The organism is Bizionia argentinensis JUB59, from assembly GCF_000224335.1.
GTDB lineage: Bacteria > Bacteroidota > Bacteroidia > Flavobacteriales > Flavobacteriaceae > Algorimicrobium > Algorimicrobium argentinense.
The window spans coordinates 1-57671 of record NZ_AFXZ01000036.1 but is presented as its reverse complement, the minus strand read 5'-3'; the positions used below and the strand labels follow the sequence as shown (position 1 = coordinate 57671).

Annotated in this window: 58 protein-coding genes and 1 pseudogene (1 of these 59 running past the window's edge); 8 read left to right on the top strand and 51 right to left on the bottom strand. The window is 32.7% G+C overall.

Annotated features, from left to right (window positions below; genetic code table 11):
• Positions 1-864, bottom strand: partial view of a DNA-processing protein DprA gene (gene dprA, locus BZARG_RS10190; protein ID WP_008637973.1) — the 5' portion only. The gene continues 240 nt to the left of window position 1, outside the view; the window shows 864 of its 1104 coding nt (coding positions 1-864); the start codon lies at positions 862-864; its stop codon lies beyond the left edge, outside the window.
• A 104-nt stretch (positions 865-968) separates the two neighbouring features.
• Between dprA and BZARG_RS10185 the strand changes: the two genes are divergently transcribed.
• Together BZARG_RS10185 and BZARG_RS10180 are read left to right on the top strand one after the other, a co-directional pair.
• Complete coding sequence (locus BZARG_RS10185) at positions 969-1910, top strand: HU domain-containing protein (RefSeq protein ID WP_008638049.1); 942 nt, start codon at positions 969-971, stop codon at positions 1908-1910.
• A gap of 245 nt (positions 1911-2155) precedes the next feature.
• Positions 2156-2665: an acyl-CoA thioesterase gene (locus tag BZARG_RS10180; protein WP_008638090.1), complete on the top strand. Its 510-nt coding sequence runs from the start codon at positions 2156-2158 to the stop codon at positions 2663-2665.
• 114 nt (positions 2666-2779) lie between these two features.
• On the opposite strand, the gene BZARG_RS10175 is transcribed toward BZARG_RS10180, so the two are convergent.
• The 23 genes and pseudogenes from BZARG_RS10175 to BZARG_RS10065 all read right to left on the bottom strand — a co-directional run bounded on the left by BZARG_RS10175 (position 2780) and on the right by BZARG_RS10065 (position 23034).
• Positions 2780-4006, bottom strand: a complete 1227-nt coding sequence (locus BZARG_RS10175) for a murein hydrolase activator EnvC family protein (RefSeq protein ID WP_008637971.1) — start codon at positions 4004-4006, stop codon at positions 2780-2782.
• 2 nt (positions 4007-4008) lie between these two features.
• Entirely contained in the window at positions 4009-4785 is a 777-nt protein-coding gene (locus BZARG_RS10170) for a DUF4292 domain-containing protein (protein ID WP_040288461.1), read from the bottom strand.
• On the bottom strand, positions 4778-6145 hold the full coding sequence (locus BZARG_RS10165) for a tetratricopeptide repeat protein (RefSeq protein ID WP_008638079.1): 1368 nt from the start codon (positions 6143-6145) through the stop codon (positions 4778-4780). The genes BZARG_RS10170 and BZARG_RS10165 overlap by 8 nt, the downstream gene beginning before the upstream one ends.
• A gap of 25 nt (positions 6146-6170) precedes the next feature.
• On the bottom strand, positions 6171-7187 hold the full coding sequence (locus tag BZARG_RS10160) for a sugar phosphate nucleotidyltransferase (RefSeq protein ID WP_008638002.1): 1017 nt from the start codon (positions 7185-7187) through the stop codon (positions 6171-6173).
• A 42-nt stretch (positions 7188-7229) separates the two neighbouring features.
• A pseudogene (locus BZARG_RS10155) lies at positions 7230-7544 on the bottom strand (GIY-YIG nuclease family protein).
• 166 nt (positions 7545-7710) lie between these two features.
• Positions 7711-8145, bottom strand: a complete 435-nt coding sequence (gene dut, locus BZARG_RS10150; protein WP_008637925.1) for a dUTP diphosphatase — start codon at positions 8143-8145, stop codon at positions 7711-7713.
• A 1-nt stretch (position 8146) separates the two neighbouring features.
• Positions 8147-9607 carry an oligosaccharide flippase family protein gene (locus BZARG_RS10145; RefSeq protein WP_008638026.1) on the bottom strand — a complete coding sequence of 487 codons (1461 nt, stop codon included), beginning with the start codon at positions 9605-9607 and terminating at the stop codon, positions 8147-8149.
• A 168-nt stretch (positions 9608-9775) separates the two neighbouring features.
• Entirely contained in the window at positions 9776-10357 is a 582-nt protein-coding gene (locus BZARG_RS10140) for a hypothetical protein (protein WP_008637909.1), read from the bottom strand.
• 76 nt (positions 10358-10433) lie between these two features.
• Positions 10434-11294: an ATP synthase F1 subunit gamma gene (atpG, locus tag BZARG_RS10135; protein WP_008638038.1), complete on the bottom strand. Its 861-nt coding sequence runs from the start codon at positions 11292-11294 to the stop codon at positions 10434-10436.
• A gap of 28 nt (positions 11295-11322) precedes the next feature.
• Positions 11323-11658, bottom strand: coding sequence for a four helix bundle protein (locus BZARG_RS10130; protein WP_008638030.1), 336 nt, complete (start codon positions 11656-11658; stop codon positions 11323-11325).
• A gap of 77 nt (positions 11659-11735) precedes the next feature.
• Positions 11736-13316, bottom strand: coding sequence for a F0F1 ATP synthase subunit alpha (atpA, locus tag BZARG_RS10125; protein ID WP_008637995.1), 1581 nt, complete (start codon positions 13314-13316; stop codon positions 11736-11738).
• 56 nt (positions 13317-13372) lie between these two features.
• Positions 13373-13909 carry an ATP synthase F1 subunit delta gene (atpH, locus tag BZARG_RS10120; protein WP_040288459.1) on the bottom strand — a complete coding sequence of 179 codons (537 nt, stop codon included), beginning with the start codon at positions 13907-13909 and terminating at the stop codon, positions 13373-13375.
• A gap of 97 nt (positions 13910-14006) precedes the next feature.
• Positions 14007-14507, bottom strand: coding sequence for a F0F1 ATP synthase subunit B (locus tag BZARG_RS10115; RefSeq protein WP_008638126.1), 501 nt, complete (start codon positions 14505-14507; stop codon positions 14007-14009).
• 95 nt (positions 14508-14602) lie between these two features.
• Entirely contained in the window at positions 14603-14791 is a 189-nt protein-coding gene (gene atpE / locus BZARG_RS10110) for an ATP synthase F0 subunit C (RefSeq protein ID WP_008638050.1), read from the bottom strand.
• 41 nt (positions 14792-14832) lie between these two features.
• Positions 14833-15942 (bottom strand): F0F1 ATP synthase subunit A, encoded by a 1110-nt coding sequence (atpB, locus tag BZARG_RS10105; RefSeq protein ID WP_040288457.1) that lies wholly within the window; start codon positions 15940-15942, stop codon positions 14833-14835.
• Between the two features lie 138 nt (positions 15943-16080).
• Complete coding sequence (locus BZARG_RS10100; RefSeq protein ID WP_008638088.1) at positions 16081-16452, bottom strand: DUF6168 family protein; 372 nt, start codon at positions 16450-16452, stop codon at positions 16081-16083.
• Positions 16445-16696, bottom strand: coding sequence for an AtpZ/AtpI family protein (locus tag BZARG_RS15515; RefSeq protein WP_237702591.1), 252 nt, complete (start codon positions 16694-16696; stop codon positions 16445-16447). The genes BZARG_RS10100 and BZARG_RS15515 overlap by 8 nt, the downstream gene beginning before the upstream one ends.
• Complete coding sequence (locus BZARG_RS10090; RefSeq protein WP_008637930.1) at positions 16671-17075, bottom strand: bactofilin family protein; 405 nt, start codon at positions 17073-17075, stop codon at positions 16671-16673. Before BZARG_RS10090 ends, BZARG_RS15515 begins: the two co-directional genes overlap by 26 nt.
• 5 nt (positions 17076-17080) lie before the next feature.
• A complete protein-coding gene (gene porW / locus BZARG_RS10085) occupies positions 17081-19657 on the bottom strand; it encodes a type IX secretion system periplasmic lipoprotein PorW/SprE (RefSeq protein ID WP_040288451.1) in 2577 nt (858 codons plus the stop codon).
• Positions 19658-19760: 103 nt separating this feature from the next.
• Entirely contained in the window at positions 19761-20468 is a 708-nt protein-coding gene (locus BZARG_RS10080; RefSeq protein WP_008638037.1) for an ABC transporter ATP-binding protein, read from the bottom strand.
• A gap of 25 nt (positions 20469-20493) precedes the next feature.
• Positions 20494-21966 carry a DUF5687 family protein gene (locus BZARG_RS10075; RefSeq protein ID WP_008637963.1) on the bottom strand — a complete coding sequence of 491 codons (1473 nt, stop codon included), beginning with the start codon at positions 21964-21966 and terminating at the stop codon, positions 20494-20496.
• 45 nt (positions 21967-22011) lie between these two features.
• Complete coding sequence (locus BZARG_RS10070; RefSeq protein ID WP_008638067.1) at positions 22012-22695, bottom strand: hypothetical protein; 684 nt, start codon at positions 22693-22695, stop codon at positions 22012-22014.
• 3 nt (positions 22696-22698) lie between these two features.
• A complete protein-coding gene (locus tag BZARG_RS10065) occupies positions 22699-23034 on the bottom strand; it encodes a PadR family transcriptional regulator (protein WP_008637927.1) in 336 nt (111 codons plus the stop codon).
• Positions 23035-23144: 110 nt separating this feature from the next.
• On the opposite strand from BZARG_RS10065, the gene BZARG_RS10060 reads away from it, so the two are divergent.
• Positions 23145-24203, top strand: a complete 1059-nt coding sequence (locus BZARG_RS10060; RefSeq protein ID WP_008638059.1) for a ferredoxin--NADP reductase — start codon at positions 23145-23147, stop codon at positions 24201-24203.
• A gap of 263 nt (positions 24204-24466) precedes the next feature.
• On the opposite strand, the gene BZARG_RS10055 is transcribed toward BZARG_RS10060, so the two are convergent.
• Positions 24467-25486 carry a glycosyltransferase family 9 protein gene (locus BZARG_RS10055; protein ID WP_237702590.1) on the bottom strand — a complete coding sequence of 340 codons (1020 nt, stop codon included), beginning with the start codon at positions 25484-25486 and terminating at the stop codon, positions 24467-24469.
• Positions 25487-25555: 69 nt separating this feature from the next.
• Entirely contained in the window at positions 25556-26164 is a 609-nt protein-coding gene (locus BZARG_RS10050; RefSeq protein ID WP_008637983.1) for a DUF4254 domain-containing protein, read from the bottom strand.
• Positions 26165-26235: 71 nt separating this feature from the next.
• On the opposite strand from BZARG_RS10050, the gene upp reads away from it, so the two are divergent.
• Positions 26236-26895, top strand: coding sequence for a uracil phosphoribosyltransferase (gene upp, locus BZARG_RS10045; protein WP_008638024.1), 660 nt, complete (start codon positions 26236-26238; stop codon positions 26893-26895).
• Here the strand turns inward: upp and BZARG_RS10040 are convergent.
• Entirely contained in the window at positions 26884-27810 is a 927-nt protein-coding gene (locus BZARG_RS10040; protein WP_008638054.1) for a DUF6427 family protein, read from the bottom strand. The two genes, upp and BZARG_RS10040, sit on opposite strands and share 12 nt — an antisense overlap.
• Before the next feature lie 164 nt (positions 27811-27974).
• Here BZARG_RS10040 and BZARG_RS10035 point away from each other — a divergent pair, with 164 nt between their 5' ends.
• Positions 27975-28202, top strand: a complete 228-nt coding sequence (locus BZARG_RS10035; RefSeq protein ID WP_008637942.1) for a DUF6341 family protein — start codon at positions 27975-27977, stop codon at positions 28200-28202.
• Here BZARG_RS10035 and purD read toward each other — a convergent pair.
• A complete protein-coding gene (gene purD / locus BZARG_RS10030) occupies positions 28197-29468 on the bottom strand; it encodes a phosphoribosylamine--glycine ligase (protein ID WP_008638087.1) in 1272 nt (423 codons plus the stop codon). The two genes, BZARG_RS10035 and purD, sit on opposite strands and share 6 nt — an antisense overlap.
• Positions 29469-29550: 82 nt before the next feature.
• Here purD and BZARG_RS10025 point away from each other — a divergent pair, with 82 nt between their 5' ends.
• The gene (locus BZARG_RS10025; protein WP_008638066.1) at positions 29551-30867 is read left to right on the top strand and encodes a phenylacetate--CoA ligase family protein; all 1317 of its coding nucleotides are present in this window, start codon (positions 29551-29553) and stop codon (positions 30865-30867) included.
• A gap of 34 nt (positions 30868-30901) precedes the next feature.
• Positions 30902-32065 (top strand): glycosyltransferase family 4 protein, encoded by a 1164-nt coding sequence (locus tag BZARG_RS10020; protein ID WP_040288449.1) that lies wholly within the window; start codon positions 30902-30904, stop codon positions 32063-32065.
• On the opposite strand, the gene BZARG_RS10015 is transcribed toward BZARG_RS10020, so the two are convergent.
• The 23 genes from BZARG_RS10015 to BZARG_RS09905 form a co-directional block, all read right to left on the bottom strand.
• Positions 32062-33414, bottom strand: a complete 1353-nt coding sequence (locus BZARG_RS10015; protein ID WP_008637908.1) for an exopolysaccharide biosynthesis polyprenyl glycosylphosphotransferase — start codon at positions 33412-33414, stop codon at positions 32062-32064. The two genes, BZARG_RS10020 and BZARG_RS10015, sit on opposite strands and share 4 nt — an antisense overlap.
• Positions 33415-33416: 2 nt before the next feature.
• Positions 33417-34403: a UDP-glucuronic acid decarboxylase family protein gene (locus BZARG_RS10010; RefSeq protein ID WP_008638051.1), complete on the bottom strand. Its 987-nt coding sequence runs from the start codon at positions 34401-34403 to the stop codon at positions 33417-33419.
• The gene (locus BZARG_RS10005; RefSeq protein ID WP_008637961.1) at positions 34403-35713 is read right to left on the bottom strand and encodes a UDP-glucose dehydrogenase family protein; all 1311 of its coding nucleotides are present in this window, start codon (positions 35711-35713) and stop codon (positions 34403-34405) included. The genes BZARG_RS10010 and BZARG_RS10005 overlap by 1 nt, the downstream gene beginning before the upstream one ends.
• Before the next feature lie 345 nt (positions 35714-36058).
• On the bottom strand, positions 36059-37291 hold the full coding sequence (locus BZARG_RS10000) for an oligosaccharide repeat unit polymerase (RefSeq protein ID WP_008638068.1): 1233 nt from the start codon (positions 37289-37291) through the stop codon (positions 36059-36061).
• On the bottom strand, positions 37288-38055 hold the full coding sequence (locus BZARG_RS09995) for a glycosyltransferase (RefSeq protein WP_008638124.1): 768 nt from the start codon (positions 38053-38055) through the stop codon (positions 37288-37290). Before BZARG_RS09995 ends, BZARG_RS10000 begins: the two co-directional genes overlap by 4 nt.
• Positions 38052-39113 carry a glycosyltransferase gene (locus BZARG_RS09990; RefSeq protein WP_008638086.1) on the bottom strand — a complete coding sequence of 354 codons (1062 nt, stop codon included), beginning with the start codon at positions 39111-39113 and terminating at the stop codon, positions 38052-38054. The genes BZARG_RS09995 and BZARG_RS09990 overlap by 4 nt, the downstream gene beginning before the upstream one ends.
• Before the next feature lie 6 nt (positions 39114-39119).
• Positions 39120-40397 (bottom strand): O-antigen ligase family protein, encoded by a 1278-nt coding sequence (locus tag BZARG_RS09985; protein ID WP_008638062.1) that lies wholly within the window; start codon positions 40395-40397, stop codon positions 39120-39122.
• Between the two features lie 14 nt (positions 40398-40411).
• Complete coding sequence (locus BZARG_RS09980; RefSeq protein WP_008638117.1) at positions 40412-41704, bottom strand: membrane protein; 1293 nt, start codon at positions 41702-41704, stop codon at positions 40412-40414.
• Positions 41704-42633, bottom strand: a complete 930-nt coding sequence (locus BZARG_RS09975; protein WP_123766919.1) for a hypothetical protein — start codon at positions 42631-42633, stop codon at positions 41704-41706. Before BZARG_RS09975 ends, BZARG_RS09980 begins: the two co-directional genes overlap by 1 nt.
• Positions 42634-42683: 50 nt before the next feature.
• Entirely contained in the window at positions 42684-44096 is a 1413-nt protein-coding gene (locus BZARG_RS09970; RefSeq protein WP_008638053.1) for a lipopolysaccharide biosynthesis protein, read from the bottom strand.
• A 6-nt stretch (positions 44097-44102) separates the two neighbouring features.
• Positions 44103-44726: an HAD family hydrolase gene (locus tag BZARG_RS09965; RefSeq protein WP_237702589.1), complete on the bottom strand. Its 624-nt coding sequence runs from the start codon at positions 44724-44726 to the stop codon at positions 44103-44105.
• A 15-nt stretch (positions 44727-44741) separates the two neighbouring features.
• Positions 44742-45473, bottom strand: coding sequence for a 3-deoxy-manno-octulosonate cytidylyltransferase (locus BZARG_RS09960; protein WP_008637907.1), 732 nt, complete (start codon positions 45471-45473; stop codon positions 44742-44744).
• Between the two features lie 79 nt (positions 45474-45552).
• Complete coding sequence (locus tag BZARG_RS09955; RefSeq protein WP_008637904.1) at positions 45553-47091, bottom strand: aldolase catalytic domain-containing protein; 1539 nt, start codon at positions 47089-47091, stop codon at positions 45553-45555.
• Positions 47092-47095: 4 nt separating this feature from the next.
• Positions 47096-47647, bottom strand: a complete 552-nt coding sequence (locus BZARG_RS09950) for a hypothetical protein (RefSeq protein ID WP_008638096.1) — start codon at positions 47645-47647, stop codon at positions 47096-47098.
• Positions 47648-47975: 328 nt separating this feature from the next.
• On the bottom strand, positions 47976-48770 hold the full coding sequence (gene cysQ / locus BZARG_RS09945) for a 3'(2'),5'-bisphosphate nucleotidase CysQ (protein ID WP_008637984.1): 795 nt from the start codon (positions 48768-48770) through the stop codon (positions 47976-47978).
• Positions 48763-49620, bottom strand: coding sequence for a dTDP-4-dehydrorhamnose reductase (rfbD, locus tag BZARG_RS09940; protein WP_008638040.1), 858 nt, complete (start codon positions 49618-49620; stop codon positions 48763-48765). The genes cysQ and rfbD overlap by 8 nt, the downstream gene beginning before the upstream one ends.
• A complete protein-coding gene (rfbC, locus tag BZARG_RS09935) occupies positions 49617-50162 on the bottom strand; it encodes a dTDP-4-dehydrorhamnose 3,5-epimerase (protein ID WP_008638033.1) in 546 nt (181 codons plus the stop codon). The genes rfbD and rfbC overlap by 4 nt, the downstream gene beginning before the upstream one ends.
• A complete protein-coding gene (gene rfbA / locus BZARG_RS09930) occupies positions 50162-51028 on the bottom strand; it encodes a glucose-1-phosphate thymidylyltransferase RfbA (protein ID WP_008638081.1) in 867 nt (288 codons plus the stop codon). Before rfbA ends, rfbC begins: the two co-directional genes overlap by 1 nt.
• A 56-nt stretch (positions 51029-51084) precedes the next feature.
• Entirely contained in the window at positions 51085-52134 is a 1050-nt protein-coding gene (rfbB, locus tag BZARG_RS09925) for a dTDP-glucose 4,6-dehydratase (RefSeq protein WP_008637902.1), read from the bottom strand.
• A gap of 5 nt (positions 52135-52139) precedes the next feature.
• Entirely contained in the window at positions 52140-53162 is a 1023-nt protein-coding gene (locus tag BZARG_RS09920) for a YveK family protein (RefSeq protein ID WP_123766915.1), read from the bottom strand.
• A 69-nt stretch (positions 53163-53231) separates the two neighbouring features.
• Positions 53232-54926, bottom strand: a complete 1695-nt coding sequence (locus BZARG_RS09915) for a DUF6909 family protein (RefSeq protein WP_040288443.1) — start codon at positions 54924-54926, stop codon at positions 53232-53234.
• A gap of 28 nt (positions 54927-54954) precedes the next feature.
• Entirely contained in the window at positions 54955-56457 is a 1503-nt protein-coding gene (locus BZARG_RS09910) for a GH3 auxin-responsive promoter family protein (protein WP_008638039.1), read from the bottom strand.
• Complete coding sequence (locus BZARG_RS09905) at positions 56457-57326, bottom strand: M23 family metallopeptidase (RefSeq protein ID WP_008637946.1); 870 nt, start codon at positions 57324-57326, stop codon at positions 56457-56459. Before BZARG_RS09905 ends, BZARG_RS09910 begins: the two co-directional genes overlap by 1 nt.
• 118 nt (positions 57327-57444) lie before the next feature.
• On the opposite strand from BZARG_RS09905, the gene BZARG_RS09900 reads away from it, so the two are divergent.
• Positions 57445-57627, top strand: coding sequence for a Sec-independent protein translocase subunit TatA/TatB (locus BZARG_RS09900; RefSeq protein ID WP_008638004.1), 183 nt, complete (start codon positions 57445-57447; stop codon positions 57625-57627).
• The last annotated feature ends 44 nt before the right edge of the window (positions 57628-57671 follow it).

Sequence of the window (57671 nt, the reverse complement as noted above, 5' to 3'; positions counted from 1 at the left end):
ATAAGGAATATCTAAAGGATGAGATAATAAATGTGCTTTCTGGAATTTTATTAAATTATTACAACCCACACTTTGACTGTCTGTTGTTCGCCCTGGAACCGCAAAAACATCACGATTATAGGAATTGGCAATATCTGCCGTGACTAAGCTACCCCCTTTTTCAGCTGATTCAATAACAATTGTGGCCTGACTAACACCAGCAATTACGCGGTTGCGTTTTAAAAAATTGTTTCTATCAAAAGAGTCCGAGCTCCAAAAATCGGTGAAGAAACCGCCATTTTTCTCCACATCTACCATATATTTCTTATGTGTTTTCGGATAAATTTGATTTAAACCATGCGCTAAACACCCAATGGTTTGTAAACCGTGTTTTATAGCGGCTTTTTGAGCAGTGATATCTGTTCCGTAAGCAAATCCTGAAACAATAATGGGATTAAAAGGCGCTAGTTCTTCAATTAACTTATTGCAAAAGGCAATGCCTGCTGTTGTAATTTTTCGAGCACCAACAATACTGATAATCCGTTGGTTTTCTAGGTTCACATTTCCCACCTGAAACAATAAAATAGGACTATCAATACAATTTTTTAATCGGTGTGGATAGCCTTCATCCATAAAATACAAGCATTGAATATTATTTTCCATAATAAATTTCATTTCCGCTTCCGCAGCTGCAAAATGATTTTTATTGTACAAATCACGAATAACATTTGTACCAACACCATCAATTTGAAGTAGATGGTGTTTTTTCTCTTGAAAAACCGCTTCAACAGAACCGCAATGGTTAATTAATTTTTTGGCTGTAATATCTCCAATGAACGGCACATGCTGCAATGCCAAAATATGTAATAAGCGATTATCTGTCATACTAGTAGTTTGATTTTCAGCATACAAGTAAAGAAATTTTAAGATGTTAATAAATTGTTAGCAAGATTTTTTATTCGCATACAAAAAACCCTAACTTTGTTTCTATGCAATTAGAACCTTACATAAGTGATTTACTCTACCGTTACGAATGTGTTACGGTACCTGAATTCGGCTCATTTTTAACGCGTCGTGTATCAGCAACTATACATGAGACAACAAATGCTTTTTATCCGCCAAAAAAAGTCGTGTCATTTAATGAGCAAATTAAAGAAAACGATGGATTATTAGCGCGTTACATCGCTGATGTTGAAAAAATTCCTTACGAAGAAGCTTGTCATAAAATTAGTAAACGCGTTAAATACTTAAAGTCGTACCTAGTTCAAGGTGAAACCATTGCTTTTGAAAACATTGGCAGCGTATCTTTAAATAATGAAGGGAATATGTTATTTGAACCTTCTTATAATTTTAATTACTTAACTGATGCTTTCGGATTATCACAGTTTACATCATCTAAAGTAACCCGTGAAACTCACAAGGAAACTGTTCAGGCTATTGAAAAAGTAATTCCTATTGCTATTACACACAACAGACGTCAGTCTCGCGGTTATTTAAAATATGCGGCTATTGGTATCATTGCCTTAAGTATTGGTGGTTTTGCAGCTTCTAACTATTATGTCAATCAAATTGAAACACATAACCAATTAGCACAAGAAGAAGCGAACACACAACTTGAAAGCAGAATTCAAGAAGCAACCTTTGTCATTAATAATCCACTACCTGCCGTAACTTTGAACGTTAAAAAACAAAGTGGCAATTATCATATTATAGCTGGAGCTTTCCGTTTGGAAGAAAACAGCGATAAAAAAGTAAATCAGCTAAAAGACTTGGGTTATGCTGCTCGTAACATTGGCAGTAATAAGTATGGTTTACACCAAGTAGTGTATTCAAGTTACGAAAATCGACTAGAAGCGCTTCAAGCTTTAAGAGAGGTTAAAAAAACACATAATAAAGATGCTTGGTTATTGGTACAAGCACCTAAAGATTAGATTTTATTTTAAATTTATATAAAAAAACCTCTTCAATCAGTAGATAGAAGAGGTGTTTTTGATTAATCTCATCAACACCAGATAAATTTACGATTACTATATTCTATAAATTGAAGATCTTTTAAAACGGCATATAAAAGAACGAATAATGTTATCTTAATATTTTCTTCATATTACTTTATAGGGCACTAAACTTAATTCCACTTTTTCATAGTACCTTTGCAGCGCATTTAAAAAATGTTATAATGACAGCAAAAACACCGGAGCAATCCAAAACCATAATGACTGACTTGGTACTGCCAAGCGAAACTAACCCTTTAAACAACCTATTTGGAGGCGAACTATTGGCGCGAATGGATCGTGCAGCTAGTATTGCTGCAAGACGCCACAGCCGCCGTATTGTGGTAACCGCATCAGTAAACCACGTGGCATTTAATCGCTCCATACCTTTGGGAAGTGTTGTTACTGTTGAAGCTAAAGTATCTCGTGCGTTTAAAACTTCTATGGAAGTATTTATAGATGTTTGGATTGAAGATCGGGAATCGGGTTTGCGCGATAAAGCAAATGAGGCCATTTATACATTTGTTGCAGTTGATGAAACAGGGCGTCCAATTCAAGTACCTGAAATTACACCAGAAACCAAGATAGAAAAAGAACGTTTTGTAGCGGCATTAAGACGAAAACAATTGAGTTTAGTTCTAGCTGGAAAAATGAAACCTAATGAAGCAACGGAATTGAAAGCTTTATTTCAATAGCAGATAGTTTTTTACTATTTCCAATATATAAAAATAGCCTGAATTAATATTCAGGCTATTTTTTTGTACCGGTTTTGAATTCTATTTAAAGAGATTCCTGCCTTCGCAGGAATTTTACATGCGGTAAATCCACTCCGCAGGATTAACCGTTTTTGTTTCTTTAAAAATACTAAAATTTAACATAGTTTCGCCATTTGCAGGATTGGTAAAAACCTCGCCTACCGCTTGTTTGGTAGTTACTTTATCTCCTTTATTGACATATATTTTAGCCATGTTAGAATAAGCAGAAATATAGTTACCATGCTGAATTAATAGCGTCGGATTTCCATTTTTAGATGAAATGATTCGCAACACTTCTCCATTAAAAATAGCACGAACTTGGGCGTTTTTTTCAGTAGCTATACGAACACCATTACTTTGAATAGTGACCGATTTCACCACTGGATGCGGCTGTTTTCCAAAACGAACTTTTACCACACCTTTTTCTACTGGCCATAATAATTTTCCTTTGTTGGAAACAAAATCTTTAGCCAAAGCTGCAGACTCTGGGGTTAACGCAAACCCACTAGAAGCTGTTGTTGTTTTTCCTGCTTTTTTGTTGGATGCAGCAATTGCTTCACGAATAATTTTTTCAATTTCGCGATCTATTTTTTCGGCTTCGTTTTGCTTTTTCTGAATTTGGGATGTATAACTCGTTAAATTCTTGGTTATGGATGCCATTAAATTACGATGCTGAACCAATTCTTTTTCCAATTCGCGCTGTGCTGAACGGTTTTCGTCTATTAGCTTTTGCTTGTCAACTTTCTGCCTTAATAAATCGGTATTGGTTTGCTGAAGTTCGGTAGTTTTGCTTTTAATAGATTCGCCTTGCTCCTTTTGGTAACTAGCATACTGATTTAAATATTGAATTCGTTTATACGCTTGCTTGAAGTTAGTAGACGACAATAAAAACATCACGCGACTTTGCTCGCTTTTACTTTTATAGGAGGTTTCAATCATACTAGCGTAACTGGCTTTAAGTGCTTCCAGTTCATCACGTAATTGGGAAATTTTATTTTGATTATCGTTTATTTCTCGCGTCAGTAAATTAGCTTGTTGGTTGGTAACCTGTATTAAATTTTTACGCACATTTACCCGATAATTCATATCTTCAATCAGCGATATTTGCGATTTCTGTTTCGTTTTACCTTGAAATAACAACTCATTAATTTGTTTTATTTCAGTGCGTAAGGCTTGTCGGCGTTCTTCTAATTCTTTTTGCTTTTTACTTTGCGAAAAGCCAAAAGCAGAAATAAGCAGAAACCCAAGTAGTAATAGATATGTTTGTGTTGGTTTTTTCATGATTATTTTAAATCAATTTCTTCAAATCCCGAAGGAATTTTAAACGGAAAACGAACAGGTTCATTTAAAGTAACCGATTTAAACTGGAGTTCAATAATTGTTTCGCTACCAGCTTCCAAAGCTATTACTTTCAACTGTTCTGGTAAGCTTTGTTTGTCTATAATTTGATAACTTAAGTAATCGATTTGCAGAAAACGCGATTCTTTTGGTTGCTGAAACTGTTGGGAATCCAATTTAAAATAAGATGAATTAACAATGTAAAATAGCTCAAAAAGTGCCAATTGCTTTTTCGGTTGAAACAAATACCCTTCTTCAAAAACCGACATATTAAAGTTGTTTTTATCTAAATCGAAAATAGCATTTCCTAGCAAAATATTTTGAAGCTCGGCGAAATCGAGTTCTATCCCGAGTACATCACTCAAGTATCTAAAATTACCATCAAAATAGGTATTATCCAACTTATTATAAAACTGCACACCATCTGGAGTAATCATCAAGCGGATAACATTAAATGGTGCATTTACCCAAATAACCTTATCCATTTCCATACGAAACGATATGGTATATGTTTGTGTTTTACTTCCTTCCGAAAAAGTAGCTTTCACTTTGGCTTGCATGGTTTTAAAATCAGGCACGCCTTTTTTGTATGCCTTTAAAACCTCTTTTGTAGATAATGTTAAATCGCTTACATCAGAAGTTAAGGACGCGGTAGACTTACAACCCATAACCACCAAAAACAAGATGAAGACCAGCCAGGAGATATTAAAATATTTATTCATTAATTGAGGACTCTAATTGTTGGGCTTTTTCTATAAACGATTTTGCCTTATTTGTATTATTTAATTGTGTGTATGAAACACTTAATTGTTTGTAAAAATCGGATTGCATTTTAGTATCATCAATAATATAATCCAAACCAATTTCCAATGCATCTATAGCCTCTTGTGGCTTATTAAGTTCATTAAAAGCCACGCCATTTATCAAATAAAATATGGGTTGAGATGGATATTTATTTAATGCCGCCGCACTCATAGATTGCGCTTTTTGGTATGCTTTTAAATCGATATAAAGCAAGAGCATATTTCTAGTAATACCGAAGTTATCACTATCCTTTGCCAAAGCTTTTTCGTAATAAGATAAGGCTTTTTCCTTGTCGCCTTTTTTAAGATAATACTGCGCTACTTCAAAAGAGGAAGTTCCATTTTTATCTTCGGTAACCAAAGCAGTAGCTTCTATTAAATCATGTTCATATTCAGGATTTGCTGATACAAATTTAACAAAATCCGTTAACACCATTATTTTCGCTTCTGGTTTAATTTGTGCACTTTGAATCACTATTTTCATGGAAGCAATTGCTTCTTCTGCATTATTATTTTCAACATAAAACTTATAAAGCGCCAAATGAACTAATTGCGAATTCGGTTTAATTTCTAATAATTTTTTCGCCGTTTCAAATGCTTTATCTTTTTCATTATTTTCACTGTAACGATAAATAAGCGCTAAATAATTGGTTTCTTGATCGGGGTGTTCTTCCACACGCTCTTCTAAATTTTCTATCTGCTCCTTCTTTTTACCAGTTGCAGCATAAATCTGATTTCGAATAATATCTCTGGTCATGGAAAGGCCTAGTTCATCATCCATCTCATCCAACACCTTTAAAGCATTTTTATAGTCTTTGGTTTTCACATATAATGTAGCCAAATCTTCTTTGTAATCTGGATGGTGTTCTACCAATTGCTTTAAAACCTTTATCGCCTTATCATAATCATCTTGTTGTGCGTAAACATCGTAAAGCTCATCTAGGTACCATTCGTTGTCCGACTCCATTTTAACGGCTTGTTTCAGGGCTTTTTCAGCAGCTCCAAAATTTTTAAGCCTGTTATAATTTTTACCTAATTCGAAGTGATAAACCGATTTCGATTTGTCCAAATCGATACATTTTAGAAGTGCTTCAGCTGCACGATCAAAATTTTCAATGCCCTTTTGCTTGAGCGCTTCAAAAAAATAGTCTTGCTGCAAATCTTCAAAATCGCCTAAATCATCTTGATTGATTTTATTATAATCTATTTGCGCATAAGTTGTCTTCGGAGGTATAATCATTCCGAAGAAAAGTAAGATGAAATAGATTTTTTGTTTCATAGATTACCTGTTATAGCAAGTGTTTTTATTCTAATACCGAATAATCACCGATACTTACTTTGGTGAATTCGCCATTATAAGTTACATGATTACCAATCATAGCCTCGTCTAAATTAGCATTTTTTATAGTTGTTTGAGTCTGAATTAAGCTATTTTTAACGCTTGAAGATTCAATAGTACAACCATCACCAATAGAAACATTTGGTCCTACAATAGCATCCTTTAACACAACATTCTTACCAATAAAACAGGGTTGAATGATTTTGGAGTTATTTAGTTGCACATCGTCTGAAATCAACTTTTCGCCATCTGCTTTCAAAAATCCGAGCATACGCGTGTTTGTTTCAACCGTAACGGCTTTGTTACCACAATCCATCCACTCATCAACTTGCCCAGTTTTAAAAACGTTACCAGCAGCCATCATGCGTTTAATACCATCATTAATCTGGTATTCGCCACCATTAACAATATTATTATCTAACACATGTTGCAAGGCTTCTTTTAAAACGCTGACTTCTTTAAAGTAGTATATACCAATAACCGCTAAATCGCTAACAAAGGATTCGGGTTTTTCAACCAGTTCAATAATTTCGTCGTTATCATTGAGTTTTACTACGCCGAAAGCTTCTGGTTTATCTACTTTTTTTACCCAAATAACAGAATCTGCCTCTTGGTCCAATTTAAAATCGGCACGAATTAAAGTATCAGCATACGCAATTACGGTTGGACCTGATAAAGAGTCTTTAGCACACATAATAGCGTGTCCTGTTCCTAACGGTTCATCTTGGCGGTAAATAGATGCCTTGGCGCCTAATGATTCGGCTAAAGCCTTTAAACTACTTACCACATCATCGCCAAACCAAGCAGGATCGCCTAAAATGAAAGCGATTTCTTCAACCGGTTGGTCGAGAACTTTGACAATATCCTTCACTAATCTGTGAACGATTGGTTGTCCCGCAACCGGTATTAATGGTTTTGGTACGGTTAAACTATGTGGACGCAGACGAGAACCTCGTCCAGCCATTGGTACTATTATTTTCATAACTATGCTCCGCCTTGAGCGGAGTATCTTTTAATTATTAAACTAATATCTTAATTTACTATTATTTGGTTTCCAGTTGATACTTAAATCAGACCAACTCGGATTCATTTCTTCTATTAATTCTATTTTCCAATCTCTTTTCCATTTTTTAAAGTTTCTTTCTCGCTTTTCAGCTTCACTTCCGTTATTAAACTCTTCAAAATATACTAATTTATCACAATTGTATCTTGCTGTAAACGATTTTGGATAGATTTTTAATTAATGTTCCTTTACGCGTTCATCTATATTATCGGTCACGCCAATATACAAAACACCTTTTGGCTTGTTTGTCATGATGTAAACATACCAAAGTTCCATTTTTATTGATTTAATATTGATATTTAACGCTTCACAAATTTTGATAAACTCCAAATTCTAATGGCAATTATGCCTATTTGCCTTGATATAGGCTTTTCAATATTTTTTTACTATCGATTTTGAGATTAGCTTCGCTGAATCTTCGATTTCCTGCTTTCGCAGGAATTTAGGAGACTCCAGTACTCCCAAATCCACCTGCACCTCTATCGGTATCTGATAAAGCTTCTACTAGCTCCCATTCTGCGCGTTCGTGTTTCGCAATAACTAATTGTGCGATGCGTTCGCCATTTTGAATGGTGAAATCTTCATTTGACAGGTTAACTAATATTACGCCAATTTCACCACGATAATCAGCGTCAATAGTTCCTGGCGCGTTTAAAACGGTGATGCCATTTTTAGCTGCTAATCCGCTACGTGGTCGGACTTGCGCTTCAAATCCAATAGGAAGTTCAATAAATAAACCAGTTCCTACAATGCTGCGTTCTAAAGGCTTTAATACTCTTGACTCTGAAATATTTGCTCTTAAATCCATTCCTGCCGATGCTATAGTTTCATAGTGTGGCAAATTATGATTGGATTTATTTATTATTTTAATAGTCATATTATGATTTTAATAATTGTTTAATTTCTTTTCGTTCTGACATATACACGATTCCCAAAAATACAATTAACATTGGAATTCCTATTGCAAAATTACCTCTAAAATAGTAAAACGATGTCACTGACAGACCAATAGACAAGGCTAAATAGATTCCAATTTTCTTTAAATTATAAGGAATCGGATAGTATTTGCGTCCAAAATAATAGGAAAGCAATACCATAATTGCGTAAGCAATAAGCGTTGCAATTGCCGATGCTTTATAACTGTAAGTTTTAATAAATAGTATGTTTATGGTAAGCGTTACTAAAGCCCCAACAATGGATATGTAAGCGCCAAACCTGGTTCTATCCGTTATTTTATACCAAACAGATAGATTGTGATAAATTCCTAAACAGAAATTCGCAATTAGTATAATGGGAACAATCCACATGGCTTCCCAATACGCTTCACTTCTTACAATATAGGGTTTCAATAAATCGGCAAAAACAACAACCGATAATAAAATAACAGATCCAGAGGCGACGAAAAACTCTAAAATACGGGCGTAATTTTTTTGTGGGTTCTTGGTTTTCGCATGACTAAAAAAGAAAGGTTCAATTCCTAATCTGTAAGCGGTTGCGAAAAGCGTCATAAACAGCGCAATTTTATAGCAGGCGGAATACATTCCAATTTCAGTATCAGCAATATCTTTTGGTAATAAGCGATCCAATAAAATACGGTCAAATGTTTCATTTACTGAAAAAGCTACTCCGGCAATTAATACTGGAATGGCATAACGCATCATTTTCTTCCATAAGACGGTATTGAAACTATAGGTAATCGATGTATAAAACGGCAGCATAAAAGCCAAGGTGATACCGCTGGCAATTAGATTGGCAATAAAAATATAATTGATTTCGAAATTGGTAACATAGACACTTTCAAATAGGGTGCTTTGGTCTGCTAAATCAGATAAATATAATAAGAAGAAAATATTTAAACCCAGATTAATGGCGACGTTTAATATTTTAATAATAGCGTAGCGCATGGGACGTTGAGCGGCGCGAAGCCAAGCAAATGGTATAATTACCAGAGCGTCCAAAAGGAGAATCCAAATAACGAGCTTGATGTATTTAACATCGATATCTATAAAGGATGCAATTTGATTTTGAAACAACAATGCCAAAATAAAAAAACCGACAGACGACACGATTAATGAAATAGCAGATGTTCCAATAACGGTTTCCTGATTTTCATCCTTATTGAAAAAACGAAAAAATGCCGTTTCCATACCATAGGCTAGAACCACATTAAAAAGTACAAAATATGAGAAAATAACGGAGATTTTCCCATATTCAGCAACCGATGATAGTACACCATCCGTTGTATAAAGAGGCACCAAAATAAAGCTTAACATACGTGGTAAAACCGTTGCTAAACCATAAATAAAAGTCTGTTTAAAAAGTGCTTTGAGTCCGCTCAAAATAAAATTAGAATATAGTTTAAATGTATTGAATTACCGACAGCTATAAAAGTGTTTGTTCATGATTTTAATGAGATAGAGCTTTTTAAGCCTATAATAAAAAAAAAGACCTTTCAAGTTTTGATCTTGAAAGGTCTTTTTTAAAATTTATTAAAATTATAACTAATTTTATTCATTAATTTCAATCAACGAACCTTTATAGTATCCAGATATTTCATTACCGTTTATTACAATTGAATATTCAATTTCATAAGTATCATCATCAATTTTAGTTATTTTAATACTGTTATTTTCGTCAACAATATTTCCTTCATCAGTATCGTACCAGGTTTCAATTAACCCTGTTCCACTGCTATTAGTATCTATTAATTGTTCATTTTCCATTCTCGTAATCGTAGAAAGCGCATGAGGAAAATTAGAGTTTGAATCAAAATTAGCATTTGAAGGGTTTAAAAAAGTATAGTTACCTTCTAGATCAAGCTTATTAATAGTAAAATTGAATAATTGAATATCACCTTCATAAGAATACCAATCACTAGTATTATTATTACTTATTACGATATCTACTTCATTGGGATCCTCGTAGATGAATGCATGAGCAAAAGGAGTACTAAATTCTTGTCCGTTAATTATAGTAGCATTTTCTTGAGTTTCTTGAACTATTTCGTTTCCTGATGCATCATCGTCACCTGAACAACTAGTAATAATAAATAATAAAATTAAAAATGATGAGATACTGATGTTTTTCATGTTATAAAATTTGGGGTTATATTAATTATTAAGAGCTTTTACTCTATTTAAAAATTTGACTTCGCTATCGCTACGTCTAATTGTTTAAAGCTTCCGCCCCACCAACAATTTCAAGGATTTCGTTAGTAATAGAAGCCTGACGTGCTTTATTGTATGTTAATTTCAATTCATCACGTAAGTCGGTTGCATTATCTGTTGCCTTGTGCATAGCCGTCATACGAGCGCCATGTTCTGAAGCAAAAGAATCTCTGATACCTTTATACAATTGTGTCTTTAAAGACTTTGGAATCAATTGCTCAATGATTTCAATTTTAGAAGGTTCGTAAATATAATCTAATGTTACACTTTCGTCTTTTTCAATTGGTACAATTGGCAAGAATTGCTCCACCATTATCTCTTGCGTTGCTGCATTTTTAAACTTGTTGTAAACGATTTCAATTTTATCGAATTCGCCTTCAACAAATTTCTCCATCAACAATTCAGCTAAATCAGCTACATTTTCAAACGTTAAATCATCAAAGATTTCACTTTTATTTGCAATTACTTTGTCTGTCTTCTTAAAAGCATCGTAAGCCTTTTTTCCAACAGTTATATATGAAACATCTTTATCTGCATATCTTTCAGCAGTTGTTCTATTAACTGCTTTAATGATATTAGAGTTGAAGGCACCACAAAGTCCTCTATTTGAAGTAATAGCTACAATAAGTACCTTTTCCACTTCACGTTGATCTGAATATCTACTCCCAGAATCAGCGTTTGAAGTTGCGCTTAAATCCTGTAAAAGCTCGGTTAACTTATCTGCATAAGGACGCATAGCTGTAATAGCATCTTGCGCTTTCTTTAACTTTGCAGCCGATACCATTTTCATGGCACTGGTAATTTGCATCGTTGAAGATACCGAGGTTATTCTGTTACGTATTTCTTTTAAGTTTGCCATAATCAAGTGATGAGTTAGGAGTGATGAGTTAAGAGTTTTTAATTATTGCCACTAAAATTCTAATTAATTCTTCACACTTGTTCTTCATGTCTTTTGGTACTACTCTCCCAGTTGCTTCAAGAATTTCCAACCAATAAATGGTTTCATCTGCTTCTTTGAGTGCTATACCAAACTTATTTTTAAAATCTTTTTTACTAACTTCTCTTTGAGCTTCCCTGGTATTGGCTCCAATACTTGTTCCACTTTTTAGCAATTGAGAGGCTAATTCAAAATCTTTATTTTCTTTTAATTTATCACAATAAATAACTATTTCACAAGCGAATTGGAAACTCTTAATTCTAATAGGACTTTCGTTTAAACTCATTTATAGTTATTTAATTATGAATTTAGAATTAAGGTAAGGAAACTCCGCACTCATAACTCTAAACTCATAACTTACTACTACTTTCTATATTTCGCTGATAAATCTTTAGCTACCAATGTTAAGGTATCTGTAACTTCATCAGTTAATTTCCCTGCTTTTAATAAGGCTAACACATCGCTATGTTTTGCTCTTAAAAATTCTAAATAATCACGTTCAAATTCTTTTACTTTTTCAACAGGCACATCTCTTAATAAGTTTTTAGATCCAGCATAAATAATTGCGACTTGATCTTCCACTGTAAATGGATCGTTTTGTGCTTGCTTTAAAATTTCAACATTACGTTTACCTTTGTTAATCACATTTAAGGTAACAGCATCCAAATCAGAACCAAATTTAGCGAAAGCTTCTAATTCACGGAACTGCGCTTGATCCAATTTTAAGGTTCCAGAAACTTTTTTCATGGATTTAATCTGTGCGTTACCACCAACACGCGATACAGAAATACCTACGTTAATTGCTGGACGAACACCAGAGTTAAATAAATCACCATCCAAGAAAATCTGACCATCTGTAATAGAAATCACGTTTGTTGGAATATACGCTGAAACGTCACCGGCTTGTGTTTCAATAATAGGTAATGCCGTTAAAGAACCGCCACCTTTTACCATTGGCTTTAAAACGTCTGGTAAATCGTTCATTTCTCTAGCAATAGCATCGTTATTGATAATTTTCGCAGAACGCTCTAATAAACGAGAATGTAAGTAGAAAACATCACCTGGATACGCCTCACGTCCTGGTGGACGACGTAATAATAACGATACTTCACGGTATGCAACGGCTTGTTTTGATAAATCATCAAAAACAATTAATGCTGGACGACCTGTATCTCTAAAATACTCACCAATTGCAGCACCTGCGAATGGCGCGTATACTTGCATTGGAGCAGGATCGGAAGCATTAGCAGCTACAATAGTTGTATAGGCTAAAGCACCTTTTTCTTCTAAAGTTTTTGCAATTAAAGCTACTGTAGACGCTTTTTGTCCTATAGCAACATATATACAATATACAGGATTACCTGCATCGTAAAATTCTTTTTGATTTAAAATAGCATCAATACAAACGGTAGTTTTACCAGTCTGACGGTCACCAATAACCAACTCACGTTGACCACGACCAACAGGAATCATAGCATCAATAGCTTTAATACCCGTTTGTAAAGGTTCTGTTACCGGTTCACGATAAATAACACCTGGCGCTTTACGCTCCAAAGGCATTTGATATGTTTCACCTGCAATTGGACCTTTTCCATCTATTGGAGTACCTAAAGTATCAACCACACGACCAACAATACCTTCACCTACATCAATAGATGCGATACGACCCGTACGTTTAACTATTGAGCCTTCACGAACACCTACTGAAGGTCCTAATAATACGATACCGACGTTATCTTCTTCAAGGTTCAGTACAATACCTTCTAGCCCACCGTCGAATTCTACTAATTCTCCGTATTGTGCATTTGAAAGTCCGTAAGCACGTACAATACCATCACCAACAGTTAATACTGTTCCTACTTCATCTAAAGAAGCACCCGCTTCAAAATTTGAAAGTTGTTGTTTTAAGATTGCTGATATTTCAGCTGGTTTTACTTCTGCCATCTTTATTTAGATATTAGACGCTAGAGATTAGATGTTTGCCATCTACTCTAACTATTTTAATTTGTTGTAAATTCTCTTTTTAACTTATTCAATTTGCTAGCAATACTTGCATTGTATTGAATATCGCCAACACGTAAAATGAAGCCACCCAAAATGTCTTCATCCACTATATTTTTCACCGTTACGGCTTTATTGGTTAACTCTTTTATTTTAGTTAACACTTTTATTTCAATGTCTTTAGTAAGTGGCACTGCCGTTGTTACCGTTGCAGATTGCTTACCATTTTGAATATCGAATAACTCGGTATACTTATCAGCAATAGCGTCCATAATATCCAAACGCTTATTAGCATCCAAGACTTTAAAAAGCTCTATTGTCATAGGATGTGTATCTGGAAAAACTTGTAATAAAATCGCTTTTTTTGCTTCCGATCTTACCACAGCATTTTTAAGCGCTTCATCCAAATTCTGGTTATCCTTAAGGGTTTTTGCAATTAAAACCATGTCGGTATTAATAGCTTCGGCAACCTGTTTATCAGTTGCTAAACTTAACACTGCTTTTGCATAACGTATTGCTGCTCTTGTTCCTGCCATTATTATGCCCACGAAAGTGGGTATCTTTTAAATTATACTTCTATTCCTATTTACACTTCCATGGTCTATCTATTGAGAGTACCTTGTTGTGTAATTTTTAGTTTAAAGTTGCTTCACCTAACATAGACTCAACCAATTTCATTTGCTTGTCTTTATTAGATAATTCTTCGCGAACTACTTTTTCAGCAATTTCTATAGATAAAGAAGCCACTTGCGTTTTCAATTCTGCAATTGCTGATACCTTTTCAGTTTCAATGGCGTCTTTTGCTTTCTCAATCATAGCGTTTGCCACTACTTGCGCTTCGTCTTTTGCTGAAGTAATCATTTGATCCTTCATTTCGCGAGCTTCTTTTAACATAGAATCTCTTTCCATACGCGCTTCCTGAAGTAACTTTTCGTTAGACGCAGTAAGGTTTTGCATTTCTAATTTTGCACTATCAGCAGCATCTAATGCCTCTTGAATTCCATCTTCTCTTGATTGCAAAGCATCCAAAATAGGCTTCCATGCAAATTTTCTCATTAATAAAATAATTATTAATAAGATAACAGCTTGCATAAAAAACAAGCCTACCGAAAAATCGTTTAATAAAGTTTCCATACTATATAGATTACTAAAGTTCTCTTTTGTTTAATTTAAAACAGTTTCTGCAACCAACCGTTGCAGAAACGTGTTTTTTTACTTTTAGGAAATTCTTATTTCCCTAGGATTAATGCACCGAATGCCAAACCTTCCAATAAGGCACCGATGATGATCATAGCAGTCTGAATTTTTCCAGCTGCTTCTGGTTGACGAGCAATACTTTCCATTGCTTTTGATCCAATCATACCTAAACCGATTCCACCACCGATTACGATCATTCCTGCTCCAATTAAATTGTACATACTAATTTGGTTTTATAAATATTAATTAAACAAACTCTTCGTTAATGCTCATCGTGCTCCTCTACAGCCATACCAATAAATAACGACGATAACATCGTAAAAATAAAGGCTTGTAAAAAGGCTACTAGAATCTCGATAAACATGATAAATAATGCCAACACTAATGACATACCTGTAGATACTACTGGGCCAAAAGAGGCTTTCAGTGTAACCATTAAGGCAATTAAACTCATTACAATAAAGTGACCTGCTGTTATATTTGCGAATAAACGCAATAATAATGAAAACGGCTTGATCAAAATAAATCCTACCAACTCGATAACTGCTAAAATTGGTCTTAAGATATATGGAACACCAGGCATCCATAAAGTGTGCGCCCAAAAATCTTTGGTACCGCTAACCAAATAAATAACCATTGTAAAAATAGCCAAACAAGCTGTTACAGCTATCTGTCCTGTAACGTTAAAACCAAATGGGGTTAAACCTAACATATTTAGAATCCAGATAAAGAAAAATACAGTTAACAAAAAGCCCATAAATTTACGGTACTTTTTCTCACCGATATTTGGACGAGCAATTTCATCGCGCACATAAATTACTAATGGCTCTAATACTCTTGAAAATCCTTTTGGAATTGTTTTACCCTTCTTATAACCTCGTGCTAATCCGCCAAAGGCCAATAACATTATTAGTCCCGTAAATATCATACCGAAAACACTTTTAGTAATAGAGAAATCAATTACTCTTTTAGCGTTGGTTGGGTGCGCTGCTTCGTCCAAGTTAAGCGAAGTAGCGTTATTTTCTAATTCGTAAATTTTGGAATGGTACTTTACCAATTTTGTCTCGTCCTTTTCTACAATAACAGTTCCGTTATCATCGTGCTGGAAAGCAGAGGACATAAAGGTTTTTAAACCATCATTTGTCCAGACAATTACTGGTAAAGAAAAACCATAATGTACACCCGTTTTGTTGTTGGTGTACAAATGGAAGTCGTGAGAATCTTTAAGGTGATGTGCAATATATGCTCGGATCTCCTCTGGTGAATCTATTAAATTGTTTTCAACAGTATCATCTTGAGCAAATGCTGTAAAAGAAGTTAATGCTAAAACGAATACTACTAATAACTTGATAGATTTTTTTGCTACCATCATATTTTTTCTAACTAATGAAATTTATGCTCTCCTAAATTTTGTGCAAAGGTAAGTAATAATTTAAAAATCGAACCCTTTTTTTATTTAAGTTTTTTTTGCTTTTAATAAATCAGAATAAAGATTTATATCCACGGATAACTATTTGCTATTTAACAACTTTGCAACAGCAATACCTTCCACTATTAGAAAGATAAATAAGGGAACTACCAATGCTACGCGTTCTGGTTGCGATAAATCGTCATTTTCAAAAACTGTTGTTTGAAAAATTAATAAAAAGAAACCGATTTTAAAGCACATTAGCATGAGATACAAATAACCAGCTTGGCTCGGTAAATGTTCGGCTACAAATTCTATAGCTGAATAAATTAATACCACTGCTATAGCATGGAATAAATACACATGTAATAATGAAAAACTTAAATCTGTACTGATAAGTTTGGCATGAATAAAATAGCCTGCCGCAAACAATAATGTTACGGTTATAAGCATAAAAACAATACGTTTAATCATCAGAATCTTTATTGGTTAATTGCAAAACTTGATATATCACGGAGGCAATAGCTATAAAAACAGCTATTAATGATACGATTTTGTAATATAGTTGATCGGTGTTATTAAATTTCACATCCAGCCACTCGCCTAACTTACTACCTAAATAAATAGTTAAGCCCATTTGCAACCCTATGGATGTAAACCGGATATACTTATTAATCGGTTTACTCGTCTTATTATTTTTTGGTTTTTTCTCGATCACCTTTATTAATTTCGGTTGCTGCTCCTTTCATCGCACAATTTACATTAAATGTTGCACCTGGCTCCACGGCTAATTTACCTAAAGTAACCTCCCCTTCTACATGCGCTGTATTTTTTAAAGTTAATGTTCCAGATAGTGTTAATGTACCTGAAAATGTACCTTCAAAATATGCATCCGTACCTGAAATAGTACCTTTTACCATACCTGATTTTCCAACAACAATTTTTCCTGGTGTTTTAATACTACCTTCTACGGTTCCATCAATTCTGAAATCACCATCACTATCCAAGTCACCAACTATTTTGGTGCCTTTGGCTATTAAGTTTTGACTGGATGTTGATTCTGGACTTGATTTACTTTTTTTGCTCTCTGAAAACATGGCTATTAATTTTTATAGTTTTGATTTTGGGCTAAATATGAATCCATATTTTTATGGATTTGTAACGTTGTATAATGGCTTGAAGAAATAGCAAAATGTTGATGCACTATTTTATCTTTTTTTCTTTCTTCTAAAGCGGCGGCATATCCTGTAGCTTCTTCTTTACTAGTTAATCCATGAATAATTACAAATGTTAATTCAGGATTATATAAGTCGATTGAAAGAGACATATTGAAAATTTGTACTTCTTCAATCTCTTTTTCAACTCTTTTTGCAAATTCTGTAATCTCTTTTTCTTCTGAAGAATTAAAGAAATACACCACTTTATAATGTGTCTCCTCCGGGTTATCTACAAATGCTGTATTGCTAATTTTAGGCAATAAATTATCAATAATATCTTGTGCTTGCCCGCCTTCTTCTGTATTAGCATAATTATAAGCTACAAAGTTTAGGGCTTTACTGAAAGGTTCATAACCATATAAACGTCCAGTTGCACGGGCTTTTAATAATTCAAATTTTGGAACCAAATCTTCGCCTTCAAAAATACTAATATATTTATCCGATTTATCAATTACCTCCTGATATTTTTGCTTTTCCATGGCCCTATACAAGCTTTCGTAAATGCTTTCTGGACTGCTATCATCTTTTGCTAAAGCCGAATCTGGATTTTTTAAAATCATAGCATATCGCGAATCCGGGAAATTTGCAAGAATATCGTTTTTAGCTATCTCCGCTTCTGCATTCTGACCTTCCAACATGTAAATTTTATACAAATTATATTTACTTGGAACAATTAGTTTCTCATCTGGGTCAAATGCTAATAAGGTTTGAAACTTGCTTTTAGACAAGCCATATTCCTTAAATTTTTCTTTATAAATAAGCCCTAGCTGATAGTAAGCGCGGTCGCGTTCTCTGGTAATACTATCAATTGCTTTTGGTTCTGTTGGAATTTGTGATAAATAAAATTCAGGCTCAAACAGTTCGCTTTCCTCAATATCTTCAATTAATTCATCGGTTTCTTTACTAATTTGAGATTTACCGGTACTGGACCAACGCCAATTGTCTTTTAATTCGCGATCGCCCCATTTTTTTAAAAACTCGTTTTTACCATAAGAAACAGTAGTTGGATTGTAAAAATAAAATTCAGCCTCTTGTGGGTTACCCGGTCCACCGGCTTGTTTTACCATAGAACTCGCAGCTCCAAAACTATTATTATTGTTCACTTCAATAAGTCCTTGGTTGCGCGCGCGTTCTTCCTTTTTCTCCTTTTCAGCCTCTGCTTGTAACCTCAACTCTTGGGTATAGTTTTCAAAATAGGTTGTACGTTCATCAGTGGTCATAGCAACTAAACCTAAGATACTATCGTTAACTACGGCAATATCTTCATATAAAATAACGTCTTCCAAGTTATCGCGTTTTCGCTTGATAATTCGGTAAGGCTTGCTATTCATTTTCATGTTTTGCATGGTGCTATCAAAATAAGCACCAGCTGATTTATACTCGGTATAATCGAAAAATATATCACCTAAATTCTCGTAATCTTTAGATACTAATATTTTATCGGAAGGATTGGTACGTAAGGATTTATTATAATATGTAACGGCTAAAGAATCTGAATCATTTTGTTCATGATATTGGGCAATCTGATAATGGATTTCACCTAAATAAGGTCGGTTTTCCCGATCGGATTCCAGTTCATGTAGTAATTCCAATAGTGCATGTTTATCGCCTTCATTCATATCAAAATTACGTGCTTTTCCTATATATGCGGCAATACGATAATCTCTTGGCGTTTTACGCTTTAAATCGATAACCCTGTCGAATGCCAAATTTGCACTATCCTTTAAATTCAGCTCATTATACAATTGCGCTTGTATAAAACGGTATCGCCCAAGTTCATCATTCTTTGTTGTTGTTTTTGAAGCTACTTCCAACTGCCAAACGGCGCTATCCAAAGCTTTGATATTAATATAAGCCTGCGCCATCATGGACGTAGCATCAGCTAAATCTTGGCCTTCCACGATTTCTTGATCTAATAAACGTTTTAAATTGCTAATAGCTAATTCATCATTATCTAATCGGATATTGGTTTTTTCACGCCAAATTTTAGCCTGATTAATTTTATCGCTACTCGGATATTTATACAGAATGTAATTAAATGCTTCTAAAGCTGGTAAAAAACGCTGATCGAAATAACGCGCTTTACCTAATAATAAATAGGCTTCATCAATCTGTGGGTTTTTCTCTTTACCCTTTATATTCATACCATGCTTTTGAATAGCTTTTATAGCTTTTTCTTCAGCGTATTCAAAATCCTTGTTTTTGCTTTGTCCAGGAAGCATAATTTCTTCTGAAACCTGCATGCGTTCTATGGGTAAAATCTCCCAATAATTATCGTCATAGGAATCGTTAACGCTTTTCTGACCATTATCTAATGCGAGATGACCGTTATAAAGAATATTGTATTTTGTTGACATCGCATGCATATTGCGACTTAAAAAAGAATCTTTTTTACGCGAACAACTGCTTAACGCTAGTACAATACTAAAGAGAAATATGCTGATTCTAAAAGAGGTCTTCAACGTTTATTGTGTTTAATTATACATAACTAAAAACAGTTATATATATTATGCAATGTCGTAAAAATAAGCATCTTTTTGAATTATTATAAAAAATTACAGACTTTTAAACAATTGGCGTTCCTGTAAAATGCGCTTCTAATTCTTTTAAGGTGGCCGTACTAGTTTTTAAATCTTTTACCACTTCACCTTTTTCTAATACTACTATACGCTCACAAACATCGGTAACGTGCAATAAATCGTGACTAGAAATTAAAACCGTTACACCTTTTGTTTCAGCTAAATCTTTAATAATACCTTTTAAGCGAATTTGCGTTGTTGGATCTAAATTAGCAAATGGTTCATCTAAAATAATAACTTCAGGGTTTCCTATTAAAGCGGCTACAATACCTGCTTTCTTCTGATTTCCCTTACTTAAATCTCGTAAATATTTTTTCTGATTTAATATTTCGCCGTGGAAAAAATCTTCAAATTGTGAAATTAAACTGTCGACATCTGATTTATTCTGCCCGCGTAATTCACCAATAAAATAAAAATATTCTTCAGCAGTTAAATAGCCTATTAAGAAACTTTCATCAATAAAAGCAGATGTAAATGGCTTCCAGTCTTCACTTTCATGAACCAAAATATCATTGTTTTTAATATAACCGGTGGTTGGCTGAATTAAATCTAGCAACAAACTAAAATACGTTGTTTTTCCAGCGCCATTATTGCCGACTAAACCAAAGCTTTGACCTTTTGGAATATCTAATGATTCAATATTGAGAACCTGAACGCCGTTATATGCTTTTGAAAGATTGGAGGTAATTATCATGAGTAAATTTGTATTAATTGCTTAATTATTTCTTTTCGCCAAAAGCGGCAATTGTTTTGTATTTTCCTTTTTGGTACACATTTTCTATTTTTCTTAAGAAGAAATTTTTGAAAACAACACCTAAAACCCCACTTAAACCAAGCACGATTATACCTGTTTCAAAATTGACCAATTTATAGGGAATGTAAAATAAACCCATTGGTAGTAAAAATTTAGGTAAGCCGATAAGTAATTGTGTTGGGTTAAATCCGTTGGTATTTCCAAAGGCTTTGGCTTTAGTATTCAGCTCCACTGGCATTCTATTTAAGGCACCACCAAACAAGGTGATAAAGGAATTTAATCCAATATTAAACAAAGCACCGGCGGCAATCATTCCGAAAATTTTCCAGCCGAAATACAAATACGGAATGCTTAAAATAAACGAAATGCCAACAGCAACTACCATTAAATACCATTTTGACTCTAAATATTGGCGATATGGAATATTCTGACTCATCAACATTTTATAATACTCGCTATCCCAGGACGGCACTAATTGTCCGAAGGTCATTAAAAAACCACCTGTAATAAACATAGATGCAAAAGCAAGCATTGCCGGCATTTCTCTATAGGTGTCTTGCGTATAAAAAATCAGTCCATAAAACAAAAACACGAAGGACATCATTAGGGCTTGTTTTGGTCGGGCATTTCGCCAAATTAACTTAATATCATTCTTCAAAAATGGTGCAATGGCTCCAAATCTGTCAAACCATGATAAATCTGTTGCTTCCACCGATTTAATTTTTTTAGTAACAGCGTCGTCTAAATAAAAACCATTTTTTATGAATTTAAAGTTTAGGTTGTATAAAAACATAAGCGACAGCAATGGAATTAAAGCTAAATACGGCTGACTGTATAAAGTATTAAATGCTAAACCAATTGGTTCTGACGCCTTAAAAATCTCGAAATATTCTAATCCAATTAATGCTAATAGTAAAGTAGCGGCAATATAAAATACCGTATTACTTTTATTGATTAAAAAATTGAGAAAATTAATGGATAGTGTTATTAGTATAATAGAGAAAAACCAGCATACAACATTTAATACCGGGTACCCTTTAGCTAATAAAACGACACTGAAGGGTAAAAATACAAATAGCGATAGGAAGTTAAAAAATGATAATGTAGTTTTTCCTAATAAGTAATGAATAACGGTGTTTCGTTTTATAGGAATTACCATTAACGGTTTCACATTCATAACCGGTAATTGCTGCATGAAATAACGAATCAATATTTCGAATAAAAACCAGTATATAATATAGTTATTAATGAGTATAACCGGATCTACCTCGGGAATTTCTTTTTTAATAAGAAAAAACATACCTCCACCCAAAAGTAATGCAATACCTCCGAAATAAAGCGCTCCTAAAATAAGAAAGATCTTTACAACAAGTCCTTTCTGAAAATAAGAGGCCCTAAAAAACTGTTTCCATTCTAGGCTTAAAAATTGTTTTATCATTTTTTAGTTTTTGGTTGTCTATATGTATACCTAAAATATAAAATGTTACATGTTATATTCTGGATATATTTCTTGGAGGTGAAAAGTAGCATTTTTTGGTAAAATAATAGCCGTTATATAGGTGTAAATAATTAAAAGCGTAAAAATGAAAGCACTTATTAAAGGAATGTAACCATCAAATTTATCTACCAGATTTATAAATTGACCAGCTTGAGGCCCCATAAGTACTATTATGAACATTGCATTTTTAAAAATAATATCCTCTAAAAACCATAATTTCTCACTCTTTTTAAGTTTACTTTTTATCTCCTTACGCAAGGAAATAGTTCTAACCAACAATAATATACAGACTACAAAATAGCAACCTACAAACATATAACCACCTATCTGCAAAGAAAAAATGGCATACAGCAAAAAGAAAATTGCGAGTGTTCCAATAATTTGTGGTAGTCTAAACCAGTCTTTAGCATAATTCCACAACAGTTTCATGTAGGTTTTAGACATGGCTTTTTGGCGCTGCTCTACCACATCCATAAAGCCAAAAACACCGAATTTTTTAAATGATGTATCTCGCGCTTCTTCAAAAGTGATTTTTGAATTTTCTGCCATAATTACTTCAATATCATTTGCCAAATGATCTACTAATTCGGTTTGTAAATCGTAATATTCCACAAAATGTTTTTTAGTGAAGGCGTAAAGGTTATCGATATGTTCTTTGGTTAATGCCATAGATTAATAACTCAATTTAGGATTGATTAATGTTTGAAGTGTAGCAATGTAGCGTTCCAATTCATCCAATTTATTCACAGTTTCGGTAGTTCCTTTTTCCGTGAGTTTATAGTATTTACGCAAGCGGTTATCCACTTTAGCAACATCAACCTCCAATAACCCTTCGGCTTCCAGTTTATGAAGCGACGGATATAAAGCACCTTCGGTAATTTGTAATTCACCTTTAGTAAGCGCTTTTACTTTCTGCGTAATTTCGTAACCATACATTTTATCATGCTCACTTAAAAGCTTTAAAATGATCGTCGTTAAACTTCCTTTATATAAATTAGATTTTGCCATGCACATCAAATATATACATAAAGATCTTATGTATGCAAGTTTTTAAATAATTATGTGCAATTATATGTTTAAAATCAAAGGCTTCACTATTTTTGTAAAAAATTATTTTCATGTCACATTTTCATACACTTTCTATAAAAGAACTTATTAGGGAAACAGATAAATCGGTTACTATTAGTTTTAATGTCCCTGATGACTTAAAGTCGGTTTACGTTTTTCAAGCTGGCCAATATATTACGTTGAGAACTAAATTGAATGGTTACGAAATTCGTCGAGATTATTCTTTGTGTTCATCACCAAAAAGCGGTGAGCTAAAAGTAGCTGTCAAGGAAGTGACTGAAGGTACGTTTTCGTCTTATGCTAATAATGATTTAAAAGTCGGTGATGAATTGGAAGTAGCGCCACCAAAAGGGCGTTTTCTTTTTACGCCAAACGACAAGAAAACTAAAAATATTGCATTATTTGCCGCAGGTAGTGGTATTACCCCTGTTTTAAGTATCATAAAATGTGCTTTAGAAGAAGAAGTACATAGTCAAGTTATCCTTGTTTACGGTAACAAAACTACCAACGATACGATGTTCTTAAATGAGCTATTGGAATTACAAAAGACCTATAAGGAACGTTTCACGATACAATTTGTATTTAGTCAAGCTGATGAAGACGATTCTATTTTTGGTCGCATTGAAAAAAGCACCGTAAATTACGTGATGAAAAATAAGCATAAACATATTGATGTAGACGCTTATTATTTATGTGGTCCAGAAGAAATGATTCACGCGGTTAAAGATGTTTTAACCGAACATAACACACCAACAGATCGTATTCATTATGAATTATTTAAAGCGGCAAAACCTACGGTAGATACATCTGCAGGAATTGTAGCAGATGGGAAAACAATAATTACTGTCGTTTTGGACGACGAGGAAAAGACCTTTGAAATGTCTCAAAGTCAAACAGTCCTTGAAGCAGCTTTGGACGAAGATTTAGATGCGCCATACTCCTGTCAAGGTGGTGTGTGTAGCAGTTGTTTAGCGCGTATTACCGAAGGCGAAGCGGTTATGCGTAAAAACAGCGTTTTAACAGATGGTGAAATAGCTGATGGATTAATCTTAACGTGTCAAGCAAATCCAACGTCAGATACATTAACCGTTGACTTTGATGACATATAGTAGATTGTAGGTTTTAGGTTTTAGGTTTTAGGTTTTAGGAGAATAACTTCATTATTTAATAAAACGAAAGCTTTGCGACTTTGCGAAACAAATATTTTTGACACAGATTTCACCGATTTTCACGGATTTAATTGTGCAGTTATTACACAGGGTTTCGCGGAGAATTGCACAGAGATACGCAGAGAATATTTGATTCTTTCAAAATACACCTCAATAACAAACAACTAAACATCTTGACAACATCGCGAGAAGAAAAAAATTGATTAATTTAAGATGCTTTTTATTTTATCAACAACCGTTTCAACAGAAACACTTCCTGCCGCATCTTTATAGGCTTCCGGATATTTATTGCCGTAAATAGAAGTCGGAATTTTTGGGTATTTTATTCTATCGGCAACTAATGCATAATCTACTGGCTGATTAAAAGGAGCAAATCCAGCAAATGGATGTGTTACACCCCAAATAGTCACTACTTTTACGCCAAGCATAGCTGCTAAATGCGCATTTCCGGAATCCATAGAAAGCATAACATCTAAATTCGAAATAACATCTAGCTCCTCGCTAAATGATAGTTTTCCTGCTAGGTTAATAATTCCATCTGCCTCCGATTCGAAGTCATTTAAAATAATAATTTCATTTTTGCCGCCTCCGAATAATAAAACCTGATAGTCTTTTGATAATTTTTTGATTAATTGCTCCATCAATTCTAATGGATATTTTTTACCATCATGGGCCGCAAACGGCGCAATTCCTATGCGTTTTTTATTTAAAGTACCAATAATTCGAGAAATATTGGGATTTAAAGCAGCTGGCATGGGGAATTTAGGCGCGCTTAAATCTAAAGGGAAACCCAATGTTTTAAACACATCCGTATAACGCTGAATCGTACTTTTCAGTTGCTCAAATATCTCGCCTTTCACCAATTGCTTTTTAGGTTTTCTACCTTTATCAATAGATGACACTTTACGAGCACCAATTAAGGGCTTTAAGACTTTGGTTCGTAAAACATTATGTAAATCTGCAATCGCATCACAGTTTTCTTTTTGCAGCTCTCTAGATAATTTATACAAGCCAAAAAGGCCTTTATGTTCACCTTTTACATCAGCAGAAAAAACGTTTACGTTTTTTAAATCCCGAAATAAGGGCGCAAAAAAGGCGCGTGTTAAAACGGTGATTTTCACATTGGGATATTGCTGTGTAAATGCACGAAGCACGGGAACCGACATAGCCACATCTCCCATTGCGGAGAGTCTAATAACGAGTATATGTTTGGGTTTAGGCATTTATAACTGTTTGGATCTTCCGCCTGCGCTCGAGATGACAATCGTTTCTGAATAGAATTAAAATCCCGTTTATTTTTGAGAACGCAATACTGGATTCAGCTCGTCGTCATTATACATTTTCATTTGCTTATATACTTTCATATATTTATCACCTTTTTCAATATCTGCTAACAGCGTATCAATTGCAGTAGAAAGATCTACGCGTTGCTCTAGCAATACATTCAATTTAGTTTTACAAGCAGCTAAATGCGCATCTGTTGCATCTGTACGGGTTGCTTCTTCGTTCATATGAAAAACTTTAAGCGCTAAAATGGACAATCTATCCACGCCCCAAGCAGGACTTTCGGTGTTGATGGTCGCATTGGCTTTTGGTGAAGCATCTTTATATTTTTCAAGAAAATAGCTGTCAATATATTCCACCATATCCGTTCTATCCTGATTAGAAGCATCAATTTGACGTTTCAATTTTAAAGCCGCAACTGGATCAATTTGCGGATCACGAATAATATCTTCATAATGCCATTGTACCGTATCTATCCAGCTTTTTCTGTATAACAAATGCTCTAATAAATGCGAATCTTTATCGTAAGGATTACTAAAAGGTTGATCAACGTTATTAATTACGTGATACTTTTCTATAACGTCTTGAAATATTTTATTGGCTTTTTCTGAAAACATGATATAAAATTTTGAATCACAAATATAAACGTATTTATTAACTTTACAGTTCAAAACAAAACCAAAATAAGATGCATATCCATAATATCTCGCTTGAAAATTCCATTTTAAATTCCTTTATATCTGAAATGCGGGACGTAGAAATTCAAAAAGATCCTATGCGTTTTAGAAGAAATATTGAACGTACAGGTGAAATTTTAGGTTATGAATTAAGTAAGTCTTTAAATTATAAACCTATAGACATTCAAACGCCATTAGGTACTACTTCCGAATGTGTATCCACAGATGATATTGTCCTATGTTCCATTTTACGCGCTGGCGTACCACTTCATAACGGCTTACTAAACTATTTTGATAAAGCTGAAAACGCCTTTATTTCGGCCTATAGACATCATAAAAGTAAACCTGAAAGTTTTGAAATCATTGTAGAGTATTTGGCTTGCCCAAGTTTAGAAGGTAAAACACTTATTTTAGCCGATCCGATGTTGGCAACTGGTCAATCTATGGTAGCCACTTTTGAAGCCTTAAAACCATTTGGAACACCTAAAGCTGTGCATTTGGTTAGCGTTATTGGTGCGCAACAAGGTTTAGATCTAGTGTCTAAACATTTTGATGCTGATACTCATTTATGGATTGCCACTGTTGATGATAGCTTAACAGCCGAAGGTTACATTATGCCCGGATTAGGTGATGCTGGCGATTTAGCTTTTGGTCAAAAATTACAGAATTAAACTGCCAACAGTAATAAGAATTAAAATCCATATTAAGATTTCTCGAAACCATTTTTCGGAAATTAATTCAATATAATTAGTAACAATTAATGCCAACGGTGCAACTAAAAAAATAAATTCAGCACCTGTTTTTTCTGGCGCTATTATGATAATGATAATTGCAATAAAAGCTGTAAACAGGATCACAACATAAGAAGGCCTGTAGCTTTTAGATTTATTTTTTAAGTTTTGAAGATAATAGAATAGAGCCCAAATAAAATACGAAAAATAAATAGTTGCAGCAATGATAATTTGCCGGACATTTAGCGCACTAAAGTCGAAACTTCTACCAGTTTCAAAACTGTCAAGATAATCTGAAATATCAATTTTAAAAATAATTAAAACAGAACTGGTAAGAATCGCCACTAAAATGACACCTAAAAAAGGGATAAGCCAGTTTTTTACATCGCTAATAGCATTTAATAATAAGGCTGCGAACAGCACGGTAAAAAACAAAATACTCCAAAAGTAAAGTAAGGTTGCTAAACTAATCCATATTGTAGCATCCAATATTTTCTTCTTTTGATCTTTTTGAGAACGCAAACTAACAATACGCCGCAAAGCTAATAGGATAAACAGATTAGCAAATACTAACTTGGTATCTAGAAATGTTTGATACATTAATACCATAAACAAACCATAAAACAACAGGTTATAGCTGTTTTTCTTTGTTAGTCGGTTTTTGCTTGTAAAGAAATCAAATATAAAAAGTGATAAGACACAAACACCAAACAAGACCATTTGTTTCAGAACGAATACCACATTAATTTCAGGGTAATTGCTCACTGATTTTGCAAGTATAAAGCCAACAAATAGCAGTAGTGTAATTGCTACAAAATGCATTGGTGTTGCTTTCTTAAAAAACTTTGAAATCATATAGTTAGGCAATAATTACTGCTATCCGTTTTAGTTGATTTGTGTAAATTACTAATATTCTCTTCGAAATATTCATATTTATATTGAAAAAGATGTAATTTTGTAAGCATACATAATTAATAGGAATTTCCGTGCTCTGTAAGGAGCCTTAAAAATTTAATATCATGACTGATTTCTTTTACGCAATTGCAGATTTTTTTGTAAATGTTTTATTAGTTCCCTTTGATGCATTAGCAGCATTAGAGCTTGAAAGCTGGTTTGCTGCAAATGCAATAAATGGGTTATTAATGCTTGTTGGTATTGTAGCCTTTGTTTATTGGATGCTACAACTTAAAAAATTCAATGATAACAACGAAGAAGACAAAAGCGTTACTTCTCACAGTTATTTATAAATCGAAACCAATATCTTTTCTATAATTCATCTTATCAAAATGTAGCTTGTCTATATTTTGATAAGATTTTTTTAGTGCTTCACTGTAGGTATTTCCATAACTTGTTATAGCCATAACACGTCCACCAGAAGTTACAATCTTATCATCTTTTATAATTGAACCGGCATGAAATGCTAATACGCCTTCTAGGTTATTTAAACCTGTAATTTCCTTTCCTTTCTCATAGGCTTCCGGATAACCACCAGAAACCAACATAATTGTTGTTGCCGCGCGTTCATCAATCTTAATATCTATAGTATCTAAAGTTTGATTCGCTATAGCTTGGAAAATTTCCACTAAATCGTTTTTCAAACGTGGCAAAACTACTTCTGTTTCAGGGTCGCCCATTCTTACATTGTATTCTATAACTTTAGGCTCATCGCCCACCTTTATAATACCAATAAACACAAAACCTTTATAGGGTAAGTTATCTTTTTGGAGCCCGTTAATGGTTGGTTTTACAACCTGTTCTTCAATTTTATTCAAAAATTCAGGTGTTGCAAAAGGCACTGGAGAAACAGCTCCCATTCCACCCGTATTTAATCCGGTATCACCTTCGCCAATACGTTTGTAATCTTTGGCTGTTGGTAAAATTTTATAGTTTTTACCGTCCGTTAACACAAAACAACTTAATTCAATACCGTCTAAAAACTCTTCAATAACCACTTTGGTGCTCGCTTCTCCAAATTTAGCATCTACTAACATGCTTTTAAGTTCGGCTTTGGCTTCTTCTAGATCATTTAAAATCAACACACCTTTACCAGCAGCTAAACCATCCGCTTTTAATACGTAAGGCGGTTTTAAGGTTTCAAGAAATTTATAACCAGCTTCTACGGTATCGGCACCAAAACTTTCATAAGCTGCGGTTGGAATGTTATGACGCATCATAAACTCTTTGGCAAACTCTTTACTACCTTCCAATTCTGCTGCTGCTTTTTCAGGACCAATTACAGAAACGTGCTGAATAGATTCATCATTTAAAAAGAAATCATGAATACCTTGAACAAGTGGATCCTCGGGCCCAACAACAACCATATCAATTTGCTTATCTAAAACCAAATTTTTTATAGCTTGAAAGTCGGTTACACTTATTGCTACGTTTTTCGCAATATCAGCTGTTCCAGAATTTCCTGGTGCTACATAAAGTGAATTACACAAAGGACTTTGTTTCAATTTCCAAGCAAAAGTATGTTCTCTTCCGCCAGACCCTAATATTAAAATATTCATGTTGTTGTTGTTTGCTGCAAAAATAATTGCTTTTAACCTTAAAAAACAATTATTTTACAAAAACATCTAACAGCAACTACATTTGAATTTATTTGACCTTTCATTACAGCTTAGCGGTTTCCCCATTAAAAAAGCTGAAAAGGTTTTGAATGGTATTCAGAAACTGTCGGAAATTGATTTTGAAAGCTATGTTGAAAAGAAAAAAAAGGACATTGTAGATTACCATCTTTCAAACAATACGTTCTACAAGAGCTTTTTTAAAGAAGCCGACCTTTCAGACTGGGATTCCATTCCGGTTATGACAAAAGGAGATTTTCAGATACCTTTAAAACAACGTTTATCCGGCGCTTATAATCTTAAAAACGTATATATCAATAAAACCTCTGGATCGTCTGGAAACCCGTTTACGTTTGCCAAAGATTACGATTGCCATGCGTTAACTTGGGCTATTATAAAAAATAGGTTTGGTTGGAATAATTTGGACTTTAACAGTTCCAAACAAGCACGTTTTTATGGCATTCCATTAGATAAAAAAGGGTACTACAAAGAGCGTTTTAAGGATGTGTTAAGCAGGCGGTATCGGTTTTCTATTTTTGATTTAAGCAATGCAGCTTTTGAAAACTATCTAAAAAAGTTCAAATCCACTAAATTCGATTATTTAAATGGTTACACCAGTACCATGGTGCAATTTGCAAAGTTTTTGGATCGTCAGAATATTATTTTAAAACAAATCTGTCCAACTCTAAAAGTATGTATTGTTACATCGGAAATGCTTTTTGATGATGATAAATTACTCATCGAAAAAAAATTCGGAATACCAGTAATTAACGAATATGGCGCTTCAGAGTTAGATTTAATAGCCTTTCAAAATCCCGAAAATGAATGGCAAGTTAACAGTGAAACCTTGTATGTTGAAATATTAGATTCTAATAACCGTGTCTTGCCTTTAGGTGAGGAAGGACGCATAGTTATAACATCACTTTACAACCAAGCACATCCATTTATACGCTACGATATTGGCGATATTGGTATACTTTCCAAAACGAGCACGATTAAAAAACCCATTCTTAAAAAATTGATGGGAAGAACTAGCGATATTGCCATATTACCAAGCGGAAAACAAGCAGCAGGATTAACATTTTACTATATTACTAAAAGTATTATTGAGGATGATGGTCAGGTAAAAGAATTTATTATTCAACAATTAAAACTAGATACATTTAAGGTTATTTATGTCAGTACAGAAAATCTATCCAAATTGAAAACTGAACAAGTTACCAAAGAAATGACGCGATATTTAGAACCTAATTTAACCATTTTGTTCGAACGACGAGATCGTTTGGAGCGTTCAAAGAGTGGGAAACTGAAGCAGTTTTCGTCATATATAGAACGAAATTAATTTTTTATAATTCCTTTAAAATCTATTCATTTTAGTGAAAGATATCCTAATAATAACGAGTTACTTCCCGCCTGAAACTGGCGCAGCTTCCAATAGGATGTTTCATTTAGCGACAGGTTTAGAAAAACAGAAATATAAGGTATCTGTTATTACGCCTTTGCCAAATTATCCAAAAGGACAAGTTTTTGAAAGCTATAGGGGAAAATTTAAACAAACTACTACAGAAAATAATATCACCATTCACCGTTTGTGGCTTTATGCGAGTAATTCTAAAAATAAGATACTCCGCTTATTGGCCATGCTATCCTATAGCTTTAGTCTGATTTGCTTTTTTATATTTAACAAGACTCCCAATAAAGTTATCGTTCAATCGCCCCCTTTATTAGTTGCTTTTACTTGCATGTTATTTTTACGACGGAAGAAAAGAAGGCTGATATTAAATGTTAGCGATTTATGGCCAATTGCTGGTTTGGAACTAGGTGCTTTCAAAAGAAACTTCAATTATAAACTATTAGAAAAAATTGAACGCTTTAACTATCATAAAGCTGATTTAATTTTAGGACAGAGTAAAGAGATTCTGGCTCATATAAAAACGATGTTTCCAGAAAAAGAAATGTTTCTTTATAGGAATTTTCCTGATTTTGAATTGCCTACATTAAGTAAACAACAAGAATCCAATCCAAAAATCACTATAGTTTATGCTGGTTTATTAGGTATGGCACAAGGCATTTATAAATTATGTAAAGCTTTGGATTACTCCAATATAACATTTCATATTTATGGCGGTGGTGCCGAGAAGGAAAAAATTATTAATTTTATTGCCGACAACCCAAATTTACCTATTACCTATTACGGTGAAGTACCTCGAGAAGAATTGCACAAATTACTTTTAAACTATGATATAACCATTATTCCGCTACTAAATAGGATTTACGGATCTGTACCCTCAAAGATATTTGAATATGCTAGATTAGGGCTTCCTATGCTTTATTTTGGCGGTGGTGAAGGGGAAACTATTATAGAAAAGCACCAATTAGGTTGGGTTGCGCATGTAGGCGATTATAAAAACTTAAACCTGACTATCCAATCCATACGAAAAGAAGATTTTACTTTGAAAAAGCGATTAGAAATTCAGCAAATAGGCAAACGGTATTTCGATTTTAATTCACAATTAAACCTTTTAACAAAACTATTCTAGTAGGCTTTTTCTTCACCTTCAACAGCATTTGAAAATGTTTTGAAAATAATCTTTAAATCTAGCAGTAAGGACCAGTTTTCTATATAGAAAATATCGTATTTAACACGCCCTATAATATCCTTATCCGTTTCTACTTCCCCGCGATAGCCACTAATTTGAGCCAGTCCAGTAATGCCTGGTTTTACAAAATGGCGCACCATAAATTTATCAACTTTTATAGCATACAAGTTAGTATGCACCACCATGTGTGGTCTTGGTCCCACTACCGACATGCTACCAAACAGCACATTAAAAAACTGTGGCAGCTCATCTATACTGGTCTTTCTAATAAATTTTCCGACTTTCGTAACTCGTAGGTCCTGTTTAGTAGCCTGATGTAAATTGGCATCTTTATTAACCATCATGGAGCGGAACTTATAACAATCGAACTCTATGTAGTTAAAACCGTTTCGAGATTGCTTAAAAAATACGGGGCCTTTCGACTCCAATTTAATTAAAATTGCAATAATTGGTGTTAACCATGATAGCACAAATACAATAACAAAAGAAGAAAACACAATATCAAATAATCTCTTTACATATTTATTTAAAGACTCTTGAAGCGGAATAGAGCGCAAGGATAAAATTGGAATATAATCGTAATACTCGTATTTAAGTTTTTTAGAGAAAATATCTTTATTATCTGGAATAAATTTTAGTTCTCTTAAGTTATTATCGGCAAAACTAATGAGTTCATTAATTTGATGATTAGAAAGTTCTGCAACAGAAAAGTATATCTCGTCAACTTCATTATCAATAATATAAGTAAAACAGGACTCCAAACAAAAATCGCTTTTTCGGACATTAAATACCTTCATGAAACTGTATCCAAAATCTAATCTGGTTTTAAAAATTTTTATCAATTGTCGGGTTCTTTCATTTTGACCAATTACAATAACGTTTCTTATATTACCTTTAAAAACCGCTCTGTATCTTCTTAATAAAAGAAAAGTAAAAATTTTAACCACAGAAATAAGTACAAAGACTGTTCCCAAGTAATTTGCTAACCCCAATCGGCTAATGTTTGGCTGTTTAAAAACGCCTATATAGGTGTATAAAACTATAGCAAAAAAAAACATTTGCCTCACCAAAAGTGGTATAATATGGGTTATTTTGGCATGTCTTTCCACCTCATAAAAATGATTTTTAAAGCAGATTATTACCCAAAACACAGATAAATATCCTGCAAACAAATAAATATTTGATACGTTTAAAGCAAATAAAAAAGTACTAGCAATAACTATTGTTAAGTCTATAAAACCAAATAAAGGCTTCATTAAGCTAGAATACCTACCGCGTTTATAATCCATAATTATTTATTAGTATAGCTAGAAAAATCTTTATGTTCGCTTTTATTTAATTCTTCAGGAGATAATTGTTTAAAATAATTAAAGGTAGTTTCCATTCCTTCCGCTCTATCCACTTTAGGCGTCCAATTTAAAAGCTTTTTTGCTAATGTAATATCTGGTTGCCTTTGCAGAGGATCATCTGTTGGAAGTTCTTTATATATAATTTTCTGATCCGTTCCGGTTAGCTTTATAATTTCTTCAGCAAAATCCTTAATCGTAATCTCATGCGGATTACCAATATTTACAGGATATGAATAGTCACTAAACAATAAATTATAGATTCCTTCTACTTGATCATCCACATAGCAAAAAGAACGGGTTTGCATGCCATCGCCAAAGACGGTTAAATCCTCACCTCGAAGCGCCTGTCCCATAAAAGCAGGAATTACGCGACCGTCATTTAAACGCATTCTTGGTCCATATGTATTGAATATACGAACGATTCTAGTTTCTAAACCATGAAATCGGTGATATGCCATAGTTATGGATTCTTGAAAACGCTTGGCTTCATCATAAACACCACGGGGTCCAATGGTATTAACATTACCATAATAATCTTCCGTTTGTGGATGTACAAGCGGATCGCCATAGACTTCAGATGTGGACGCTATTAATATTCTGGCATTTTTTGCTTTAGCTAAACCCAACAAATTATGTGTTCCCAACGAACCCACTTTTAATGTTTGAATCGGAATTTTTAAGTAATCGATAGGACTTGCTGGTGAAGCGAAATGTAAGATATAATCTAAATCGCCTTCAATTTCAATAAACTCGGTAACATCGTGCTCTATAAATTTAAAATTCGGCTCATCTAGTAAATGTTTGATGTTTTTTGAATCGCCTGTGATGTAATTATCCATGCCAAATACAAAAAATCCTTCTTTTATAAAACGATCGCTTAAATGAGACCCAAGAAAACCTGCGGCTCCTGTAATTAATACTTTTTTCATTAACCTATTGTCTTTCTGCCTATTGAGCTGTAATAAAAACCTTCGTTTTTGATGTCTTCTACGTCATATAAATTTCTGCCATCAAAAATAACAGGCGCATTCATAAGTGATTTCAGTTTATTAAAATCTGGTGTTCGAAAGATACTCCATTCGGTGCAAATAATCAAAGCATCGGCGTTTTCAATTGCCGAATACATGTCTGTCGCAAAGCTAATTTGATCTCCAAATTTACGTTCTACGTTTTCCATAGCCTCTGGATCGAACGCTGTTACAGAAGCGCCACTTTTTAGCAAATCCTCAATAATATATAAGGCTGGTGCTTCGCGGATATCGTCTGTTTCCGGTTTGAAAGCCAAACCCCAAATCGCAATTTTTTTATCTTTTAATTCACCTTTAAAAAAAGCGTCAATACGCGGTAAAAGTATGCGTTTCTGCCTGTCATTAACAGTAATTACGGCATTTAAAATATCAAAATCGTAATTATTATCTTTTCCTGATTTATGTAATGCTTTCACATCCTTCGGAAAACAAGAACCACCATAACCAATCCCAGGAAATAAAAAGCGTTTTCCAATTCTTGAATCCGTTCCCATACCTATACGAACTTTATCAACGTCTGCTCCCACTTTTTCGCAGAAGTTAGCAATTTCATTCATAAAAGTAATCTTGGTCGCTAGAAAAGAATTGGCGGCGTATTTAGTCAGTTCTGCCGATTTCTCATCCATAATAATAATCGGGTTTCCAGAGCGCACAAAAGGCCTATAAAGTCGCTCCATGAGTTCGGTAGCTTTATCCGAACTCGAACCAATAACAATGCGTTCTGGTTTTAAGAAATCTTCAACAGCAAAACCTTCACGTAAAAATTCAGGGTTAGAAACCACGTCAAACTCAACAGTCGTTTCTTTAGAAATCGCTTGAGTCACGCGGTCAGCCGTGCCGACTGGAACAGTACTTTTATCGACTATTACTTTGTATTCGGTAAGTAACTTGCCAATATCCGTCGCAGCCCCCAGAACATAAGATAAATCGGCAGAGCCATCTTCATCTTCCGGTGTTGGTAAAGCTAAAAATATAATATCGCCGTGTTTTAAACCTTCCTCCAAAGAGGTGGAAAACTTTAACCGACCTGCAGTTATGTTTCTTTCAAAAAGAACGTCTAATTGTGGTTCGTAAATAGGGACCACGCCGTCTTGCAGTTTTTTAACTTTGCTTTCGTCAATGTCAATACACAAGACATCGTTACCTGTCTCGGCCAGACATGTTCCGGTAACTAAACCTACGTAGCCTGTTCCTATTACTGATATGTTCATTTAGAATTATTTAATAGAAACAAAAATAGGGAAGTAAGATGAAAAAAAGCAAGTTTAACACACTAAAATGCAGGATACTTTGTTGTCTCTGCTCTTATGACGTGTCAAGAGTATTAAAAACATGAGAATAGTCTGCAAAGGAATATAATCCAATTCTCTGCAAAAACCTCCTTAATCAACATTTCATTTAATAGACTCAAATACAGCCACATACCTTGTATTTAAATTGATTTTATTTATTTTGAATTAATAAATAGCTCCACTTTAGTGAAGAGTGAATTTCTAAACCATGATATAGGTTGCGTAATAAAACTTAAGCTTATTACTCTTTTCACACAACTTATTTCATACAACAAATTTGTAACTTTGATTTGAATAATACCCAATCAAAATAAAAAACAAAAGATTAACATATGGGTCATAGATAAAAGCGCTAGAAAAAAAGGAAATAATTACTAAAACAAAAAAAAAGAAATAGAAAAAAGTACCTTGAATTTTAAAATCAATTAAAGCTTTGTATAACTTATAATATACTATCAGCCCTATCATACCAAAAAATAAATATAAATCAAAAAAATCCATCCCTGTAATGAAAATATAGTTCTGAAAAGACGGTCCTCCAAAAATAAAATTTACAAAAGACCAACTGCTTATTATAAATTCATTAATTATATTAAAAAAAAGTTCATTTCTAAAAGAAGTTAAGCTTGAAAAAAAACCGTTTTCGTAATATATTTTCTGAAAAACATAAAAAAATTCATTGAAGATCTCGATAAGTTTCTTTTTAAAATAGAAACCAATTAAGCTTGTTAACACTAAAATTTTGTATGTGTTCCATTTTCTATATCCTTGTTGAAAAAAAAAATAATGGAACGATAATAAAATTAAAAACAAATAAATTCTTTTTGTACCAATTAAAGTAGAGACGGTGACGAAAAAAATAAACTTAATAATATTTATTTTCGTTTTACCATTAATTATTAAACTATAATAGAACAAAATAAACATTATAAAATAAAAACTTGTTTGACCACTTCTACTGAAGATCCCCATATACCCAACTCTTTCTATTCCATAAGTTTGAAGTACACTAACATCAAAACAAAAACCAATTAAAATAGAGATGGCATTTATCAGAAACACAATCTCAAAAATAAAAATTATTTTTTTCAAATAATCAATATTATATTTCAAGCTTGAAAACAACAAAATTATAATTGGGAAATATAAATATTTTGTTAAGTATTCTATATTCAAGAATAAATTTAAAGGCTGCTGGATAGTATCGTTTAAACAAACCTGACCAATTATAAAAGTAATAATAAGTATAAATATCCATTTAAGTACTTTAACCGCATTCTTATCTTTTAAATAGATTTTAAAATTAAAAATAAAGAAAACTAAAAATATGCATAGAACAATAACCTTTGAAAGGGTGGAATACCTTATAAATTCCCATTCAAAATAAAGTGAAATCTTCCTAACAACATCTCCTAAAAAAAACAATACTATAGCACTCACAAACAATTTAAAAAGAGATCCTTGAAAAATCACATTTGATTTCAAACTATTAATCATAGCCCCCTTCTAAAATATTTAATATTCCATTTGAAAATGAATTTGAAAATGCTTGTAATATTCCAAATATTGTATTTGCTCAAGATATTATTGCTACTTTTCTCATTTAGATTATGATAAACATATGTAGAATCTTCTCCGATTACCTTCATATTCTTCTGATGAGCTTCAAAACATATATCAATATCTTCACAGTATAATCTATATCTTTCATCTAATAAGACTCCTTCTTTTTTTAAAAGATTAGAACTAATTAACATACATGCACCAAGGCACCAATCTATTTCTGGTCCTTTCATTTGTATTTCATTAATTGATTTTAATATCCCAAATCTCTTTTTCACCACAGTAAAGAAATTAGGAAATGTTTTCCAAGTAATTTGAAGCCTTCCATCTGGATATTTTAATATTGGAGTAATAACTCCTATGTTCGAATCGAGTTTCATTCTATTGTAAAGTACATCTACGAAGTTGACATCGAAAAAAGTGTCTGGGTTCAATAGTAGATAATACTTAGCTTTAATATCGAAATGCCTTATTAAATCATTATTATTCTTTGAAAACCCTTCCAGTTCATTTTTAATCAATAAATTATCTTTAAAAGGGCTATTTTTCAGCTTTTCTAAAGTTCCATCCGTTGACAATGCATCACAAATAAAAGTATTAAATAAATTAAACTTTATTAGTGAATCAATTAGTTTATCAATATATTCTACGTGATTATGTGTTACTATTAAAATAGCAATATCATTATTATTTGTCATTTTACGATTACGGTCTTAATTTGATTTATAAAGTTGCCAAAAGAATATTTTGTTAAATAGAGGTTTCTACACGTATGTCTTAACTCTTCTCTCAAGATAACATTTTGCTTATATTCTTGTAAAACGGTTATTATTTCACTAACATCTTCACTTATATGGTAGCCACATTTAGCGCTTACAATAGCATCAGAAACAACTTGATTGGTTGTTATTATAGGTAAGCCACTCATTAAGGCCTCAATATAAACTAAAGGTGATACTTCATAATTTTTATTACTTAAAAAAAGCAACAAGTCGCTCTTTGCAAAAATTTTAAATTTTTCTTTTTCATCAGAAATAGGACCGAAATAGTGTATAAAATCGTATTCTAATTTTAAACGATTAAAAATTGATTCATTAGACTTATCTAAAATACCTCCATAAATATTAAATTTACAATTTAAGTCACTTCGTCCTACTAACTTAATTATCTCTTCCAATCGATAAATCCCTTTCTCTTTGGATAGATTTGAAAAGAAAAGCAGATTTATTTCATCCTCTTTTTGACTAAAATCCATTTTATTTCCTTGAAAAAAGTCGGGTAAAGCATTATTAATCAAAAATAAATTTGAATGTTTATTTTTCAAATTATTATATTGTGATTTATTTATAACTATTATCTTAATTTTTTTTAGAAGAAGCTTAATTAGTGCATTGAATTTTTTTTCTAAACCATTTGCATGAACATGAACAGTGACATTACCTCCTTTTAGTTTTGATATTAAAATCATTATAAAGTCACGATAAAAAGCAAATCCTTTTGGCGTAAAATTTAGAAAAACTAAATCACCTTCCCTTATATTAGTTAACCTCATGAATAGGCCTAAAGTATCAATAAGTTTTTTGAACTTAAACTTTCCGAAATTATTGAAGCCTTCCGCCTGTGCAATGTCTATAGAGAGTATTTCAAATTCATCATCTTTAATAAATTCGTTAAGAATATAAGATGAAATTACTTGCACACCGTTATTAGGTCCACTTAAAGGGAAGCAAAAATAAATTTTATTCTTTATATTCATAAATTACTACGATAATGATATCACTGATTTACAATATGGACGTTCTGAATTGCTCAATATTAAAGCCAAAAAAAAAGTAAAAAAAACAATTCCCTTATTTAATTCTAAAATAGTTTCGGTTAAACTAATTCCAGAAATTATTATTACAAAATATAAACCTAAAGTACTTTGTTGTTTATAAGAGGATATTGCAATAATAATTAAAAGAAAAGGAAATATCAAACCTAAAATTAACCCGAACTTCAATACTTCTTCAAAATACTGATTATGAGCATTAAACACTTTACCCCTATTATTCATTAAAAAAAGTAATGGTCCTATTTCATTCTTAATATAATTCCCATTTAAACGCCCTTGAACCTCCTTTGTTGAACCATATCCAACTAATGGATGCTCCCTTATTAATTCTATACTGCTCTCCCAAATTAGAAGGCGTATACCTCTACCTCCCCAAACTTCGTTAACATTTGGTTTCCATGTTTTACTTATGTTGTAGTTGCTATTAAAATTTATCACTTCTTTTAATCTTTCTTTCAAAGGGGAGACAAAATTAAATAACAAGAAAATAACAATTATAAATCCCGATAAATATAAAAAACTCCGTTTCAATTCTAATTTTCTACTTCTCAAAACTGAAACAACCCAGAAAGTTATAAACAACAATAAAATTCCCCAAACTATTCTTACTGAAAGTAATATTATAAATATAACTGTTAATATTGAGAAGAATATGATAGTCCTTCTAACAATTTGTTTTTTAGTACTTTCATAATATAAAACTGGATAAGCAAGTGAAAACAATAGATACATACTTAAATAAGTGGCATGCAATCCAATATTCAATGATAGACCATGGTTTGTAATAAACTGCAAACTACCTGTGCTTAAATATCGAGAAAGTCCGATACAAATCGCTAGTGAAGTGAACAAAATTCCAGATAAAAAAAATAAGGCTAAGATTCTTCTTACATCTTCTTTTTTAACATCCATAACCAAAATAGAAAAAGTTAGAATTATAAAAGATAGTTTCTTCTCTAAATCATTGAGCACCCCATCAGAAGATATATCATAAAAAAAACCTATAAAAATTAAAAAAAACATACTAAAAAAGACAATCACAGACTTCTTATTTAAAGTTTTTTTGAGGTTGATTTTTCTAAAATTTAAAAGTATATATAGTGTTAATAGTATTGTCAATACATTTGTAAAAATCATTGGTAAATACAATGCTATAGCAAATAAATACAGCAATATTTTACCGTTATAAATATTATGTAAACTCATATATTGATGATCATTTATCGCATTATTTCTTTCGCATTCATGTTTTCTTTTTCTTCCTTTGAGTTAAGTTTAATATCTAACATTAGCAATAACTCAAAAATCACCATAACTGAAAAGTACTCAAACCAATAGTCCAATAAAAAGTATCCTAATAAACAAGCCATTGCAAATTTTGAGTAAGTCAATATGTTCCAATTTTTCGCAACATAACCAAGATAAAATAATAGGAATATTAATACTCCTACTAACCCGTATTCTCCCATAATCTGATTGTAAAAAGAGAACGGCTGGTTAGCTGTATTATTTTTGTCATCCCATTTATTATTAAAATCATGATTCCAAATACCTAAATGGTTCTTAATAAATTCATCTGATGAATAAGAGAGAGTCTTGGGAAACCAATCTACATAATCACCAGATCCCATAAACGCTACCCTAGAGGAAAAATTACCACCTCCGGCACCTATGAAAAGTGATTTAACAGAGCTAGAATTATAATCAATCGTTTGCCAAAAAGACTTAATTTTATAAGGCACTCTATCCTCATTTTCCATTATCCTATTTATATAGCCCATAGCATAATTTACATTTGATGGGGATACAGAGGAAAATATCACTATACTTATTAAGGAAGCGCCAACTAAATAAACCTTATATTTTCTCTTGATTTTTGAAAAAAATAAGACCGAAAACAAAATACCTACTAAAAAAATAACGGTCCCACTCATATAAGTACACATTAATAAGCATATTAATGAAAACAAAGCAAAAACCCATTTAGTTCTAAAAGCATAGCTCAACAAAAAAAATGACATTACTATCATATTAACCGATGAATTGCTATATATCGATTTCATATTATCCCCTGCTGCAGGCGAAATACTATATGGGTTAATAGCCCAATAATCAAATGACAGTGATAAGTATTGATATAAGACAAATAAAACAGAAATGATAAAAAACAGATTTATAGTCGCATTAATTACTTCAATTGTTTTTAATTTTAAAAAATAATTTATTTGCGAAATAATTATAAATGAAATTGTCCAAAAAACAAAAACCATCATGAAGTTAATGAAATATCCAACGCCATTTATAATGAAATTTATTATGCCACTACATACGTGCAATAATATAATCAATATATAAAATTTAGCTAAACCATTTATTTTCAAGATAGCATTAGGTCGTAACAACAAAATGAATAGGATTCCTACCAACTTTAATTGAATATTTCCTTGTGTAACGAGCAATAGAAAAACAATAAAAATAAAGTCTATTTGCTTTAATTTTATAAAAGCTTCCATTATTTAGAGTGATTTTTATCAAAGTCGTAAACATCTAAAAACTCTGATAAAATAGACTTGTTAGTATTAATATATAGCTTTACCTTATCGTCTTTTAGCATTATTTTATTATATAAACTAAAATAGACCTCCATAGATACGCATCCTCTATTGTTTAAAAGTTTTTGGTTAACCGTTGGATGTTTGTTATTCTCAAAATCTTTCGTGTTTACATTATGCTTCTCTCTTAATTGATTCATTTCTATATAATCATTGTTTAGTGGGAATGCTTCAGATTTTATTTTTGAATTCGTAAAATAGTCTCCGCCATTCAAATCTATTCCTAACATTACAATATTTTTATATCCCAGTATTTGAGCAAACATTACCGCACAACCTATGTGACTATTATGATGAATTAAATGTGAAAAATTAATATCTCTCTTCTTTTTAATATCTAAAAAATACAATGCTAAAATATCATCATAAATCGTAGGATAAAGATGTGGTACATGTATATAAGCTCTTTTTTTGTGTACGTAATCTTTTATATCAAATCCACTTTTTAATATATGTTTGTATTGAAAAAAAACATCAACCTCTTTATAACGCTCTTCTGTCACTTTACAAAAAAAATTTTGCATTTCTTTTAAAGGAATCATTTCCATTAAATGATAATCAGGAATAACTGGATGCACAAATGAGTAATTTAAACCTATAATATTGTGTTTTTTTATTTTATCCCAATCTTCTTTTTGCAAATCATTTATTGACTCACCACTTCCTAAAATAAAAACGGTATCAGATTTCTTTTTTGAATCCACATACGTACTTATAGACTTATATCCTTTTAGTTTAGCGTGAATTCTAAAAAGCGGAAGCTTTATTTCAGATTCTGCATACATTTGTAAATATTCCTTACTCTTTTTAGTTTTAAAAACATTAGGCATTGATAAAAGAATGTAATAGGAATAAATTTTACCCAAAAAGCGAATTAGAATCATCTTATTTTTTTAATTAAAGGAATAGTGTTAAAAATTGTAAATATAAACAAACTAAATGTTAATAATAGTTTTAATATCATTGAAGCATCTTTGAAAATATATGCAATTATTAAAAGTACAGTAGTATAAGCAACCCACATTAATGGTTTAAAATCATAAGCATATATCTTTTTAAAACCAGTAACTAAAAATCCAGAGTATCCAATATACAAAAAGGAAATAAAGGTTGTAATCACTGCCACTTTAAACCCATAAATAGGTATAAAAATAATATTTAGAATAATATTTATGAGCCCTGCAATAAAGGAGATTTTCCAAAATTCTTTTGTTTTTTCATGATAATAAAAAACGGTAGCCATTGCAGTGTACATTGGCTTGTACGCGTAAGACATTGTCAATATTATACCCATATTATAAGTATTAACTAAATCCTCATTTTTAACCATCAAATGAAAAATCTCTTTAAGCCATATTGAAATAGCAAAGGAAACAAAACACACAACAAAACTTTGTAGGAATACCATATCCTTAATGTAGCTAGTTTCCTTTCTCGCTTTATACTCTTTTAATAACAATGGTGTTGAAGCTTGGTGGATACTTTCAGAAAAAACGCGTGCATAACCAGCAAATCGATAAGCAAAGTCATAAAGACCAATATTTGAGGTGCTAACTCCCATATTTAACATTACTAATCTATCAGAAAAATCTAATAAAAAAAAAGCACTTGTATGAGGAACTAATGGAAGCGATATTTTTAAATAACGTTTTATTGCTTTTCTTCTAAATAGTATGTTAGGATATAATTCCTCACGAATCCAAATGGGATAGATATAAGAGAGAAACAACAGCGTTTCTGTGATAAAAAAGCTCCACAACCAGCCTAAATAGCCAATTTTAAGCTCAGCAATAAAGTAATAAGTTAAAACTACGGAAACTACACCAAACAATAAAGATCTATAACCAATTTGAATTGGTTTCTCTGCCATTTGATAATATTTTGTTGCTATTATTTGAAGTGGCGAATAAAAAAGTATTGGTATTACCGTTAAAATTAGAATTATATTTATATTTTCTTTAGCTTCTATTGGTAACATCCAAAAAATAACTAGACCAACAATAATACTTAATATTATGGACCAAACAGCAATAAAGCCTTGAATCTCGTTCCAAAAGGGTTTGAATTTTTGACTATCATACAAATGAATATAAGTGTTCATTAAAATTACATCAAGACCAAGCGTTTTAATTACAGTAGCTCCCGTGGATATTGATAAAATAATACCATAAATTCCATAATCTAAATTCTCTAGAAATGGCGTTATCCATGGCAACATTATAAAACCCGCGAGTATTGGTAATTTAGGTAGAATAGCGTAAACTAATGAGTGATTTATAATCTTCTTAATCAAAGCAGCTTATGTATTAAAACTAAAAACTTTGAATTCCTCAATATAATTGAATCCTTTTTCTTTTAACTTCTTGTTATTATAGGCATAAAAAGAGATACCATTAGAATGAGCAGCTTCATAATCATTAATGGAATCTCCCATTAAACAGGTTTCTTTTGACAGATAACCGTGTTCCTTAATTAATTTTTTAACTAATGTAATTTTTGGTATTGGAGAACCGTGAATTGAAATAAAATAACTTGATAAATTTAATTCATGACACAAAAACCGAAGCTCCTCTTGATCCGATCCAGATACGATGTGAAAATTATAATTTGAATGATTTTGCTTAATAAAGTTTAACGAATCCATAATTAAATTTTGAGAATTGGTAAGTTCTTTACGCATGATCTCAGAGAACTTAAGTGCATACTCATTTATTTCTTTTTCAGTAGTATCTTTATTTAAAATAGTCTCAAAAAAGTAACGAATTTTCACATATCGCGATAGCCCACCATTATCTCTATGGTATTTAATTAATAGACTAATTTGCTCCTCATTAAAGTTTTTAAATATTTCCTTAAAACCGAAATCCCTAACCTCCATAGAGTCTAAAATAACTCCGTCAAAATCCCACAATATATTTTTCATTTCTTTAATTATCATTTATTCTAACTGTCCTAGAATTTTTCTTACTTTATCAGCGTCCTCCGGTGTATCCACCGCTAAAGAGTCTGAAGACAACTCTAGCATTCTGACTTCATAACCAAGCTCTAAAAACCTCAAAATCTCAATATCTTCCTCAGCTTCTAAAGTAAGTTTGTCTTTCTGGTTTGCAAATTCTATCAACGTGTCTTTTGGGAATCCGTATACACATATTTGTCTCCAGGACTTCCTAAAGTTTCCAGATTTGTTTCCAGGTATTGGAGAACGTGACATGTATAACAATCTTTTATCTGGCCTAAAAACAACTTTAGGTATAGTTAAACTTAAGTATTGCTCTTCTTCTTCTATGGAGGCATAACCATTGATAATATCGTTAGGAAATTGGATGACTGCATTTATAACTTTTATAATGTCCTCCGGATTCATTAATGGTTCATCTCCTTGAACATTAATATATGATTTTGCTGCTATTTTTTTAGCAAATTCAGCTACTCGATCCGTACCTGTTAAACAAGTTTTAGCTGTCTTCTCAACTTGAATCTTATGGTCAATACAATATTTATAAATTCTTTCATCATCAGTAGCAACATACACAGACTCTTTTCTAACGGCCTTACAACATTGCTCATAAGTTCGTAATAATAAACTTTTGCCATTCAAGTCAATTAAAGGTTTCCCAGGCAATCTTGAGGACTCGTACCTAGCTGGAATTACTACGACAAAATCTTTCATTTTTAACTTTTATAATATTGAGAATAATTTTAATATAACTGCGCGAGCAGGATAAACACGTTTCTTTTAACCTAATTAATTATATCAAGCTATAAATGGAGCTTGTTTCCAAGTTATCATACTTCGTTGGTGTAATAGCCATGACATTTATATGCGATAACTTTAAAATATCATTAAGTATATTTTGATTCTCTTGAGCCAACATAAACTGTGTCTGGTCTATTGTGGTATCGTAGCCGTCAAATCCCGCCAAAAGAATCGTATCAACTCCTAAATTTATTGCGGTTTGAATGCCAATTGCTAATAAAGAATCCGTAGATGCCTTGGTAAAATCTATCGATTCCAACTCGCAAGAAATAGTTTTAATTTCTTGTGGAATTACTGTTCCCATATTTCGGGGAAATGGTGGATAAACACATTGTTGATCTATTTTGGTAAAGTCACCTATGTTCTTCAATAATTTTTCACTTTCAAAACCTGCCAATGCGTAAAACTGTTTAATGTCTAAATCTATAAAATTAGATACATTTCTTGCCCCAGCATGCACAACACAGATATTTTCTTTACTTTTAGCTAATTTTTTAAGCGCTGTATTATGGTGTTTCACAGATTTACCTCCGCCAAGAATAATTGCCGTTTTAAATTCTTTTTTACTTTGTAAAACCGGCAACTTAATATTGTCGCTTAAAGACTCCTTTTGATTGTTTAATGCGTTTAAGATACACCCAAGTGAGTATCTATTTAAACCAACCCATTCCATGACCTGCTTTTGAGGTAACGAAAAAGCGCCTGAAAACATATAAGGTAAATTAGTTCCCCAAGCATAATGTGCCTTTAAGTTTTCGAAGGATGAAACAACATTACTCATGATAGCGTATCTCGTTTTTAAAATATTTTTACTGTCAAAATAGGTAAGTAATAGTTCTGTTCTCAAATTGCCTGCTCCTCTACCCATTCCTGTTATGGTAGCGTCAACTATGTCACAACCTTCTTCTATAGCTGTAATAGTATTAATTAAAGCCATTTCAAGATTATTATGCCCATGAAAACCAAGGGAAACATTCGTTTTTGATTTAACCAACTCTATTATATCTTTAACGTCGTTTGGTAAAACGGCTCCAAAAGAGTCAACCATATAAAAATAATCAATCGTATCTTCCAAGCCCTCCAGTAAGTCCAAAAAAGCAGAGTCTTCCTTCCATTTGGACATGTACATCACATTAAACGCAACTTGAAACCCCATTGCTTTTACGGCTTTTGCCAGAACAATCGCCCTTTTCATGTTTTTAGGATCAATTGCCATTCTAACCATAGTGATATATGGAATACACGGTTTTAAAAGCGTATCTACATGTTCTGCACGAATATTCTTTTCGTCTAATATAATAGTTAACTTTTTTGAAGGCATTAGCTCTTTCAATTCTTTCATCACATACTCTGGACAGTAAAAATACTCTCCTAAATATCCTTTTAGACTTATACTTCTATAGCCAATTTCAACGTAATCAATAGGAAGCTCTTCCATTGCCTTACAATACTCAACCACAAGTTCTTTATCAAAATCCCAATTGGTGTAGTAGCCACCATCTCTAAGGGTACAATCTAAAATTTTTGTCATATAATTAATCCATTAAAGAGAAAATAATATCTTCTAAGTTTATAGAAACAAAATTAGGATCATATAATCCATCAATTGGTTCCGTAATAATTTCTTTATCTTTCTCACCGTAAATTACAAACTTATTAGGTTTGAATAACTGCTCAAATTTTCCGTCATTAAATTGAAACTCCCTCTTGTCAAATCTAATTTTAAGAGAATTTAACTTTATTGGTTCTTGTCCATAATTAACTCCAAAGTCTAAACGCAGGCCGTTTGGTATTATTTCCTCTGGAATGGCAAATATTATTTGCTGATTATTAACATTGCCTTTGACTAATGCTTCTATAACTCTTTCCCCTGAAAATCCGCCATCATTGAAGTCTTTATAGAACACGTGAAATTTGTCATCTTTCAGCACAACCGCATCCATTATGATTTCAAAGTACATTTTCCCGTCTATTTCAGTATTGGTTGTTATTGTATTATCAATTGGTATAGTTTTTTGTTCTTCTTTTTTATCTGATTTACAAGAAATAATAGATACAAAGCAAAAAAATAAAAATAATCTTTTCATACGTATGGCTTTAAGCAATAGCTATTTTTAAAATAATTAATTACTTCAACAGGCAAGTTAATTTTGTTTCGCAATTTGGCAAAGATAAAAAAAACAAGAGGAATAGTAGGTTTTATTAAGGTCATTCTATAAATTAGAAATAAACACTAGTTTGAGTGAGATCGTTTTCATTTATCGTGTCATCCAGAAAAATAATGCTTCTAACTGCCTCATTAATCTTTTACCAATAAAAGTTTTATGGACTTATTTTAGTTTTAGAATATTATTGAAGAAGTAACACGAAATATCTCTCATCGCATTTATTAACACCCATAGAATTATCAAAACATTACTTTCCAGCCACAAAATAGCTATTCAATAAATTTTCTTTATTATAAGCTAATGAACTATTAGTTTCTGTTGAAAGGACTTGCAATCCAACGGCATTGCAAATGGCTTGGCCAGCTGCGGTATCCCATTCCATAGTAGGTGCAAATCGCGGATATACATCAGCCAAACCTTCAGCTAGTAAACAAAACTTTAATGAGCTTCCTTTAGAAATAATTTCTACTTCTTTGCCTTCGCCTTTTAAGCTTTCCACGAAAGTTAACGTATCTTGATTCATATGCGATCGACTTGCCACAACTTGAATTATTTTGGAGTTTTCATCTTTTGGTTGTAATGCTACAGCCAATTCTAAAACTTTGGCTATTGAAACATCATGCGATTCTAAATCGGCTTTAAAAGCCTGATTTATTTCTTTATCCGCGTAATAAAGGGTTTTGGTCGCAGGCACATAAATAACACCTAATACAGGCTTTCCTTTTGCAACTAAAGCTATGTTAACCGTGAACTCGCCATTGCGTTTTACAAATTCTTTCGTTCCATCAACTGGATCCACTACCCAACAGGTTTCCCATTCTTTTCTGATAGCATAGTCTGTTTGTTTATTCTCTTCCGAGATTATAGGAATTTCAGTGGGAATTAAATACGCATTGATAACAGCATTCGCTTTGTTATCAGCTTCTGTTAATGGCGATTTATCATCTTTTAGCTCCACATTAAATGCGGTTTCATAAACTTCCATGACAACTTTTCCTGCGGCTAAAGAGGCCTTTATAGCAATGTGTAAATTGTTATCCATTGTAATTTAAAAGTGCTTTCCTTAAACTATCTCGCCAATGTGGAATTTCTAGCTGAAATGTCCTTTTAATTTTAGATTTATCCAGCACACTAAACGCTGGTCTTTTTGCTGGGGTAGGATATTCAGTGGTTTTTATAGGTGATAATTTTATTTCAGCATCTATTTCTTCAAAAATAGCTTTCGCGAAATCATACCAACTGGCCACACCTTCGTTACTGTAATGATATAATCCATATTGCGTGTTTTTAGTAGAAATCAGCTGTAAGATCAATTGCGCCAAATCTTTCGCATAAGTAGGCGTGCCAATTTGGTCCACAACTACACTTAATTCATCTTTTTCTTTAGATAATCGCATCATCGTTTTCATGAAGTTATTACCGTGTTCAGAGTACAACCAAGAGGTTCTAAAAATAAAGTGGTTGGATAGACTCTTTGATATTTGAAGTTCTCCTTTTAATTTCGATTGTCCATAAACACTTATTGGGTTAACAAAGTCTTCTTCCTTATAAAAACTAGACTTTCTTCCATCAAAAACGAAATCAGTAGATACATGCATTAAAGTCGCATGAAAATCTTTGCAAACAATTGCCAAGTTTTTTGCACCAATTTCATTCACATCAAAAGCAATTTTTATCTCGCTTTCTGCTTTGTCTACTGCTGTATAGGCGGCACAATTTATACAGTAGTCAAATGAATTATTTTTAAAAAAAGTGTCAACGGATTCCAAATCTGTAATATCCAATTCCTGATAATCTGTATAGATAAATTTTAACTTATTATATAATTTTTCAAGGTCTTTTATACAGCTCGCTAATTGTCCGTTTCCTCCAGTTACTAGGATTTTTATCATAGTTTTGCATTCTCTAGTTTGGACAAAATCACATCTTTTTCAGAAACTAAAAGAGATTCTTCTGGTAATTTCCAATCTATATTTAAACTCGGATCGTTATAAATTATGCCGCCTTCCGATTCTTTATTGTAATAATTATCGCATTTGTAGGCAAAAATAGCTGTGTCGCTTAAAACAACAAACCCATGAGCAAAGCCTCTAGGGACAAATAATTGTCTCTTATTATCTTCGGTGAGTTCAAAGGAAATATATTGACCAAACGTAGAAGAATTCTTTCTAATATCAACAGCTACATCTAAAACACTTCCTTTAATAACGCGTACTAATTTTGCTTGTGCATGAATTCCTGTTTGATAATGCAGGCCTCTTAAAACACCTCTTATTGAATAAGACTCATTGTCCTGTAAAAAATTTGTGTTAGTACCAGTTAATTTCTGAAATTCCTTTTCATTAAAGGATTCAAAAAAATAACCTCTTTTGTCTTCAAATACTTTAGGTTCAATTATAAAACAGCCTTCTAATTTCGTTTCTATTACAGTCATTATTTTTTATTCAATAAGCCTAATAAATTTTTTCCATAACCGCTTTTTAAAAGTGGTTCTGCCAATGCTCTAAATTGATTTTCTGAAATGTAACCCATTTCAAAAGCTGCAGCTTCAATAGAGCCTATTTTTAATCCTTGTCTTTCCTCCAAAACCTCAACAAATTGAGAAGCTTGCATAAGCGACTGAAAAGTACCCGTGTCCAACCATGCAGTGCCGCGATCTAAAATACTCACACTTAATTTACCCTGACTTAAATACGCTCTATTAATATCTGTAATTTCCAATTCACCGCGATGGCTAGGCTTGATGTTTTTGGCGATGTTAACAACCGAATTATCATAAAAATAAATACCTGGAACGGCATAATTAGATTTCGGATTTTCAGGTTTTTCTTCTATAGAAATAGCTTGTCCGGCTGCATTAAATTCTACTACACCATAACGTTCAGGGTCATGAACGCGATACGCATAGATAATTCCACCATCAGGATTGTTATTACTCTGCAATAATTTGGCCAACCCCGAGCCGTAGAAAATATTATCTCCTAAAATAAGGGCTATTTTATCATTACCTATAAATTCCTCACCTATAATAAAAGCCTCTGCTAATCCATTTGGCGCTTCTTGAACTGCATATTCAAAAGTGCAACCATACTTTTTACCATCGCCTAAAAGTTCTTCAAAAAGCGGTAAATCTTTGGGAGTTGAAATAATTAAGATTTCTTTAATTCCAGCAAACATTAAGGTGGAAAGCGGATAATAAATCATGGGTTTATCATAAATCGGCATTAATTGCTTACTTACAGATAATGTTAATGGATGAAGTCTAGTTCCGGATCCTCCAGCGAGTATAATTCCTTTCATTAAAAATTTAATTTATAGTTTCTAAAACCTTATCAGGTTCTAAAAAATTGAAAAATCTAGTTATATTGTTTATCGTAATAGGACTGATACGTGCCGCTTGTAACGCTTTGTAGCCAATCAACATTATCTAAATACCAATCGATTGTTCTTTTCAAACCCTGCTCAAAAGTTACAGAAGGCTCCCAACCCAATTCATTTTTAATTTTAGACGCGTCGATAGCATAGCGTAAATCATGACCTGGACGATCTTTCACGTAGGTGATTAATTCTTTTGAAGAGTCTGCGGGGCGTTTTAATGCCATATCCATTTGTTCACATAACAACGAGACCAAATCGATGTTCTTCCATTCATTAAAACCACCAATATTATACGTTTCTCCTAATATTCCTTTATGAAATACCAAGTCTATTGCTATAGCATGATCCTGCACATATAACCAATCACGGGTATAATTTCCGTCGCCATAAACAGGAAGCGGTTTCTTGTTAATGATATTATTAATAAATAATGGAATCAATTTTTCTGGAAATTGATTTTGACCATAGTTATTGGAACAGTTAGAAATAACATAGGGCAAACCATAGGTTTCACCATAGGCTCTTACAAAATGATCCGAGCTCGCTTTAGAAGCCGAATAAGGTGAGTTTGGATCGTAAGAGGTGTTTTCTGTAAAAAGCCCCGTATCACCTAAGGTTCCATAAACCTCATCGGTGCTAATATGATAAAATAGTTTGTTCCTGAAATCAGCTTTCCAAAGGTTTTTAAAGGCGTTTAACAAAACCATGGTACCAATAACATTGGTTTTTACAAATGCTAAAGGATCTTCAATGGATCTATCCACATGCGATTCAGCTGCTAAATGTATTACCGCCTCAAATTGATACTTTTTAAAAAGCACATTTATTTCGGCTTCATCCGTAATATCTGCTTTTATAAATGTATAATTCGGTTTGTTTTCAATATCCTTTAGGTTCTCTAAATTCCCTGCATAGGTTAATGAATCAAGGTTAAAAATAGTATAGTTTGGGTATTTTTCTACAAATAACCGAACCACATGAGAGCCAATAAACCCAGCACCTCCAGTAATTAAAATAGATTTATTCATGTTATTCATGCTGCTTTATCTTTAAAACGTCCTATAAATCTAAAAAATTCTAAACCTATTAACACTAAAAACGTAAGCCCTAATAAAACAAAGGCATAAAAGACTTTTCCATTGAAATACCAACCAAAAAGTTGCTTTCTATTATCCACAGAACCACTATCTTGATTACTAGATGTTATTTCTATAACAAACTTTTTATCAGCAATTTCCCTCTCTATTTCAACGAGTTTCTCTTTAAGCTCTAAATCTTTACTATAGAGTTCAAACTCTTTAGTTGAGTTTCTATAATCTTTGTTTTCAATGGTGATTTTTCCTTGAAATTCATTATTGTTTTCAGCCGATTTGATAATGGCTTTTTGATAAACCGAAAGCAACGTATCCGACTTAATCATCGAATTAGAAATTGCTAAAGCTTGTTCTTTAAGTTCCTTTATATCTTTTTCTTGTTCCCTTTTTAAATAGCTGTTGGTATTAATATTTTCAATAATATTGCTAAAAACAGCATTAAAACTATTTCGTCCCTTGGCTGTAATAGCTATTTGTTGATAGTCATGGCTATAATCTTTGTCATTTTTTAAAAAAAACTCATAGGTAACAGTAGAAGCTACTGAAGTATCCAGTGTTTGTAAATAATCATCATATCTTTTAATTTTTTGCTTTTCGTTGGTTACAGATTTAATCTCAAAATTTCTAATAGAGGCAAGACTATCTTCTGGCATATGAAAAACCTTTTTTAAAGTCTTTAAATCCTCCTGCTTTACTAAATCGTTATAATAATTAATAGCATTATATAGATTTTCTCCAATATCAAAATTTTGTTTTACAGTTATATAAGACTTATACACTGGATCGGATGTTTTATCCAATATTACTCCTAAAATAATTCCGACAATTCCTGCGATTGCAAGTTTTATAAGATGTTTTTTTAAGAAAAAAATGAGCCAAACAAAAGCTAAAAAGATACCTTTAAATATATTAGCTATAAACCTAAAGAAACGATCAAATGCATTTCCTATAAGCTTAAACAACTGGCCTAAATCGACTTCTTCCGAATTGTTTTGGGGATTAGATGGACTGGGATTCTCGTTCATATTCTATTACTGATTATTAAAAATTTGTTGCAATATTTTTCGGGTTATTAAATAGGTCGGTTTAACGCCTGAAGTTCCCAATCCGCCTGATGCTAATGTGCCACCAGTTTCTAATGGGTTGTCACTAGCATAATACGCGTATCGTACTTTGACGTCTGGATTAATAGTTTTTCTAACTTTGGAAGCAGATTGAATCGCTTTTTGATAATGCGCGCCTTCCATTTCCAAACCAATAACGTGCCATGTTGAGTTATAGAAAAACTTCAAAATATCCTTATTTTGTAAAGAGGTCCCTAGAACGGTTATCATAGAACCTTCAAAAACCGCTAATCCATTACCTTCAAAATCGGCTTTAGATAATTCATTAACAAATGGATAATTATCGGCTGTACCTTCGAAAATATGGGCAGATGGTATCATAATATCACCTTTACCACCTTCCAAAATTCCAGCTTTACCCATAATGGATACCGACGCTACGTTTAAACATATACTCTTATTATCAATTAATGCTGGTTTTAATAGCTCATCAATTGTTTCATAAGCTTGTTCTCCAAAAGCATAATCCATCACAAATACAATAGGCTTGTCGGATTTCTCCTCGGTATTGTTAATCTCTAAATCGGTTTTAGATAAATCCAGCTTATCCGTATCAAATATTTGAACATCTATATTGGTTCCAGAACTATCGGGTATGTAAATCATACCATTTTGTAATGCTTGATTAGTGACTTTATTTCGAAGTACTTCGTTTTCTTTTTTACTTAATTCCTCGTAAACCTGAAATATCGTTTTTTTTGCCAATAAACTCTTCAAAGCGACTGGCGCGTATAATGTATTCATAACACTGTGCATATTAGCACTAATGATGTGAATAGGTCTTTCTAGAAGATTATTTTTATGTAAGACATTTTTAATTTTATCAGCCCAAATTTCACCGTGAATATGATGTCCTAATCGCTCTCTTAAAACAGGACTAAATGTTATGGTACGTCTATTATTATTTATAACTTCTTCTATGGCTAATTTTCCTAACCAATAAACAATATGTAATAAACGCTCTGGTTGTTCTGGTGTCTGAAACTGTCCGTATACAAAACTCAACTCATTAAAAGTGCGTCCTAAAATATTAGCAGTATGCGAAATGGCAACTTCACGTTCAATTTGAGTCAGTTTCTTTTTTGATAAAACTGCTTTTTCTAACTTAATCCAATCGCGTGTAGTATTTCCGTTTTCATCTATTAAAACACGTTTGCTTATTTTATGCGACTCTACAAACAAAAACGTTAAATGCGTTAGAATATCATATATTTCTGAACGGCCTCGCGTTATTTCAATATTCATTTGTTCATCGTCAATACGATAACAATTTCTACGTCGTTTTGATGGAATTATCGGTTTAAAATGTGAGTTACTATACCCTTCATCACTAGTAAGGTTAATAAACATACATTCTTCAATACCTTGTGGCAATCTGTCTATGACATATAAAAGGCCTTCCAGTTCAGCTTTTTCATCGCCTATAGACCCGTAAATCTCTGGTCTTAAAAGCAACAAAGCCTCACGAAGTGTTTCACCCGAAACACCCATAGGCTTATAAAAACCACGATTAAACAAATGTCTCATGGTTATGTACATTCTTTCTATTGCATTTGAGCTTTCTTGAGCTCTCGTTCTCGCATGATGCATTATTTTATTCATAAATACTGTTTAATTTTCAAATATACTATTATTTAATCAAATTCAGATCGTAGATTTTGTCAGCTATTACGCGGTCGTTTGATAATCGTGGTATTTTATTCTGTCCACCTAGTTTACCTACTGACTTCATATAGGTTTGAAAACCATTTTTCTTAACTTCTGATATTTTTAAAGGCTGTAAAACCTTTCCTTTTATTAAGTCGAAATAATAGCTGTTCTGTTCCTGTAAAGCGGCATCTATTTTAGTTGCCAAATCTGAAACGTTTTCTACGTTATTTTCAAACTCAATAAACCACTCATGAAATGGTAATCCAGATTCTGGATTTATTTGTGGTGAAACCGTAAATTCCGAAATTTGAAAGTTGCTTCCTTCTATACCTTCCTTTAAAGCTTGTTCCACTTCCTTGCCTATAACATGTTCTCCAAAAGCAGAAATAAAATGTTTTATTCTTCCGGAAACAATCACGCGAAACGGTTTTATAGATGTAAACATAATGGTATCGCCCACATTATAAGCCCAAAGTCCAGCATTGGTAGAAATAATCATGACGTAATTAACACCTACTTTCACATCTTTAAGCGTTAATCTTATTGGGTTTTCATTAAAAAACTCATCGGCTGGAACAAATTCGTAAAAAATGCCGCCGTTTAAAAGCAACAACATTCCTTTTTCATTTTGCTTATCTTGGTAAGCGAAAAAACCTTCACTTGCTGGATATAATTCAATACTGTCTACTTTTCTTCCAATTAAACTTTCAAATTTGGCGCGATATGGTTCGTAGTTAACTCCTCCAAAAATAAAGAGGTTGAAGTTTTTAAAAACATCACCTACTTTTTTGCCGGTCTTCTCCTGGATTTTCTCAAAATACATTTGTACCCAAGAAGGAATTCCCGAAATAACCGTCATATCTTCAGGAAGCGTTTCCTTAACGACCGCTTCGACCTTGGTTTCCCAGTCGTCTATACAATTGGTTTCCCAAGATGGCATTCTATTTTTTTGGAGATATTTAGGTACAAAATGCGCTACAATTCCCGATAAACGCCCTAATTGAATCCCGTTTTGCTCCGTTAAAACAGGGCTTCCTTGTAAAAAAATCATTTTACCAGAAACGAATTTAGCGTTGCCCGTTTCATGAATATAAGATAAAATAGCATTCCGAGCCGCAGCAACATGCGTTGGCATACTTTCCTTGGTTAAAGGGATATATTTAGCACCAGAGGTTGTTCCAGATGTTTTTGCAAAATACAAAGGCTTGCCTTTCCAAAGTACATCCGATTCTCCAGCTACAACTCGATCTACATAAGGTTTTAGATCTTCATAATCACGAATAGGAACTCGTTTTACATAATCAGCGTGACTTTTAATACTCGCAAACTCATGATCGACTCCAAAAGCGGTTGAAGCCGCATCATTTATAAGATCCTGAAATACCCGCTCTTGCGTTTCAAGAGGATTATTAATCCATTTTTGCTCCTTTTTAACTATGAATTTTGCAAATGGTACTGCCAATGCTGCTTTTAGTGAAAACATTATTTAAAGTCTATAAAATTAGTGGGATTAATAGGATATCCATCACTCCACAATTCAAAATGTAAATGCGGTCCTGTGGTTAATTCACCGCTGTTACCAGTTGTGGCAATAACTTCGCCTGCCGTTACTAAATCCCCTTGACTTTTGGTCAACAGGGCATTGTGCTTGTATACTGATATTAAACCCTGACTGTGCTCTAAAATAATTACATAACCGCCATCGGTAGTCCAATCGGCGAAAATAACGGTACCGTCGGCTGTTGCTTTTACAGGTGTGTCTTTTTTAGTTACAATATCCACAGCAAAATGTTTTTCTTCGACATTGTACTCTTGAGAAATTTCTCCAGAAACTGGTGGGAATAATATAAAGCTTGAATTGAGTTTTGCCGATTCGAATAAGTTATACTTATCTTCTTTTTTAACTTTTTCTCGCAATAACGAATCCTCTTTGCTTGGCGATAAATCGAAGGTTTTTGCTTCTTGTTTGGTCGCCTCAATAATGGAATCTTTATTAAAGTCTACTTTATCAATTTCCCCATGTAAAACTTTCTTTATAGATGAAAAATATTGCTCATTTATAGCAATTACACGTTGTAAAGAATCGGTTTTATAATTTAATTCTGTCGCACGTTTTTTAAGCGCAACCGATGAATAACCAGGTATATATTCCCGAAGAGGTGTAAATGCGATTAGAATACTCGTTGAAACAACTAAAAAAATAGCCGATAAAGAAAGTAAAACAAACACGTTAAGTCGCGTTAATTTTAACGAAATACGCTCCTCAAAAGTATCCTCGTTTAGAATAACTAAACGATACTTATTGAGTAGTTTCTTGGCAAACTTTCTGGGTTTCTTCTTTTTCTTAACCATAGGTATTGCGAAATTAATTAAAATTATGGCACTATCGTATTTAGTTCGTGCTAAAGTTGGTATTAAAGCGTTTATATTAAACTTTAATTATTAACTTTGTACTTTAAAATAAAGCTATATGATTTTATATATGTTACCACTGGCAATAGGACCATGGCAAATAGCACTAATTGTCGTTATTGTGCTTTTATTATTTGGGGGTAAAAAAATCCCTGAATTAATGCGTGGTTTAGGTAGCGGAATTAAAGAATTTAAAGACGCTAGCAAAGAAGAAGATGACAACATTGAGAAAAAAGAGTAATCTTTTTTAAAATACACACAAAAAAACACACTATAAGTTTAGTT

Coding starts and splice junctions, on each gene's coding strand:
- BZARG_RS10090 (WP_008637930.1), bottom strand. CDS start 17,075: ATGTTTTCAGAGAGCAAAAAAAGTAAATCAAGTCCAGAATCAACATCC.
- BZARG_RS10185 (WP_008638049.1), top strand. CDS start 969: ATGCAATTAGAACCTTACATAAGTGATTTACTCTACCGTTACGAATGT.
- BZARG_RS09995 (WP_008638124.1), bottom strand. CDS start 38,055: ATGACAAATAATAATGATATTGCTATTTTAATAGTAACACATAATCAC.
- BZARG_RS09980 (WP_008638117.1), bottom strand. CDS start 41,704: ATGGAAGCTTTTATAAAATTAAAGCAAATAGACTTTATTTTTATTGTT.
- BZARG_RS10130 (WP_008638030.1), bottom strand. CDS start 11,658: ATGAGTTTAAACGAAAGTCCTATTAGAATTAAGAGTTTCCAATTCGCT.
- BZARG_RS10005 (WP_008637961.1), bottom strand. CDS start 35,713: ATGAACATATCAGTAATAGGAACAGGCTACGTAGGTTTAGTTACCGGA.
- BZARG_RS09910 (WP_008638039.1), bottom strand. CDS start 56,457: ATGTTTTCACTAAAAGCAGCATTGGCAGTACCATTTGCAAAATTCATA.
- BZARG_RS10100 (WP_008638088.1), bottom strand. CDS start 16,452: ATGATTAAACGTATTGTTTTTATGCTTATAACCGTAACATTATTGTTT.
- rfbB (WP_008637902.1), bottom strand. CDS start 52,134: ATGAATAAATCTATTTTAATTACTGGAGGTGCTGGGTTTATTGGCTCT.
- BZARG_RS10055 (WP_237702590.1), bottom strand. CDS start 25,486: ATGCCTAAACCCAAACATATACTCGTTATTAGACTCTCCGCAATGGGA.
- BZARG_RS09975 (WP_123766919.1), bottom strand. CDS start 42,633: ATGCCTAATGTTTTTAAAACTAAAAAGAGTAAGGAATATTTACAAATG.
- atpA (WP_008637995.1), bottom strand. CDS start 13,316: ATGGCAGAAGTAAAACCAGCTGAAATATCAGCAATCTTAAAACAACAA.
- atpG (WP_008638038.1), bottom strand. CDS start 11,294: ATGGCAAACTTAAAAGAAATACGTAACAGAATAACCTCGGTATCTTCA.
- BZARG_RS10170 (WP_040288461.1), bottom strand. CDS start 4,785: ATGAATAAATATTTTAATATCTCCTGGCTGGTCTTCATCTTGTTTTTG.
- BZARG_RS09905 (WP_008637946.1), bottom strand. CDS start 57,326: ATGGTTAAGAAAAAGAAGAAACCCAGAAAGTTTGCCAAGAAACTACTC.
- BZARG_RS09950 (WP_008638096.1), bottom strand. CDS start 47,647: ATGAAAAGATTATTTTTATTTTTTTGCTTTGTATCTATTATTTCTTGT.
- BZARG_RS10080 (WP_008638037.1), bottom strand. CDS start 20,468: ATGATAATTACCTCCAATCTTTCAAAAGCATATAACGGCGTTCAGGTT.
- BZARG_RS10000 (WP_008638068.1), bottom strand. CDS start 37,291: ATGATTAATAGTTTGAAATCAAATGTGATTTTTCAAGGATCTCTTTTT.
- BZARG_RS09900 (WP_008638004.1), top strand. CDS start 57,445: ATGATTTTATATATGTTACCACTGGCAATAGGACCATGGCAAATAGCA.
- upp (WP_008638024.1), top strand. CDS start 26,236: ATGCATATCCATAATATCTCGCTTGAAAATTCCATTTTAAATTCCTTT.
- atpH (WP_040288459.1), bottom strand. CDS start 13,909: ATGGCAGGAACAAGAGCAGCAATACGTTATGCAAAAGCAGTGTTAAGT.
- BZARG_RS09985 (WP_008638062.1), bottom strand. CDS start 40,397: ATGAGTTTACATAATATTTATAACGGTAAAATATTGCTGTATTTATTT.
- BZARG_RS10140 (WP_008637909.1), bottom strand. CDS start 10,357: ATGAAAAACATCAGTATCTCATCATTTTTAATTTTATTATTTATTATT.
- BZARG_RS10040 (WP_008638054.1), bottom strand. CDS start 27,810: ATGATTTCAAAGTTTTTTAAGAAAGCAACACCAATGCATTTTGTAGCA.
- BZARG_RS10160 (WP_008638002.1), bottom strand. CDS start 7,187: ATGAAAATAATAGTACCAATGGCTGGACGAGGTTCTCGTCTGCGTCCA.
- BZARG_RS10180 (WP_008638090.1), top strand. CDS start 2,156: ATGACAGCAAAAACACCGGAGCAATCCAAAACCATAATGACTGACTTG.
- BZARG_RS10015 (WP_008637908.1), bottom strand. CDS start 33,414: ATGGATTATAAACGCGGTAGGTATTCTAGCTTAATGAAGCCTTTATTT.
- BZARG_RS09915 (WP_040288443.1), bottom strand. CDS start 54,926: ATGAATAAAATAATGCATCATGCGAGAACGAGAGCTCAAGAAAGCTCA.
- BZARG_RS09955 (WP_008637904.1), bottom strand. CDS start 47,091: ATGACAAAAATTTTAGATTGTACCCTTAGAGATGGTGGCTACTACACC.
- rfbD (WP_008638040.1), bottom strand. CDS start 49,620: ATGATAAAAATCCTAGTAACTGGAGGAAACGGACAATTAGCGAGCTGT.
- BZARG_RS10115 (WP_008638126.1), bottom strand. CDS start 14,507: ATGGAAACTTTATTAAACGATTTTTCGGTAGGCTTGTTTTTTATGCAA.
- BZARG_RS10075 (WP_008637963.1), bottom strand. CDS start 21,966: ATGATAAAACAATTTTTAAGCCTAGAATGGAAACAGTTTTTTAGGGCC.
- BZARG_RS10010 (WP_008638051.1), bottom strand. CDS start 34,403: ATGAAAAAAGTATTAATTACAGGAGCCGCAGGTTTTCTTGGGTCTCAT.
- cysQ (WP_008637984.1), bottom strand. CDS start 48,770: ATGGATAACAATTTACACATTGCTATAAAGGCCTCTTTAGCCGCAGGA.
- BZARG_RS10065 (WP_008637927.1), bottom strand. CDS start 23,034: ATGGCAAAATCTAATTTATATAAAGGAAGTTTAACGACGATCATTTTA.
- BZARG_RS09990 (WP_008638086.1), bottom strand. CDS start 39,113: ATGAATATAAAGAATAAAATTTATTTTTGCTTCCCTTTAAGTGGACCT.
- BZARG_RS10175 (WP_008637971.1), bottom strand. CDS start 4,006: ATGAAAAAACCAACACAAACATATCTATTACTACTTGGGTTTCTGCTT.
- dut (WP_008637925.1), bottom strand. CDS start 8,145: ATGACTATTAAAATAATAAATAAATCCAATCATAATTTGCCACACTAT.
- atpB (WP_040288457.1), bottom strand. CDS start 15,942: ATGATGGTAGCAAAAAAATCTATCAAGTTATTAGTAGTATTCGTTTTA.
- rfbA (WP_008638081.1), bottom strand. CDS start 51,028: ATGAAAGGAATTATACTCGCTGGAGGATCCGGAACTAGACTTCATCCA.
- purD (WP_008638087.1), bottom strand. CDS start 29,468: ATGAATATTTTAATATTAGGGTCTGGCGGAAGAGAACATACTTTTGCT.
- atpE (WP_008638050.1), bottom strand. CDS start 14,791: ATGTACAATTTAATTGGAGCAGGAATGATCGTAATCGGTGGTGGAATC.
- BZARG_RS10165 (WP_008638079.1), bottom strand. CDS start 6,145: ATGAAACAAAAAATCTATTTCATCTTACTTTTCTTCGGAATGATTATA.
- BZARG_RS09965 (WP_237702589.1), bottom strand. CDS start 44,726: ATGAAAAATATATTGTGGGATTTTGACGGAGTTATTTTAGACTCTATG.
- BZARG_RS10035 (WP_008637942.1), top strand. CDS start 27,975: ATGACTGATTTCTTTTACGCAATTGCAGATTTTTTTGTAAATGTTTTA.
- BZARG_RS10060 (WP_008638059.1), top strand. CDS start 23,145: ATGTCACATTTTCATACACTTTCTATAAAAGAACTTATTAGGGAAACA.
- BZARG_RS10050 (WP_008637983.1), bottom strand. CDS start 26,164: ATGTTTTCAGAAAAAGCCAATAAAATATTTCAAGACGTTATAGAAAAG.
- BZARG_RS10070 (WP_008638067.1), bottom strand. CDS start 22,695: ATGGCATTAACCAAAGAACATATCGATAACCTTTACGCCTTCACTAAA.
- rfbC (WP_008638033.1), bottom strand. CDS start 50,162: ATGACTGTAATAGAAACGAAATTAGAAGGCTGTTTTATAATTGAACCT.
- BZARG_RS09960 (WP_008637907.1), bottom strand. CDS start 45,473: ATGAAAGATTTTGTCGTAGTAATTCCAGCTAGGTACGAGTCCTCAAGA.